Origin of the sequence: Prevotella fusca JCM 17724, assembly GCF_001262015.1 — a bacterium.
GTDB classification, from domain to species: Bacteria; Bacteroidota; Bacteroidia; order Bacteroidales; family Bacteroidaceae; genus Prevotella; species Prevotella fusca.
Genome location: NZ_CP012074.1, coordinates 1,618,701 through 1,676,371 on the forward strand (window position 1 = coordinate 1,618,701; position 57,671 = coordinate 1,676,371).

Here is a 57,671-nt window from a genome sequence, read left to right on the forward strand (position 1 = left end):
ACACATCACCCTTCTTCATGTCGAGCAGACGTGACAGATAGTCAGTTGAATAAACCGTATTACCCACCCAGTTGATGTTGCGGATGTAATACTTCTTACCCTCATCCACCTTTACATAGATGTCAACATGCTTCGGGTCAACGTTCCAAACGCTGTCCTTGAGAATGATTGCATCACGGAAACCATACTCATTGTACTTCGTGATAAGATGCTTCTTATCCTCAGCCCAACGCTCCGGCGTGAATTTCTTTGACTTCAGGAAGCTGGACAGCTTGCCAGCCTCATGTGTCTTTGAGAAGGCACCCTTGGTGAACAGCGTTCCTTTGATTTTCTTGTCGCCCAGCTGGTTGTCGCCGTCAATGGTGATGGAACGCACCTTCAGCTTCTCCTTCTTGTCAACGTCGATATCAAGGATAACCTGATTCTTGGCTGTGACATCGTCACGCTGACGGATGAATACCTCCGCATTCTTGTAACCCTTGTCCTCAAAGTACTTCTTTGCAAGTATCTTCGCACGGTCAATCATGTTAGGCGTAATCTGTCCGCCCATCAAGAGTCCGAGTTTCTTCTCCATATCTTCACGCTCGGTCTTCTTCAAACCATTATAATTGATGGTTGAAATACGAGGACGTGGTGTGAGATGTATCTTCAGATAGATATTATCCCCAACAATAGAGTCAGCCGAAATGGAAACATCTGAGAATAGTCCGTGTTTCCAGTAACGCTTCACAGCATCTGTGATGGCTGTTCCCGGAACCTCAACTTCCTGTCCGATGCTGAGTCCGGAGATACCTGTGAGGACATAATCCTCATAGCCATCAATGCCGGTAACAGCCAGCCCTGCCAGATTGTAAGTCTTAGGAGTACCTGAATAAGTGATGTCTGGGTTTACGATTTTCTCCTGTGCACTCATTGAAAGGGTCACTCCAGAGAGTGCAAGGAGCATCAACACCTTATTTATATTAGTCATCTATCGCGTAACTTATTTGTTTTCGTTTTCTTCTACTTGTTTCTCAGTCTTTCCAAAGCGACGCTGTCTGCTCTGGAAGCTCGCAATGGCATTCCTCAGGTCCTGCTCATTGAAGTCAGGCCAATAGGTATCACAGAAGTACAGCTCAGAGTAAGCTATCTGCCACAAGAGGTAATTGGAGATGCGAAGCTCACCGCCGGTCCTGATAAGGAGGTCAGGCTCAGGCATGAAGTTCGTCTCCAGATGCTCGCTGATCATCTCTTCGGTAATCAGTTCGGGACGCATAGGCTCAGACGACTTCAGCTGATGTTCTGCGACAATCGTCTTCATTGCCTTCGCTATCTCCCAGCGTGCACTGTAACTCAAGGCTACAACCATTGTCATGGCTGAGTTCTTCGCTGTGTGCTCTTCCGTCTCACGCAGCTTCTTCTGCACTTCTTCCGGCAGACGTGCCATATCGCCAATGACACGGAAGCGCACATTATTCTTCATGAAGATTTCATCTTCCAAGGACGTAAGCACAAGTCCCATCAACGCAGCAATCTCATCAGACGGACGGCTCCAGTTCTCCGTAGAGAAGGTATAGAGCGTGAGATACTTCACACCCAGCCGTACGCACTCTGATGTAATACGACGAACGGTATCCACTCCTGCCTGATGTCCGTAGGAGCGTGGCTTGTTGCGTTCCGTTGCCCAGCGTCCGTTGCCATCCATGATGATGGCAATATGCTGTGGTATTCGTGTCATGTCTAATTCTTCTACCATATATATTGAAGAGATAAACCTTAGATTTGTTCTGTCCAGACCTTATGTCTGCCCTGTTCGGACATTGCCTTTTAACATGGTCCTGGAGCTTAATTCTTTTATTCGTCCTCGTTATGGCAAGTTCTGCACTTTGCCATAAAACTATAGGAGAACGTGAACTGCAGAGTGGAGTAGCAGTCTGTATTCTTGAAAAGACCACTGCTCTTGATTCCATAAGGGTCCTTCTGACCGTCAAGCTCGTCGCTGAGTGAGAAATGCAACGCCCATTCCAGACCTACATTCATACGCTCTCCCACCTTATACTTCACACCCAGTCCGATTGGGAGATTGGCTGAGAGAGCCGACTTGCGGTCGCCATCCTTTATATTCACATAGGTGGCACCCAGTCCGACCGTCACGTATGGCGACAGCCGCTGTGCACCACGGTAGTCACGACCTGTGCCATAAGGCAGGAAGTTATACTCATACGCAAAGCCAACATCAACCAGTGAATTGTCGAACTTATAGGGAGCTGATGCAAAACGTGGATAGTAGGTCTTGACATCAGCCGATGAACCTTTCATCTTTCCAAACGATACATTCATCTTCAAATCCATGTAAGGACTCATGTTGTATCGGGCAAGGACAGTCGCCATCGGCTGCAGGTCCTTTGTCAACGACTCATTGAAGTCGCCTAAGTAACCCATCATGCCGACACCGGCACCTATCTCCATCTTATACTCCGGGTCCGACTGCGCCCATAAAGGCGTAGCAGCAAGAAGGAGGAGAAGGTTGATGAAGATACGTTTCATTACAGTTTGGTCTTACTATCTTATTCTGTCAGACGTTCCAGGTTCAGTTCCCAGCCAATCCGGTTGAGTCTGCCGCGCCATACCTTTGTACCACTGATTATCCAGAGGTACTCATCACTGTCAACAGCGGCGGTAAAGGCTGCTGATGCCTGTGCACCCGTCGGGTAAGCAAAGCTCTTGTCGCTTTTCCATGTGATGCCTCCATCACGTGAAACCAGCATCGACTCCAGCTTGCCGCTGTTGTTTACGCCCAGGGCAAGTGCAGCCTTGTCGTAGTTTACAACCGAAAGGGTTTTGTAGAGTGGCAGCAGGAACTTGCTGGCATTACTCTCCACATAGCTCCAACTCTCACCCTTACGGTAAGACAGCTTTGTCCAAGAGACATTCTTCGTTCCGCCTGCAACCGTTCCGACAAGCAGCACACGGTTCACATCTGAAGAAAAAGCTGTGAGCGAGTAGTTGATATTGTTTACAGGAAGGAGGGATGAGTTACTGTCCAGTGTCTCGGCTGTCCATGTTGCACCATTGTCCTTTGATGCCATCAGACCACCCGAAGCAGACAGGGCAAACAGTTCAGCAGGTGATGCTGCCACCAACTGCTTGAGACTGTTGTTCGTAACAACCGTCTTCCATGTATTCCCATCAGCCGAACTGTACACAGTCCCCTTATCAATAACGAAGAGTTTACTGTTCTGCACTGCAACGCTCTTGTAGGCGTCAGCCGTGAAGGTCTTGCCCAGTTTCGTCCAGCTGTTTCCATTCGCCTTTGAAGCAACATAAGCTGAAGTCTGACTGCCATTGGTACCGAACACGAATATCTTATCGCCCGTGCTGACAGCTTTCATTGACTTGAATGAAGCAAAATTGCTGTTAGCCTGCAGGCTCTGCCAGCTGAAGACATTGCCCCGCTGCTTATGGACATTCACAGAAATCTGGTACTCCCTGTATTCCTTCCCGCTGTGCGCATAGACACGGAAGATACGCGGAGTAGTAAAGTCAATGGAATCATTGCTCTTGTAATAGGAAAAGGATTGATCCTTTGTAGACTTGATGAAGACGGAGCCGCTGTTCTTTGCCGTAATAGTCGTCAGCACATGAGCACCGTCCGTACCGTATGGCAAGGAATCAGGGTTATAAATCAAGCCTTTTGCCTGGTCAATATAGAACTTGACCTTGGCGGCATTGAACTTCGCAGTATAAGTACTGTCACGGCCTTTCTTGGTAACCGTATCACGCACCTGCTTCAGCTGCCCCAAAGTAAAGTTTATGATTGCAGTGTCTCTATAACTTACCCCTTTGTTCTCGTCGTCGTCATTAAGACAAGAAGTCACTGTCAAAGTAGCCATCATTAAAGCTACGAGAGTATATATCTTATTACGCATCAGATACTAATAATTGAATTTAGCTGCAAATTTAATCAGAAATCTTCAGAATCAACGTCTTTAACGAGGTTAATTATGTAAAATAACGAAAATAACTATGTTTTTTTAAGTTTGTTTAGTAAGTATGACCATAAGAACGATAAACTTGGATAGAAATGACCGATAATTCAACCTTGATGGTCTGATGATGCTTCACAGGGGCACTCATGACACTTCCGACAGGTTTCATCTCGCATTAATTCACTTTCAATTAACCTGTTTCTCTGTGGTTTTACGGGTTTACTATGCTGCAATTTAACCCATATCAGTCATTAGAGCCTAAACAGATTTTGTTTTATAGTCGAGCAGATTGGACTGTCTTTGCAACGCAGGCGTAGCGGGCTACGTCAAGTTACAAAAACAGACAATCTACCGACAAGAAAATAAAAGATGTTAGGAAACAACACAAAAGTAGGAATTATGAACATTGTGGTCTAATGACCGACCGATTTGGGTTTAACTCGCTTTTACAAAGTCAAAAGCCAATATAAATCAATCCAAATTAGGATATTAAAAAGGCTACTTAATCCCTGCAAGGCATCGTGCCTCAGGAGACAGAAACTTCCCTATCTTGCTGTAAGGAACCGTAAATGTAGGCATTCCGATAGCATAAGAGCCTATCTCATACTGTCCATAGATAAAGACAACACCCTCTGGAGAAAGATAAATACCATTCGCAGGCAGTGGGATAATAGCAGTATCTAAGAATAGTGTACTCATATAGCTTTTTATCAAACTTTCCACATCCTTATCCTCATCAGTCACTCTTGTTCTTCTGAAATAACTTTCAACACCAGCTCTAATCATAGGCTGAAGTTCTTTTATATCCTTCGGATTCAACACATTCAGTAACTTAGCACCCGTCTTCTTATCAAAAGTAACAGCATACTTTGCAGCCATTCCGTGTACTCCACCCGAATACATGTAAAAAGAAGAGCCATAAGTAACATAACGATCAGTTTCGTTTTCCTTCATTACAAACTTAGAAAGCTCTGGTTTCCAAGCTACATCTGTATCATCAATTTCATCTAAAGTCCTGCTTACACTCTTATAAGCATTCTTAGCATAGTAGCTAATCATTCCCCTACCATCTGCAAAGTTGGTATAAGGTTTAACCACTACACTCTCTTCACCATCACCACCAGTTACTTCTGCCATCTCTGACGAGAGGTAAGCACGGAGCGAATCGACCAGCGGTTGAGGACCAGATACAGGGAAGGAATAAGCAAGATCAACAACACCCTTGTCCATACTGTAAGACTTTCCAATAGAGTCAACCACCAACCGAATTTCCTTCTCCACCACAACAGAATCAGTAGTAGGAAGAGGAGCTACCACAGAATCCGTCACCTTCTTTGCTGCTGAAGCCTTCTCACCCTTGCATCCAACTATCAAAGCAATAGATAAAAGAGATGTAAAAAGAAACAAAGATTTTTTATTATTCATATCAACTAATGCTTGTTAAGAGACAACAAAAATAGTCATTTCCCCCTTTATTTGCAAAACTTTCCCTACTTTTGTTACATCAGGAAAGTAACAAAGCGTATTCTATAGGCTTCACCATTGAAAAACAGCTTATAGAACATGCTCTTAAAAAGCAATAGAAAAGATGAGGATTAGTATTATAGGAACAGGAATGATAGCCACAGAGGTTATTACAATGCTCAAAACAGAAGCGAAAGGAGTGGAAATCACCAGTATATTCTCACATAGCAACAGGGAAAAAGCACAGACACTGGCAAAGCTGAACCATATAGAACGCATCTATACCGACTATGCGCAACTGCTCAAGGAAGACGATGCCGACTTTGTCTACATTGCATTGGTAAACAGTGCCCATTATGAATTCGTGCGAAAAGCATTGGAGGCTGGCAGGAATGTGATTGTAGAAAAGCCCTTTACCATGACCGTTGCGGAGGCTGAAGAACTGGCAGCTATGGCAGTAGAGCGGAAACTTTATCTCTTTGAAGCCATCTCGCCACTCCACATGCCGAACTTCCGACTGGTGAAGGAAAGTCTGACACGTATCGCACCTGTACACTTCGTACAGTGTAACTTCTCGCAATATTCAAGCAGGTATGAACAGTACCTACAGAATGACATTGCCCCTGCATTCAGCCCGGAGTTAGGAGGCGGCGCATTGAACGACCTCAACGTGTACAATATCAACATCGTCATAGGGCTCTTTGGACGCCCCACAGCAACACAATATTTTCCCAACCGTGGACACAACGGCATCGACACCTCGGGCGTTATGGTACTGTCCTATCCCACAATGACTGCTACTTGTACGGCTGCAAAGGATTCCAGCAGTCCTTCCTTCATCATCATACAAGGAGAAAAGGGCTGGATACGCATTCCGACAACAGCCAATGAATTCAGCAGCGTTGAGATAATGGAACAAGGCAGACTCACCAGTTATCAGCGCAATGCCTACGAAAGCCGCCTCACCCATGAGTTCATGGACTTCAAGGACGTATGGGAGCGAAAGGATTACGGACAGATGGAAGCATGGCTTGGAAATTCCGTAGAGATAGCAAGGATTATGAGGTCACCTCTTCAGGCATTCCGCTCCAATCAGGTCGGACCTGTTCAGGATATATGCTAAAACCTGTCTTTTTCCGCATTCCCTGCCCCATGTCCCTTATATCTAGACCGTGCAGCATTGAAGTTGTAGCGAAGTGTAACAGAGAAGTCGCGCGTGTCGCGGATTTTATTCACATCCATGCGTGTCAGAGCATCGAACATGATGAATTGCTGCCGCCATGTACCGAACACATCATTGACCTGCAGCTTGATGTTCCACGTGTCCTTGGCAAATGATTTGTACAGTCCCAGGTCGTTTGTCCAGTAACTTCGGATATGGGCATTTTCCCCATTACCGGAAGTCCGGGCTGAAAAATCTATGTTCAGCCACATATCCCATGGCAGCTGGACAGCGTTGTTGAAACGGAAGATACCCAATGGATGGTCGAGCCTCAGTTGTTCTCCATGATGGTTCTGCTTGAAATCCTGCAGCATGACACCTGCCATCCACACAGGATGCCAGCATCCGAAGAATGTGGGAGAATAGTTTGCAAAAGCACTCCCGGAATGAAAACGTGGCATGTTCTGCATCTGTAGCAGTGTGGCTTCTGCATTGCCTGGGTAGGGTTGGGTCTGCCACATAAAATAATTCTTGGTTGAGATGTATGAAACTTCTACTGACAAGTCTTTCCATGTCGTCGATAACGACAGATAATCACGGTAGATAGGACGGAGATTGGGATTGCCTGATTCGTAGGTATAGCGGTCAATATATTTCAAGGCAGAACCGAGCTGGTCGAAAGCTGGGCGGGACGTCTTGCGCGTATATGCAAGACGCGTCTTGACTTTGCCAACAGGGAAAGACAGTGACGCCGTGGGTGCAAGGTTGTGATAGGTACGGCTCTGTCCGGGCGAGTAAGTACCCGCATGATAGTATTTGGAATCCGTGTATTCCCATCTCAGTCCGATGTTTGCTGACAGCGAGCCGAACGTCTGGCTGCTTTCGGCAAAAAGAGCCGTAGTGGTTTCTTCTATGCGGTTGTCACTGCTGGCAATATAGACTGCATCACCTGTATAACGGTCGGTGCGATGGATATTGCTGCTCTCTGTCCCTATTCTCATCTCACCTTTCCACACAGGATAAGAAACTGAAACATTCCCTGCAAGAAGACGGTTATAGACATCTCTTACGGTAGCAAAATTCCGTTCCAGGTTCACAGAAGACTGCTCATGCTCGTCGGTATGGCGGTCGTTCAGCTGCCACAGCGCATCTAAGTTTACCGACAGCTGCCATTTACCCAAAGCTCCCGTGTAGTAGGCACTCAACAGATGCTGGCGTCCATGGCGACTGGACGTAAAGCTGTTTTCAAGCTGTTCGGAAAAGACTCCGTCAACATAGCGTGAAACTTCCGAAGGACCGGACACTTCCGAAGGCTTGATCCGGAAATCATAGAACAATCCTAAATAGTAAGCCTTATGGTTGTAGTTCAGACCGATTTTCCCCGAATAGGTAGGATATTTTGCGAAATCCCAGCCCGTGCCACGTTGCTCAATGGTTGCTGTAGGAAGATATTGCGTAGTAGAATGCTCTGTATGCGGTCGCTCCCGGTAATTCTCATAGTTCAGCATAACCGCCAGGTCAAAGCCTTTCCGGCGGTAATTGAAGTTGGTCTGCTCAAAAAGATAGGCATAATGCTTGAACCCGATTGTCGTGCGGTCATTGAAAGAGAAGCCGTCACCTGTGGGAGCGACTGTTGTAATGCGAATGACGGCATTGACCGTGGAGGCATATCTTGCGCCGGGCGATGTCACCACCTCTATATGCTTGATTTCTGATGACGAGAGCCGGGTAAGCTCCGACTGGTCGCGCACTTGCCGGTTGTTGATATAGATGAGCGGTGCACCTTTGCCGAGCACCTCAATATCAGCCCCAGACTTGGAGACAAACGGCATCTTGCCGAGCAGTTCAAGTGCTGAGCCGATATGCGACAGATAGGTGCCGGCAATATCCACCTGTACACCATCGTTCCGTAGCTTCACCATCCTGCGGTTCGCTTTCACGACAACCTCGTTTAACTGCAGGTCTACAGGTTCCAGGACAATCCCCCCGATGTCACCGGCAGGATTGCTGACCATGCAGTCTTTATATCCGATAAAGGAAATGCGGAGCACTGTCGGCTGGTTTGCGTTCGTTACATCAAGAGAGAAACTTCCATCTCCTTTGGTGACCGTCCCGGTAATGACTGTAGAGTCTTTCCCAGACAACAAGGTGACGGTTGCAAACTCAACCGGCACGCCCGTTGCATCTTTCACGGTTCCGCCAACGTAAGGTGTCTGGGCGGAAAGCGACAGTGAAAAAAGGAATTTCAGCACTGCAACCAGTAGCCCTCTTGCTAAACTACGACTATTTGACAACATTCTTACAATTCATTATGCGGTAATTCAAACTTGTTTCTTTCCTTTACCCGCAGCGTGTCTTGAAATCATAACCTCTCTTAATTCCGCAGCGTAAAATCTTTTAAGAAATACAAGTGACTGAGAAACAAAGTTCTCAAAACACTTGGACATGTCAGATGTTTCACCTATCTTGGTGCTGCAAACATAAAAAGCAAACAAAATATCCGACATGACAAAGATAGCAATTAAAAACGAGAATATCACTTCTTTCGGAGGAATTTATCACATCATGGACGTTTTTTCAAAGTTGGGCTTTGAAAAAATTACCGAATCCGTGTTGGGCAGACGCGGATGCAGCGGCAAGGCATTCAGCCATGGAAGTATCCTGGGCTCTCTCTTCTTCAACTACCTTTGTGGTGGGGATTGCCTTGAGGACATCAATGCGCTTACAGGGCAGTTCAGGCAGAGACCTGGTACGCTGTTACCCGGTACCGACACCGTGGGGCGCGGGCTGAAGGAGCTTGCCGAAGAGAATATTGTCTACAGGAGCGAAACCTCCGGCAAGTCGTACAGTTTCAACACTGCAGAGAAGCTGAACACCTTACTTTTACGTATGATACGTAGAATGGGGCTTATAAAGGCGGGCAGCCATGTTGACCTGGACTTTGACCACCAGTTTGTTCCAGCCCGCAAGTTCGATGCAAAGTATTCCTACAGGCAGGACCATGGTTATTTCCCGGGCTGGGCTTCCATCGGGGGCATCATGGTCGGAGGTGAGAACCGTGACGGAAACACCAATATGAGATTCCATCAGGAGGACACGCTCCGTCGCATTATGGACCGTGTGACCTCCGAGCTTGGTGTGGTGATAGAGCGTTTCCGTGCTGACTGCGGGTCGTTCTCGAAGGAAATCATCCGAACCGTAGAGCCGCGCTGCAACACGTTCTATATACGTGCTGCCAACTGCGGCAGCCGGTGCGAGGAGTTCCGCCAGCTGGAAGAATGGAAGGGCGTTGAGGTTGGTTATGAGAGGTGCGATGTCACCTCCGTCAGCATGGACGACCTCATCGAAGGAAAGTCATACAGGCTTGTCGTACAGCGTACTCCCTTGAAAGACAGGCACGGCAGGGAACAGACGGATATGTTCGGAGTGATATACACATACCGCTGTATCCTTACCAACAACCGGACATCCACAGAGAAGGACATCATTACATTCTACAATGAACGTGGAGCGAGCGAAAAGAACTTCGACATACAGAACAATGACTTCGGCTGGGCACATCTGCCCTTTTCCTTTATGGCTGAGAACATGGTTTTCATGATGGTTACCGCCATGCTGAAGAACTTCTATCTCTATCTCGTCCGTCATATCAGCGAAAAGGTCAAGCCGTTGAAAAAGACAAGCAGGCTGAAAGCCTTTATCCTGCATTTCGTCAGCGTGCCGGCAAAATGGGTGAGAACAGGAAGGCGGAACATTCTGAACCTGTATACAAACAAAGCATACTACTCTGAGGTCTTCCTTGAATAAACAGCATTTCTTTGTGGTTCTCATATTCCCCATTGGTTTGGGTGGGGGATTTCATGCATAGGCAAGCCCCAGGAAGTCACGAAAATCCTCATATCAACATATAGAGCCTCCAAAAAGACATCTCAACACATAAAATCGCCTCACAAGGAAAAACGCTGCGGAATTAAGGACGTAAATAAATATTTTTCTTCATGAAAATAATTCTTTTTTTTCATGAAAATAATTTGCAGAGAACGACTTTTTCGCTCGCTTTTTCCTGCTTGAATAGGCTTTTTCCGTGTGATTTGAAATAAAAAAGGGGCATATACGCCCCCAATATCTTATGTCGTCTGATACTTATTTCATAAGCAGCTGACGTGCAAATTCCCAAATAACAATACCTGTTGTTACACTTACATTCAGCGAGTGCTTGGTTCCGAACTGTGGAATCTCAAGACAGCCGTCGCTCATGTCCACAACACTCTGTTTCACACCTTTCACCTCGTTGCCCATGACGATGGCGTAGTGGGTGATGGGTGATGGGTGATGGGTGATGGGTGATGGGTGTTGGGTGTTGGGTGTTGATGATGTGTTGGGTGTTGGGTGATGGGTGATGGGTGTTGGGTGTTGATGATGTGTTGGGTGTTGGGTGATGGGTGTTGATGATGTGTTGTGGGGTGGGTGATGGGTGTTGAGGGAATGTTGGTTGTAATTTACATTCAATCCATCATGAACAGAGGTGTTTAGTTCCTGCAGTTTCGTTGAGCCTTCCACCTGTTCTACGCTATACACGAAAACACCCTGACGGTGGAGTTCTTCGATGGCATCCTCTGTACGTTCAAAGTAACGCCAGTCTACTGAGTCCTCACCGCCAAGTGCTGTCTTGTGAATCTCAGCATTCGGTGGTGTGGCAGTGATACCGCATAGATAGACAGCCTCCACACGGAAAGCATCAGCCGAACGGAATACACTTCCTACATTATATAGCGACCGCACATCGTCTAATACGACGATGAGTGGCAACTTGTCAGCCTCCTTGAACTCTTCAAGGGAAAGCCTGTTCATTTCGATGGTGCGTAGTTTTCTCATAAAAATGAAGCCCCACCCGACCTCCCCGAAAGGGGAGGAGTGTTAGCTTGCATGTGGGGGTATACTTGTAGAATATTATTATAGAATAGGGGAAATATGCAAAATATTATATAGAAGCCTCAACAGTGTGAAACTATTTTATTCCCCTTGTTATCTGCACTCCCCTCCCTTTGGAGGGGTTGGGGGAGGCTTCTGAGGGAGGCTTTTACTGCAAACTAAACCCTACTGCATACGCCTTAATCTTCGTCACCATAGAGAGCAGACCGTTGCTGCGTGTTGGTGAGAGATGCTGGCGAAGACCTATCTTGTCGATGAAATACAGGTCTGCATCAATAATCTCCTGTGGGGTATGGTTGTTCAGTACACGTATCAGAAGGGCGATGATACCCTTTGTGATGAGTGCATCTGAATCAGCAGTGAAGACGAGTTTACCATCTACATTGTCACACTGCAGCCACACACGGCTCTGACAACCATCAATGAGGTTCTGTTCGTTCTTATACTGCTCGTCTAATGGCTCCAATTCATTACCCAAGTCAATGAGCATCTGGTATTTGTCCATCCAATCGGTGAAGTCCTCGAACTCGCCGATTACGGCATCTTGTGCTTCGTTTATTGTCATAATACAAATGTTTTGTTTAATTCATAATTATGAATTCTGAATTTAGAATTAAGATGAATTACTTTGTTACCAGCTTAAACAGTTTATCATTCGGGCGAACCTTATCCGGTACTGGGATTGAAACGCGCCAGCCTTGTTCTGCCAGTTCAACTGGATTGAGTTCATAACGGATTTCTTCCGCATTGAGGAACATCGCTCCAGTGCTGTTACCAGTGATAAGCAGCTTGTCGCCCTTTGCGAAGGTATTGGCTTCCACGGCAATCTCAGCAACGCCAAGACGTGAGAAATACTTTATTACCTTACCGATGAGCACTTTCTTCTCAGTAGCCTTGTTACCGTATTCCTTCGTCCATTCACCCATCTTCTGACCTTGATAGTAGCCATCCCAGAAGCCACGGTTGAAGACTGTAGAGAGCCGCTCGTCCCACTGGTCTTTCTTCTCTTCAGTGAATGTACCGTCGAGGACACTCTCTATAGCCTCCTTATAGCAGCTGACAACGGTGTGAACATACTCTGGTCCGCGGGCACGACCCTCGATCTTGAACACCCGTACACCAGCATCCATCATCTTATCAATGAAGCGAACACTCTTCAAGTCCTTCGGACTCATGATGTACTTGTTGTCAATTTCCAGCTGGTTGCCCGTCTCGTTGTCCGTAACGGTGTAGCTGCGGCGGCATATCTGCACGCAGGCACCACGGTTGGCAGAGCGGTTGGCATCGTGAAGACTCATATAGCACTTGCCGGAAATAGCCATGCAGAAGGCACCGTGGCAGAACATCTCGATGCGGACAGGCTGCCCCTTCGGTCCACAGATGTTCTGTTTGATAATCTGCTCGTGTATCTCCTTCACCTGATCCATGTTCAGTTCGCGTGCCAGTACGGCAACATCAGCAAACTGAGCGTAGAACTTCAGGGCGTCAATATTGGAGATGTTCAACTGTGTGGAGAGGTGAACCTCAACACCAACCTGTCGGCAATACATCATCACGGCTACGTCACTGGCAATGACAGCAGTGATGTTGGCAGCCTTGGCAGCATCGATTATCTCGTGCATTGTCTCTATGTCCTCGCCATAGATGACTGTGTTCACCGTCAGATAAGTCTTGATATTCTTTGCGTTGCAGGTCTCGGCAATCTCCTTCAGGTCGTCGATGGTGAAGTGGTTGGCAGAGTGTGAACGCATATTCAGCTGCCCGATACCGAAGTAAACTGAGTTGGCTCCGGCATTGATGGCAGCTGCCAGTGACTCACGTGAGCCGACAGGTGCCATTATTTCAAAATCGTTTGTATTCTTGTTCATTGTTTTATTTTCATTATCAGGCGATTATCAAGCAATGGGAACATCTGTAACCTTTATCAGAGTTATCCCTAAGTTTTGCTTAACCTATTGCTATCCTTTATTTGTTTTGAACGTGTCTGTTCAGTCTGCAAAGGTACAGAAAATATCCGATAAAGGACGTAAACGAGTTTGTAAGTTTTGCAAATTACTTGCATCAAGGCAATATATTGCCACGTGTTTTAGCATCAACACCAATGGTGTTTACCATCAACACCATACGTGCGGACCCTCAGCACCACCCGTGCTGAGGGTCAACACATCAGCAGAAAACAGGAAGAAAGATTCCTTGAAACCATTGTTATATATCGTAAAAAACTAAGAATGAACTTATACTGGAAGTGTTTAAAGTCAGCATTGTTTAGCAGGAAAAACATATCAGTCCTTTTCTAAGAGTCAAATAGTCAGGCGGTTTTTCGGTTGTATGCAATAATTTTAGTAACTTTGCATGCTATTTTTTTCGAGATAACAGAAGAATGAAGAAACTATATATTGAAACATACGGCTGCCAGATGAATGTGGCAGACTCCGAGGTTGTGGCTTCTGTCATGAAGATGGCAGGCTATGACGTATGCGAGAATGAGGATGAAGCAGATGCTATCTTCCTCAATACCTGCTCTATACGTGAGAATGCAGAGAACAAAATCTATAACCGTCTGGAGGCATTGCACGCCGAGCAGAAGAAAGGTCGCGACCTGATTCTGGGCGTATTGGGATGTATGGCAGAGCGTGTGAAGGATGATCTTATTCAAAACCACCATGCCAACCTTGTGTGTGGACCTGACTCTTACCTCAACTTGCCTGATATGATTGCGCAGTGTGAGAACGGTACGAATGCAATGGATATTGAACTCTCTACTACTGAGACTTATCGTGACGTCATTCCACAACGTATTGGTGGTAACAGAGTGTCGGGCTTCGTCAGTATTATGCGTGGCTGCAACAACTTCTGTCACTATTGTATCGTGCCTTTCACCCGTGGTCGTGAGCGTTCACGTGATGTCGAAAGCATCATGAGGGAGGTTAAGGACCTGCATGACAAGGGCTTCAAGGAGGTTACACTCTTAGGTCAGAACGTCAATTCATACGGTTTGTTGCCGAATGGCAAGCGTCCGGAGAATGGCGTTTCATTTGCTGAGCTGCTGCACATGGTAGCACAGAGCGTGCCGGATATGCGTGTACGCTTCACGACTTCCAACCCTGAAGATATGACGGAGGATATTATCGAGGCGGTAGCAACCGAGCCTAACCTCTGCAACCATATCCACTTCCCTGCGCAGAGTGGCAGTAACAGTGTGCTGAAGCTGATGAACCGCAAGTACACCCGTGAGGATTACCTTGAGAAGGTGGCTGCCATCCGCCGTCTTATTCCTGACTGTGGACTTACAACTGACATCTTCACAGGCTATCATAATGAGTCAGAAGAAGACTTCCAGCAGACGCTCTCGCTGATGCGTGAGGTAGGTTTCGATTCAGCCTTTATGTTCAAATACTCTGAACGACCGGGAACATATGCGGCAAAGCATCTTCCTGACAACGTTTCCGAGGAAGAGAAAATCCGCCGTCTGAATGAGTTGATCCGACTTCAGACAGAGATTTCAGCCGAGCAGAACAAGAAAGACGAGGGCAAGGAGTTTGATATTCTCATTGAACGCTTTGGCAAACGAAGCCGTGAACAGCTCATGGGACGCACTCCACAGAACAAGGCTGTGGTCATGCCACGTGGCAATCACCATATCGGTGAGACCGTCCGTGTACGTATCACAGGCTCTACCAGTGCCACACTCTTTGGAGAAGAAGTGTAAATATACTTTATATATAAAGGTAAAACCGCAAAACAATTTTGCGGTTTTGCTTTTTATAGCTATATTTGCAGAATTGAATATAAGATAAGAAGATAAGTTGATGAAGGAATTCATACACGTTTTACGCAGGTTCGTACCGCCATATAAGAAGTATCTTGTGCTGTCAATCATTTTCAATATATTGTCAGCCATTCTGAACATCTTTTCCTTTGCAACGCTTATTCCGCTCCTTCAGATTCTCTTCAAGGTGGATGCAGGAACGGGAGCGATGCGTGCAATGTCATGGAATGAAGGCTCTTTCAAGGAGGTATTGTCGAACAATGCGGATTATTACACACAGATATACATTACCAGCTGGGGACCTACAACAGTCCTGTTGGTTATCGGTCTGGCACTTGCCTTCATGACATTTCTGAAGACAGGTGCCTACTTCCTGTCATCAGCTTCCATCATTCCTATCCGGACGGGCGTTGTACGTGACATCCGTAACCAGCTCTATGAGAAGATAACATCCCTTTCTTTAGGCTTCTTCAGCGAGGAAAGGAAGGGAGACATCATCGCCCGCATGAGTGGTGACGTACAGGAGATTGACAGTTCCATCATGTCATCCATCGACATGCTCTTCAAGAATCCTGTCCTTATCATCATTTACTTTACCACCCTGATTGTTATTTCCTGGCAGCTGACGCTCTTCACCCTCTTCTTTGTTCCCATCTTCGGATGGTTTATGGGCTTTGTCGGCAGGAAACTGAAGCAGAACAGTATGACAGCACAGAAACTATGGAGTGACACGATGAGCCAGGTTGAAGAGACTTTAGGCGGATTAAGAGTCATCAAGGCTTTCTGTGCAGAGGGATTGATGAACGAACGCTTTGACAAAATCAACTCCCAGTACCGCAATGATGTCATGCGTGTGAATATCCGGCAGCAGTTAGCTCACCCGATGAGCGAGTTCCTCGGTACGGTGATGATTGTTGTTGTGCTTTGGTTTGGTGGTACACTCGTATTGGGAGAGTACCCGATTATCAGTGGACCAACCTTCATCTACTATCTTGTCATCCTCTACAGCATTATCAATCCGCTGAAAGAATTCTCCCGTGCAGGCTATAACATTCCCAAGGGACTTGCCTCTATGGAGCGTGTGGATAAGATTCTAAAGGCAGAGGTGAAGATACAGGATCCAGAGAAGCCGGTACATATTGATTCCTTTAAACATGAGATTGAGTTCCGCCATGTCAGCTTTGCCTATACTGATGGTAAAGACAGTGACGGTAATCCAGTCCTTTGCTGGGTACTGAAGGATATAAACCTCACCATACCAAAGGGTAAGACGGTAGCCTTGGTAGGACAGAGTGGTAGCGGAAAGTCAACCTTGCTCGACCTCATTCCCCGTTACTACGATGTGCAGGAGGGCGAAATACTCATCGACGGAATTAACATTAAGGACTTGGGAGTACACGACCTGCGCCAGCTCATCGGTAATGTTAATCAGGAGGCAATCCTCTTCAACGACAGTTTCAAGAACAATATCTCCTTCGGAGTCAATGCAACAGACGAGGCAATTGCCGAAGCGGCAAAGATTGCCAATGCACATGAGTTTATCCTCAACAGTGAGAAAGGATACGATACGAACATCGGCGACCGTGGCGGACGTCTGTCCGGAGGACAACGTCAGCGTGTCAGCATTGCCCGTGCCATCCTCAAGAATCCACCGATTCTTATCCTTGACGAAGCTACTTCAGCCCTTGATACAGAGAGCGAGCGTCTTGTCCAGGATGCCCTCTACAAACTTATGAAGACCCGTACCACCATAGCTGTTGCCCACCGCCTTTCCACTATCAAGAATTCTGATGAAATCTGCGTGATGCACGAAGGTGAAATCGTGGAGCGTGGAACGCACGAAGAGCTTATGGGAATGGATGGATATTACAAGAAACTGCATGATATGCAGGAGATTTAAAAGTCCAGAAGCATTGAAAGAAATGAAAAGTTTACTGAAATCAACATTTGCTTCGCCAATAGCGTTAGTGTTTAACTTGCTGTTGGCATATGCTATTTTCTTCATCGCACGATTGACTTATTTCTTAGTCAATTACAGTTATTTCATTGACGGTCTCAGTATTTCATCGCTTTGGTTGTGGGTGCGAGGGAGTCTTCTCTTTGATACGACCGCCATTCTTTACACGCATATTCTCTACATCGTGATGATGCTTCTGCCTCTATGGCGGAAGGAAACCCCCATCTATCACAAGGTTTGCAAGTGGGTATTCATGGTTGTCAATGCCTTGTCACTTGCCATCAACCTTGCCGACTCAGTATATTTCCCCTTCACACTGCGCCGCACGACGACCAGTGTGTTCCGTGAGTTCGACAATGAGAACAACCTTGCCGGCATCTTGTTCCACAATGCTGTTACTCATTGGTACCTTATCCTTATTTTCATTATCGTCCTATGGCTTGCCAATAAGCTGTATGTAATGCCGCGTACCGACCACCGCAGCTATGCAAGTCTGCGACAACGGCTGGTTTATGCGGCACAGCTATTCCTATGCCTTGCCGTAGCTGCCGTCCTTACCGTTGCCGGTTGCCGAGGCGGACTGCAGTCGGGTGTGCGCCCGATAACCATCAGTAATGCTAACCAGTACGTGGAGCGTCCGACTGATTGTGCCTTGGTGCTCAACACCCCCTTTGCCCTTATCCGCACGATAGGTAAGTCCGACTTTGCAGTTCCCGATTACTTCCTTTCTCTGGCGGCTGCAAGTGAGGTCTATAATCCTGTTCAATGGATGGTATATAAGGAGCCAAGCCCAGCTTCGGGCGTACGTCTTCCAAACAAGAAGAACATTGTTATCCTCATTGTTGAGAGCTTCGGACGAGAGTATATTGGAGGTTTTAACCGTGACTTCTTCGATGGAAAATACAAAGGTTATACACCGAATGTAGACAAACTCATAGACAAGAGTCTCGTTTATCGCTTCTCCTATTGCAACGGACGGAAGAGTATTGACGGTATGCCGTCCATCCTCTGCGGTATTCCCCGCTTTGGAGAACCCTTCATCCTCACGCCTGCTTCGATGAACGACTATACAGGTATGCCGGGATTACTCAGTAAGTGGGGCTATCAGACAGCCTTCTTCCATGGTGCCAATCGTGGTTCGATGGGCTTCCTTGCCTTTGCCAATAAGATAGGATTCCAGAAGTATTACGGTCGGCAGGACTACAGTGAAGACCCTCGTTTCGGTGGTGATAAGGACTTCGATGGCAACTGGGGCATCTGGGATGAGCCTTTCCTGCAGTACTACTGTACGAAGATGGGCGAGATGAAACAGCCCTTTATGACCGCTCTCTTCACCGTCTCAAGCCACGACCCATTTGTGGTTCCGGAGAAGTATAAGAACGTTTACAAAGAAGAGCACCTCCCTATTCAAAAGTGCATCCGCTATACTGATATGGCGATAGGCAAGTTCTTCGAGTCAGCAAGCAAGCAGCCTTGGTTCAAGAACACCATCTTTGTTCTCACGAGCGACCACACCAACCAGAGCGATCACGAGCAGTATATGACCGACATCGGTGGCTTCTGTTCACCTATTATTATATATGACCCATCCGAGGAAATCAAGCCGGGACGTATAGACGGTGTCGCACAGCAGATTGACATTATGCCGACACTGTTCTATCACATCGGTTATAATGCCGGTCCTTACCTCTCCTTCGGAAAAGACCTCCTGCATACACCAGCAGAAGAGACTTGGGCTGTGAACTATCTGAACGGTATTTACCAGTATGTAAAATATGGTTATGTACTCCAATGGGACGGCAAACAGACAAAAGCCATCTATCGGGTGACTGACGCACTGATGAAGCAGAACCTGCTCGGACACGTGCCTGAACAGGCAAAGATGGAACAGGAACTGAAGGCTATCATCTATCAGTATATGTATCGTATGGTACACGATAAAATGCACCCAACGATTAAAAATCCAGAATTTAAATGAAAAAAGCCCTTTATAAAACCCTTTATTTCCTCGCTTACGGCTTCTGGTATCTGCTGGCACTCCTGCCTTTCCCAGTGCTGTATCTGCTTTCTGACGGTCTCTATCTGTTGATGTCACGGGTAGTAAAGTACCGCCACAAGGTGATAAGGAAGAATCTCAAGAGCAGTTTCCCGGAGAAGACCGATGAGGAACTCTGCCATATTGAGCGGAAATTTCACCGCTGGTTCTGCGATTACATCGTTGAGACACTGAAACTCATGACGATGAGTAAGAAGCAACTGATGGAGCGTATGACCTTTACTGGTACGGAAGAGCTGAACAGGGTGCTGTCGGAAGGGAAGTCGGCTGCCGTCTATCTGGGGCATCTGGGTAACTGGGAGTGGATTACCTCCCTGCCTTACTGGGTCGACAATGCCCTCTGCTGCCAGCTTTATCACCCACTGGAGAACGAATACTTCGACCGTCTTTTCAAATTCGTACGTGAGCGTCACGGTGCGCTCTGCATTCCTATGCAGGAGTCGTTGCGCAAGATTATACAGTTCGGACGCAGCGGGAAGCCCCTTGTTGTGGGCTATATCTCCGACCAGACACCTTTCTGGTGGAACATACATCACTGGATTCAGTTCATGAATCAGGAGACGCCTGTGCTTACAGGAGCAGAACGTATCGTGAAGCATACACGTCAGGTCTTCGTTTATGGCGACGTTACACGTACCAGCCGTGGTCATTACAACTGCGAGTTCCGCATCATCCGTGAAGAAACAAAGGGACTGCCGGAGTACGAGATAACCGACCTTTATTTCCAGGAACTTGAGAAGTCCATTCGTAATCAGCCCGAAATCTATCTTTGGAGCCACAACAGATGGAAACGTACACGTGCCCGCTTTGATGAATATTTCGAAGAGATTGATGGCAAAGTACACCTGCGTGAGGGGAAGGAGATGATTTATTAAACTGCATCCAATGCTGAAGCCTGTTCTCTTCACAGTCAGCTGAGGTGGGGAGAGGCTTGAAACCTTTGCCAACAGCTAATTGTCAGGATGCGTTTCGGCTATCCCCTGTAATGGACATAAAAGCTGGAATCATCCGTATGAAACATGGGCAGCCTTGACAACCACCGTATTAAGAAATGTGAAAGCAGCCTGTTTACAGCTATATAAAGCATTTTCCCATGTAGTTTCCTGTGCTCAAGTGTTCTTTATGAAGGTCAAGAGCGAATTTGAAAAAGGCTGTGGAAAAATGCTCATCACATAGTTTGTGAGTAGAAAGAATGCTGAAATAGATAGCTGTTGATGCTTTGTTATATCTGCATTCATACTATTAAAAATGAAATAAGTTAAATCAAATAATGTATAAGAATTTAAAGTACTTAATCAAACATTCTGCCGTCATCCTTGTTATCCTGTTTTTCGTGCGCATCTGCTTTGCCGTTGCGTTCGTTCCTATGAATGTTATCAGCAGTAATCTGGCAGTCTTTCCCCGTCTTCTTTTCAATCTTCTGCGCTTCGATGTGCAGGTTATATGTTACGTGCTGTTGCTGCCTACGGTTCTGACCTTGGTCTTTGCCGCCCTTCATAAGCCTTGGACTGAGCGTGTGTTGAGCCGTTTCCGTAAGGTTTATTTCTCCATTGTCTGTGTTCTCCTGCTGGCAATCAGTGGTATTGACATGGGCTTTTTTGCCAATTTCAACAGCCATATCAACATTACTTTCTTCGATTTCTTCAATGAAGGACCAGTGAGTTTGATTCAGACAGTATGGGAAGAGTATCATTGTGTCTATGAAGCTATAGCCTTTCTTCTCGTCACAATACCAGTTCTTTTGCTTATCCGTAGAATTGAATCTGGTAACTCGTCATCCCGTCAGTCTGTACGTTCGTCAACCGTTCCCACCCCGTCCCGCCGTAGGATTGCCAGTCTTTCGGTCATACTCCTGTTGTATGTAGCTTTTCTGGTCATTGGTATGCGTGGTTCAGTATGGCGTTTCCCCCTGCAGATAGAGGATACCTTTGTGTCAAATCAGAAGATTCTGAACGACCTTGTTCCGAATGCTGTCTATATGTTCAAGAAGGCTTATAAGGAGAAGAAAAACGCCTTCAGGATGGAAAGTACAGCTGACTTGCTGCGGCAGTATAAGTTCAAGAGCTTGCAGGAGGCACTGGATGTCTATACAGAAGGGAAGGTAAAGATGCAGAACAACGATACGCTTGCTGCCTTGCAGCGTGCACTTTTTGCAGAGGTGGGTGACACCTTGAAGCAGCCACAGCCCAATGTTGTTATCGTTTATTGCGAAAGTTGGAGCAATTATCTGTTCAATCTTCAGCAGAAGGATGCAGATATGTATTTCGGATTGGAGCGTCACTTCAAGGACGACCTGCTCTTCCGTAACTTCCAGTCTGTACAGAATGGTACGGTAGCTTCGCTTGAAAATCTCTATGTTTCTACGCCTTATCCGCGTTTCTTTGCTTCGGCTTATCGTTTCAAGACGCTTCCTACGTCAATTGCCTTGCCTTTCAAAGACAGCAATTACAGAACTACATTTATGTCGGGAATGGATGCTGCGTGGGAGAACTGTGCTGAGGCATTGGTTCATCAGCAGTTCGATGCCACCTACGACAAGTTCCATCTCTTGAAAGACTATCCCCGTGCCACCTACAACTGTATAGGTGTCTACGATGAATACCTCTTCCAGGCATTGCTGGATAAGCTGAAGAAACCTTCAGAAAAGCGTCAGATGATAGCGGTAATGACGACGACAAACCATCCGCCTTTTGAGTTTCCGAAGGACTTGAAGCTCCCTTCTTTGCCAGAATCTGTCTATGGCAGGAAGTGTTTTGCCGAGCATAACCGCAAGGTCTTGGACAAGTATCTCACGGGATTCCGCTATAATAATAAGGTACTGAACGATTTTCTCGACCGTTTCAAGGCTTCTGATGCTGCAAAGAACACTGTTCTTTTCATTACGGGCGACCACAACGTGCGTTCCATTCTCAGTTATGATGTGGTAGACAAGCGGTATGAACATTCCGTACCGCTCTATATCTATCTGCCACCTTACCTGCGCAAGGAGGCTTATAAGAGTCTTACCAATCGCTGGGGAAGTCATGATGACATCTTGGCAACGCTGGCTCCCTTTGCTTTCCGCCACACAAAGTATTTCAAGATGGGCAAGAATCTTCTGGATGTATCTGTGCCTGACAGTACTTACTTCAGTGCAAACGTTGAACAGATAGAGTCGGTACCAGCCTACCGTAAGAATGCTGAGCGGCTCACAGATGCCCGTAATCTCCTGCGCCACGTTTACTTTGGCTGGTATTGGAGGAATAAATCGTAGCTTACTGGCAGAGGGATGTATCTTTATCTCTAATCGGTCATCAGGAGAATTACCTTTCATGTGTGCAGAAGTTCCATTGCTTTCCTGAGTTGTGACTTTGTTTTTCCCATCAATCAAACAGTAACAAAGAGTTTTGTGACACCCTGTTTTCAATACTCTATGACCGAATTGCGATTAAAGAATTCGACCTGCTTTAAAGTAATGAGACCTCTGCAAAACCTCATATAGATAGCGAAATCATAAATATAACTCATTGATTATCAATAGTAGCTTTTAGGTGTAAAAAGACTTTTGCAGAGGTCTCGTAATACTTCCCCGGACGCATAGGCTCTTACGGTATTTACTCCCTCTCTCTACTTGGAGAGGGGCTGTGAGTAAGGCTTTTCTTTATCCTGTTTTTCCCTCCCTTCATTTTCGATCCACACTTTCTTTCCATGCAGTAAGGTTCTTGTAGTGAATTATATTCATGGTGAGAAATATTTTTTTTCATGAAAATAAAAATTTCTTTTCGTGAAGAAAAATATTTTTTTTCATGAAAAGAATTCGGAAGCAGGGGTAATCTGTAAATCAATCATACGTTGTCTGTACTGTAAGTAATGCTTGTCTGCGTTTCAATTAACGCTTACTTGCAAGTCATACTCTTCGCTATAATACCAATATTCATGAGAAGGTTTCTTGTATTGAACGCATGTCAGGGTACGAAAAACCCATCGTCTATAGTATGTCAGTGCTGTGTGCAGTGCTGTTGTTCCACTTTCTGTTATGCACGGAAATTGGATAGTAAAGAGTTGTTTTTCAGTTCTCTGCAAACGTTTGCACAGTGAAAAGCACTGATTATCACCAGCATTTCTACTTTATATGGCTTTAAATAGTAAATTTGCAAGTAAACCCTAAAATATATATATAATGAGACGATTACTTTTACTGTTTTCATTCCTGCTGGCGTTGCAGCAGGGATTCAGCCAGGGATGGCCTGCTAATTATCAAGGAGTTATGCTACAAGCCTTCTATTGGGACTCCTACGAAGATACCCAATGGACAAAGCTACAATCACAAGCCGATGTTATCAGCCGGAGTTTCAACTCCATTTGGGTGCCACAGAGTGGTTATTGTAATACCGGTTCCAACGGCAAGAGTATGGGATATAACCCTGTGTGGTGGTTCAATCAGAACAGTTCTTTTGGCACACAGGAAGCACTTAAACAGATGATTGCCACATTCAATGCCAAGAATGTAGCCGTGATAGAAGATGTCGTTATCAACCATAAGAGTGGTGATAAGGACTGGTGCGACTTCCCTGAAGAGGAATGGAATGGCAAGAAACTTGAATGGTCATTGGCTGACATCTGTCGGGATGACGAGGCAAAAGACAAGTTCCCAGTTTCTGGTAATTACGATACTGGCGACCACTTCGGCTATCGTGACTTAGATCATACGGGCGAAAATGTGCAGAAGAACGTAAAAACCTATCTGCAGTTCCTCAAGGAGGAAATGGGCTACAAGGGTTTCAGATACGATATGGTGAAGGGCTATGGTGCGGAGTTCATCAAGATATACAACGAAGATGCTAAGCCGGAGTTTTCTGTCGGAGAGTATTGGGATACCAATTATGACAATGTGGTGGGCTGGATTAAAGGCACTGGTTACACCTCGGCAGCCTTCGATTTCCCATTGAAATATATCATTAACGACGCCTTCGGAAACGGTAACTGGGGCGCACTGACCTATAAGGGTGTGGCTGGTGACCCAAATATGAGCCGATATGCGGTGACTTTCATCGACAATCATGACACTTATCGCAACGAAAACGGTGAGAAACTACAGAACAATGTGCTGGCTGCAAACGCCTTCATATTGGCTATGCCGGGTACACCTTGTATCTTCCTTCCGCACTGGAAAGCCTATCAGACCGAGCTCGCGAAGATGATTGCAGCACGTAAAGAGGCAGGTATCAGCAATCAGAGCAGGATTGTATCAGGTAAATACTACAATGGCGGCTATGTAACCATCGTGCAGGGAGAGCGCAGTAAGATTATGGTTATCAGCGGTTATCCGCAAGGTGTTGACACTGAAGGCTACACACTCGTGTCGGCTGGAACTACAGAAAACCCGAATTATGCCTTCTATAAGGAGACAAACCCTGCAAAGGACATCACGGTATATGTGGAAGCAAACGAGCAGCCGCTCTATCTCTATGCGTGGACGGACAATGACAGTCCGCTCACAGATGGCTATCCGGGAACCCTGTTGACAAAGAAAAGGCAGGTGGGTGACAAGGTATTCTATTATATGACATTGAAGGCTGACCGCCTGAACTTCCTGCTCAACAAGGGTGGAGATGCTACAAAGACGGACGATGTGCGGGGTATAACCAGTGATGTGTTCTATACCTACAACAACAGAAAGGCAACGGATAACACTGCGCAGTATGAAAATGAACCTGTTATGGGTGAAGTGAATCTGCTTACTTTCAGCAACAGTGAGACTGTAGCTTTCTTTGAATCGCCTGCATCATGGGGCAAAGCAGCTTGCTGGGCATGGGATAGTCATTCAAATTATACGGGTGGCAACTGGCCGGGACAGCAGTGCGAATACATCGGTAAGGCAGCCAATGGCAACAAAATATGGAAGTGGACCTGCAATACTACGGGTGTACCTGCAATGATTATGTTCAATGATGGAGTAGCCACAGGCATACAGACAAGCGAAGAGTACACCTTCATCAATGGCGGCTATTACACTATGACGGAGATGATTGGTACAGGTAGCAACCTTGACAATCTCTTTGAACGTGAATTTAAGGAGAATGTGAAGAGTACTCTCTGTCTGCCTTTCAACATCGGTCCGACAGAAGCTGCACAGCTCAACGGTAAGATTTATCAGCTGACAGGTGCGTCAAACGGAGTCTTCATCTTCAAGTCCTGTAACTCGGTAGAGGCTTTCAAGCCTTACGTCTTTATAGCCAACAGAACCGCAAAATGCCTCATTCCGTTCCGTGGCAAGGCTGTACTTTCTGGCAATGCCATTCCTGCAACAATCGGAGATTACACCTTTGCGGGCACAATGGATAAGGTGAAGAAGGTGTCAACGGCAGAAACATCCTATTTTATCTATACAGCAGCTAACGGTAGCTTTGTAAAGGCAAACACCAATGGCGGTGTCGTCATCCCTGCTTATCGCTGTTACTTCCAGACGAAATCAGATGCTGTAGCACCTTCCAAGATGGAGATTATCAACGAATCCACCGGTCTGAGCACACTCAGCTTATACAACGATGACAATATATATACCTTGAATGGGGTATGTTTAGGTAAGCGTTCAGCACTGCCTAATCTGCCAATGGGGATATACATTTACAAAGGGAAAAAGATTCTAATATAATAACGACAATGAAAAGACGATACTTAAATCCTACAATTGAAGTTCATAAGGTTTCTTGTGAAAACTTATTAGACTGTTTTTCACAGGATAGCAATACTGCCCCCGAAGCCCCTGACGACACAGAGGCTGGCGCAAAGGAATATGATTTTGACTTCTGGGAAGATGATCATTACAACGAACAATAGTTCCTTAGATATTCCAAATAATCTTTCACTGACGTTTTATAATCCTTTATAGATACCCTCTATAACCTCTTATAGAAGTCTTATAATCCCTTATAAATGAGGAGTCAAGGAGGAAACCACCACCTTATCAGGCAATGGTCTCGAAAGTAAGAACCTGCATGATAAAAGTATATAGGTTTAACTCCTTGACTCCATTTTTTGTGTAAACAGCTATTTCCTAACCTGTTGGTAGTATCTGTTGTGCATTAATCCAATTCTTCCAGCGGATTATATGCAGATATTTTCTATCGAATATGCTTCAGTCATAGGAATGGATGACTATAAATAACTGTTTGATATTCAGTTGAAAGGTTACAAAAGAAATCTCCTTCTATCACTTTAATGTACTTTCTTATCCCGAACGCATGCTAACTAATATGGTAAACTGACGGATATTAAACGATTTTCAGTAGTGTTTTCCATACAGCAACTACACCCCTTCAGAATTCTTTTCATGAAAAGAAATAATTATTTTCACGTAAATAAATACTTTTCTTCATGAAAAGAAATATTTTTCTTCATGAAAATAATTTGAAAGTGATGTATAATTAGACCTTTCCTGTTTGTTGGCAACAGTTCAAATAAGCTGTTGAAAGGACTTTATTAATGTAAGTTAGGTATAATATGGTATATTAACAATTTATTCAGTATTCTTATACTGGACTCACGTTAATCTCAACTTCATACAAACTCTTGCTAAAATCGCATGGCATCAAAGAAACTGTAGATAATGAAGAGTTCATTGTAAATCAAGTATGTACTTAATGACCTACTGGCAAAGAAATCGTATATCAAAGTACACGAAGAAAACGGTACGCAGCTTACTTTCTTTAAATAATATTATCGTAATTCTTATATTGAACTTACACTATACTAATTTTAGAGGCTCAAATATTAAGAAAGAGTGATCGAAATCTAAATTTATTATTCGATCTTTGTAATCTTCTGAAATCACAATATTAAAGGCTCCACCCCATTCCTGTAGTTGGAATACTTGTGTTTCAGCTGGTATTTTATTTCCTCTTAATACAGGTTTGATAAAGAAACGGCCTCGTTTATTTTGCCACTCTGCTACTTTTGCATCTTCAGACCAACAATCTACTTCGGATAAATCCCAATCAACACAATCTATTGATTTATCATTATTCAACAATAGGTATTTATTATCTGACTTTTTACTTTCGATAGCTACCATATTATCTTCAACGTTAAGAGAAAGAACGTCTACTATTGAAGCATCAAACACTATGAAGTCTGCTCCAATGGAATTTATTGGAGGGATTCTCCCTTCTCGTAGAGTCATGTATTCAATATGCTTTCCTTTTTTAAACAAGTCTGGCTCATTGAAAAGTTTTGTACTCGTTATCTCTATATTATCTATCCAAAGTGAAGACGAGAGGTTTTCATACTTCGCCCATTTTTTACTGCTTGGATTTATTCCTAACTTATAATACATTATAATTATGTTTAGTTAATATCTTATTCAATCACTAGCTACACATTCATAAGTATATTAAACCCCAATCTCATTAATCTTTACTGGGCTCATTATCCTTATTAATCGTATTATTTCCTAACAATTTTTATTTTCTTGCCAGCATCTTGTCTGTCTTTGTAACTTGACGTAGCCCGTAACAGCTTCGTTACAAAGACAACCAATCTGTACAGGACCAAACTTAGAGATTTGGATTAAATAACTTTTAGAATCTGAAGAATCCAGAGATATACGTCCTATGTTATTATGCTTCCCAACAAGTTATGCCTCCTATCTTTATCATGCTTAAATGCCCCTTTGTATAATAAAGAGAAGTCTGTCATTGGCGGACAAAGATATTATCCAATGAAGTGGCGGAGCCCGGGAACGAAGGTGCGGGAGACAGGGATGGTGTCTTCGCAACCTGAAAGTCGTAGCTGATAACCGTTGGAGTTTCCTTTTGCTGAGGCAATATTGTTGATATTGACAAGGAAGGAACGGTGACACTGGAAGATATTATCGTATGGAAGATCATCTTTCAAGGCTGTCAGTGTCGAACGGAGTTCGGTCTTTACCGTCCCACCGTCTTTTATATAGCACACACAGACGTTGTTTTTCCGTGCTTCGATATAGAGCAGGTTGTTGATTGGCAAGCTGAGGTCGGTTCCCCGCAGGTTCTGGTCGTGCAGTGTTATGATGATACCCTCCTGTTCATCTGTGGTCTTCTTTATCAGTTCCTCCAGCCTGCTGTTCAGCATACGGTTATAGTTTATCAATGTAAAGACAGCCGTGACGAGCACCCATACAAGGAAAGTCCAGTAGAAGAATACCCAGAACAGCTGCCAGGTCAATGGTGTCTGGAAGAAGAAAGCAGCATAGAGGGTCATGGATATTGCCATTGCAAGCTCAATGGCAACACTGTAAAGAATAATATAACCATTGGTTACCGGGACGTTCTTCCGTGATGGTCTCTTGAAGAAAAGGAAAGCGCAAAGGCACTGGACGCTGATAGCCATCACGCAGAACCCAAGGCACATCAGGAAGATACTGCCCTGATACTGACTGATTCCGAACGGCTGCAGGAGATAAAGAAAAAGGAAAATGCCAATCCCCAGCGCAACACTTGTGCGCCAGGAACTGGCATTTGTCTGTACAGTATACCTGCTACGAAGGAAGGAGGTCAGTCTGCTCATGATGTCTTAATATGGTGGTCTGCCCACAAAATTACATCTTTTCCCCTTTCCGTGCAAGTATCTTTTGTCTTATTTTCTTACTCCTTGACCTCCCAGATGTCGTTGGTTTCGAGCATCTCCATGAAGGTATGGTAATGCTTCTGCGCCTTCACCTCTTCTATCTGTTTGTTGACAGCAGCATCGTAGGTAGGTGCTTCGACATCACGGATGACTCCAAGGGCAACAGGGAAGCCGTCCTCGTTGCTCATCATCGCCAGCTTCAACTGCAAAGTATTGTCCTGGCAGTGGGCATCGTGTACGAGAATATCATCACGGGTGATACCGTTCTCGCCAATCTTAACAACCTTCAATCCGAAGCCTTCCTGCATAAGACCATACTCCTGGTTGGCACCGAAGATCAATGGTTCGCCATGTCTGACGTAGATGGCATTCTCTTTTCTGCCTGCAGAGGTGTAAACAGAATTGTGACAGCCGTCATTGAAGATGACACAGTTCTGCAGAATCTCGCATACGGAAGCTCCCTTGTGCTGATAGGCAGCCTTGAGAATGGCGATAGTCTCGGTATTGTCGCTGGCAACACTGCGTGCGAAGAAGTTGCCACGTGCGCCGAAACAGAGTTCAGCAGGGCGGAACGGATCCTCGGTTGTGCCGTAAGGACTCGACTTGGAAACGAAGCCGCGCGGGCTGGTCGGTGAATACTGTCCCTTTGTAAGACCGTAGATACGGTTGTTCAGAAGTATCATGTTCAGGTCTACATTACGGCGCATGGCATGGATGAAGTGGTTACCGCCGATGGCAAGTGCGTCACCGTCGCCCGACACCTGCCAGATGGTGAGGTTAGGATTGGTCACCTTTGCACCTGTAGAGATGGCTGCTGCACGACCGTGGATGGTCTGCATGGCGTATGTATTGGCGTAATAGGGCAGTCGGCTTGAGCATCCGATGCCGCTTATAACGGCTGTTTCGTAAGGTGGAACACCTAACTCTGCCATTGCTTTCTGCAAGCTGGCAAGGAAGAAATGGTCACCACAGCCGGGACACCAACGTGGTTGTCCCTTCTTGAAGTCTTGTGCTGTATATTGATTCATGTCTTTTTAGAATTTAAAGGAGTTAAAGAAGTGATTGGAGTTATACCAAATGCCAGAACTGAAGGTTTTATCCATGATTCAAACTCATGAACACTTGTAATTCAAAGTTCATCATTGAAAACCCAAACTTATGGTTACTTCAATTCATTGTGCATTATCAGTAGCAACTTGTCAACTCGTAAGCTGGTTAGCCAGTCAACCCGTCAACTTGTCAACTCATCAATCTGTAAGCTCGTTTACTGTAATATCTTTGTATAGAATGTACCGCTCTCTTCCTTTGGAAGTGGAGCCTTGATAAGTTTCTCAAAGGTACTAACAAGCTCATTGACAACGAATGGCTGTCCCTTGACCTGATTGTACTGATAAGGAGCAAAATGGTTGATACGGATACGCAGGAGGGCCGCAAGCTGACCAAGGTTCTGTTCAGCAACAACCACTTTCTTGTAACGTCCAAGCACTTCAGCGGTATTCTTCGGCAATGGGTTCACATACTTGAACTGTGCCAAAGCAACCTTATGTCCTTTACCACGCAACTCTTCCATTGCAGAATAGAGATGACCGTAAGTACTTCCGAAGCCTACAATGAGCAGGTCAGCATCCTTCTCGTCGCCCATGACTTCCAGGTCGGGCACCGGGATACGTGCTACCTTGTCCCAACGAAGCCTATCCATCTTGTCATGGTTCTCCGGGTCAGTGGAAATAGCACCCGTTTCGCCGTCCTTCTCCAATCCTCCAAGGATATGTGTGTAGCCCTCCATACCTGGAATAGCCCAGTAACGTGCCAATGTTTCGGGGTCACGTTTGTAAGGAGTGTACTTATACTTCTGCTCTTCAGTGACGAAGTGAGGATGGATTTCCGGCAACTCTTCGATGTTTGGAAGTTTCCATGCAGAGGAGCCGTTGGCAATGAAAGCGTCGGTAAGGAGCACCACCGGTGTCATGTGTTCCAATGCAATCTTGCCGGCATTGTAAGCAGCATCGAAGCAATCAGTAGGACTTGTGGCTGCAATAACAGGCATCGGGCTCTCACCGTTACGTCCGTAGAGCACCTGGAGGAGGTCGGTCTGCTCACTCTTTGTAGGCATACCCGTTGACGGACCACCACGCTGTACATCGATAATTACCAATGGAAGCTCGTCGATAAGTGCAAGGTTCATAGCCTCACTCTTCAGACAGATACCCGGTCCAGAGGTTGATGTAGCTGCCAAGGCACCTGCGAATGCAGCACCGACAGCCGATGCACAACCTGCTATCTCGTCCTCACACTGTACGGTTGTCACCCCCATTGACTTGTGCTTTGCCAACTCGTGCAGGATATCCGTTGCCGGAGTAATAGGGTAAGAACCCAAGAAAAGACGCAAACCGGCACGTTCTGCAGCTGCCATCAGTCCGTAGGCAGTGGCTTTGTTACCTGTAATATCCATGTAACGTCCCGGCTCTTTCACCGTTGACTCAATACGATAGGTATTGGGAACAGAAGCATGTACGTTGTGACCATAGTCGTATCCCGCACGTATCACCTTGATATTCGCCTCTGCAATGGCTGGTTTCTTCTTGAACTTCGTTTCAAGATAGTTATTCACCAGGTCCAAGTCACGATTGAAGAGCCAGCAGACAAGCCCCAGGGCAAACATGTTACGGCATTTCAGCATAGCCTTGTTGTCCATGCCCGTATCTGCCAGACACTCCTTCACCATCGTAGTTATCGGACAAGCCACTACACGGTCAGGATCAATCCCCAGCTCACCAAGGTAGTCATCACCATGGAATTCAGCCTTCTGAAGGTCACGCTGTCCGAATGAATCCGTGTCAATAATGATTGTTCCGTTAGGCTTGCAATGCCTGTACTGCATCTTCAGCGCAGCTGCATTCATAGCCACAAGAACATCACAACAGTCGCCAGGCGTATAGACCTTGCCTGCACCGATATGTACCTGGAACCCGCTCACACCTGTCAATGAACCTTGCGGGGCACGGATGTCAGCCGGATAATCCGGGAATGTGGAAATACCATTGCCCACTGTAGCCGAGACAGTGGTGAAAATGTTACCCGCAAGCTGCATACCATCGCCTGAGTCACCAGAAAAGTGTACAACAACACTGTCGAGTTCTTTCACTTCGATTTGTTCTTCCATAGATTATTTCTTGTTTATGTTAGTATAATAGTTCCTGTATTATCTGTTTATTTACCTTGCCAGTTTTGCTTACTTGACGAACTTCCTGCCATTCGCGACATATATACCCCTCGGCAGTCCGCTTTCATCATTTCCCATTCTGGCACCTTGCAGCGAATAGATTTCATGGTTTTCCGTGTTTTCCTCAATCTTTGTCATAGGGACGCTGATGCCGGAAGGGATATGTTTCTCCTTCTGATAGACACGTATCCAGTCAATGCGCATCTCGTAAGTGTGGTTGATATCCGGGTTTGCTGCCCAAGAACCATTACCCACTGACTGATTGAGTATCAGATAGAAATTGGATTTATCGAACGGCCATTGCTCCTGGCTGTCATCCTGTTTCTCATACTGGAAAATCTCCTTGCCATCCGCAAAGAAGGTCAGCACGTCCTCTTCCCACTCAACGGCATAAACGTGATAACGGTCCATCGGCATCCAGACATTGCCGGAATGCGGCGGATAACTATGGGTTTGCGTCCACGAAGAGTGTACCGTAGCATAGGCTTTATTCTCGGTATTGATTTGCTCGAAGATATCAATCTCACCGCCTTTCGGCCATCCCAAAGTCGTCTTTGGCATCATCCATATAGCCGGGAAGTTGCCGATAAAAGGATTGACAAGTGCCCGACACTCTACACGGCCAAAGCGGAAAGTAAAGCTCTGGCTGGTCTCTATGCCACCAGTGAGCATATCTACCTTATCAGTTGACTTGTCGGGATTGGGAATGGCACGCAGAACAAGGTTGCCGTCCTTCATGAAAGCGACATCAGGAGAGCTGCTCAGAAATCTTGCCCACTGAACTGTAGGATAGCGCGTGCAATGCCTCCACACCTTCGGGTCAGGCAGTGTGCCGTCCGGCTCATTGAACTCATCGCTGAAGACGAGCTTGTATTCAGGTCCGGGACTTTCCTGACGGGCAGCCAGTGCCTTACCGTCATCGGTCAAACTGACGGTCTGTGCAAACGAGGCTGTTGTAATCAATGCCATTGAAAGCATTGCGAGCATTCGCTTATTGGTCTTCTTCTTTAACATGGTTTATGAAGATTTTACCGTAACAGCATAATCTGTGAGTATTGGGATAACCTTAATATTAAATAGGTTGTCCTATCAGGATTCTGACATGTCTTAGGCTTGTTCATTCCAATGTAATATGCCAGATTTGTCCTTCCATAGATTATCTTTTTGTTTATGTTAGTATATCTGAGGACAAAAGTGCAAAATATTATTGAGAAAACAAAATGTTTTGAGGAGAAAAAAAATATTTTTATCTTTTGCAGTCAAAAAGGGACTGGAATTCATAAAAGTTATGATTTTCCACAACCATACTGTGGGATAAATTACAATAACGTGGCAACTATGATTTCTTTAACCTGAATCACTTATCAGACCACAATGATATTATATCTTCAGTTACTAATGGTCAATCGGAGTTTAAGGCTGGTTCTGACGGTTCCATGCAGAAAGGTTCATCCTGTGAATGCTGCCAGTCTCGATTTTTTTTCATGAAAAGAAATATTTATTTTCATGAAGAAAAATATTTCTTTTCATGAAAAAAAATTATTATGTTCGTGAAAATAATTCGGTAATGATGCCCTTTTATAACGGAACGACGGGTGTGCAACAGCTCTGCCAGTCGGCTTAACCTACATCATTTACAGCAGATAAGAGCCAAAATGAATTACTCTTTAAGAAGTAATATCAGAGTTTTATTGTAACTTTGCAATACTTTTGTAGAAAGAAAGCTGTACACAGCAGATGAGGCTGTATCAAGATGACTGTCAAGACCATTCTGATATGCCCTCGTAAGCGAGCAAAGAAGGATGAACGGATACAATGACCATACATCGCTGTAAGTGTCAGGGAGCTTTTTGCTACAAGGAAATTGGATAAACAAAGAAACTGAAGAGACATGATATTACTGAGTTTCGATACTGAAGAGTTTGATGTTCCTCGTGAACATGGGGTAGACTTCTCACTCGAAGAGGGGATGAAGGTATCCGTAGAGGGCACAAACCGCATCCTCGACATACTGAAGGCGAACGACGTACGTGCTACTTTCTTCTGCACAGGGAACTTTGCCGAACTGGCTCCGGAGGTGATGGAACGCATCAAGAACGAAGGACATGAGGTGGCTTGTCACGGTGTTGACCACTGGAGACCGCAGCCGGAGGATGTCTTCCGTTCCAAGGAAATCATCGAACGCATCACCGGTGTGAAGGTTGCCGGATATCGTCAGCCACGTATGTTCCCCGTATCGGATGAGGATATTGAGAAGGCAGGCTACCTTTATAACTCTTCTCTGAACCCTGCTTTTATACCGGGTCGATATATGCACCTCACTACTCCCCGCACGTGGTTCATGCGTGGTCCGGTGATGGAGATACCTGCCAGCGTCAGTCCGCACCTGCGTATTCCGCTCTTCTGGCTGTCTCTTCACAACTTTCCCGAGTGGCTCTATCTCCGCTTGGTACGGCAGGTACTTCGGCATGACGGCTACTTCGTGACCTACTTCCATCCGTGGGAGTTCTACGACCTCAAGGAACACCCGGAGTTCAAGATGCCTTTCATCATCAGGAACCACAGCGGACATGAACTGGAACAGCGGCTCGACCGCTTCATCAAAGCAATGAAAGCCGACAGGCAGGAGTTCATCACCTATATTGACTTTGTCAAACGGCAGAAGAAATAAGCCCTCGCTGCGCTATCAGCAACAGGCAGCGGGAACAGGACCACCCCCCAGCAACATCCCAAAAGGCAGAATAGAAGATATGATAAAACTTGCAACGGTCTCTCCTTGCTACAATGAGGAAGAGGTGTTAGAAAAGTCGGCAGCTCATCTCACGGCACTTTTCGACGAGCTCATCAGTCAGGGAAAGATTTCCGATGACTCAATGATTGTCTTTGTGAACGACGGAAGCCGCGACCGCACATGGGAAGTCATCGCCCGTCTTCACAAGCAGAATCCACGCATACGGGGTATCAACCTCGCACATAACGTTGGACATCAGAATGCCATCATGGCAGGAATGATGACCGCAAAGGACTGGGCTGATGCCGTCATCACACTTGATGCCGACCTTCAGGACGACTACAGGAAATGTATTCCGCAGATGGTCGACGAGTTTGAGGCAGGCAATGATATTGTCTATGGAGTGAAGGTTTCACGCCAGGCCGACCCATTGTTGAAGCGTATGTCAGCACAGGCTTTCTACCGTCTGCAGGAAAAGATGGGTGTCAACAGCATCTCCAATCATGCTGACTTCCGCCTTATGAGCCGTCAGGCATTGGGTATGCTCGCTGGTTATAAGGAGCGAAACCTCTATCTGCGTGGGCTTATCCCGCTGATAGGACTCAAGTCCACCACTGTTGACGACCGTATCAGCGAGCGTGAGGCTGGTCAGTCAAAGTACACGCTGCGCAAGATGCTCAACCTGGCATTGGACGGTATCACGTCATTCTCCGTGAGACCCATCTACTACGTCATCTATCTTGGCATCGCCTTCCTGCTCATCAGCCTTTGTATAGGCATCTATGTCATCCACGCTTTCATCAGTCATACGGAAGTAGCAGGCTGGGCTTCGCTCATTCTCAGTATCTGGCTTGTTGGTGCCATGCTGATGATTTCAATCGGGGCTGTGGGAATTTACATTGCCAAGATATACGAAGAGGTGAAGCAGCGACCGCTCTATAACATCAGTCAAATACTCGATTAACGTCCCATCCACATGGCAATATGCATCAAAGAGCTCTGGCAACGCTGGCAGAAAGACTTCTGGCGTGTGTTCCGTTTTGGTATAACGGGAACGATCTGCTCGCTCATCCACTATGGCATCTATTGTCTCTGTCTGCTTTTCACCAATACAACCATAGCCTATACTGCCGGCTACTGCGTAGGTCTCTTCTGCAACTACGGGCTTACCACCTACTTCACTTTCAAGGGAAAGCCATCGAAGAGCAATGTTGCAGGCTTTGCAGGCAGTCATGTTCTCAATTATCTGTTAGAGATTGGTTTGCTCCAGCTCTTCCTCTGGTTAGGTGCCAGCAAATGGTTGTCGCCGATTCTTGTGATGGTGATAGTAGTCCCTATCAACTTCGTTTTACTCCGACTTGTGTTTGTCAAAGGGAAAAAGGAAAGTGATAATTTGGTAAAATAATTGGGCTTATTAGTCTTATCGGGCAAATCAGGCTAATCATTAGCCATCATGCACCGCTTACCTTTCACCTTAAAGCCACGAAATAAAAACAAGATATTATTTAAGCTGTATGAGTAAGTTTAATTTCATTTTAGTATTTGTACTTTTGTTGTATGGATGTGAGATAGCAGCTCAAAAAGAGACAACTGGTAAAATAAGCCATACGGAACAACAAGATAAACCCTACTACCAACGCATAAATGATCAAATAGATTCATTTACCGAACGACCACTCTATTGTATTAAGGTAAAAAGAGCATGCGTAGGGTGTGATATAAGAGTAAATGATTTCCCCATAATACAACAGTTTGAAAAGAGATGTTCAGGGACAGAAATGGAGTTTCCGCTTAATCCGGGGATTTTATCATCAGGAATACAAGAGCTGACTATTCGGATTGTTCCTCCTTCTGATCAAAAATGTATTCCGGAGAATGCAGTGTTTGAATTTGAAATAAACAAGATGCCCGATAGTTGGGTGTATGATGGAAACAGGGAGATTATCCTTCCAACTGTCAAAATGGATGCCCAGGGATTACCTTCTTGGGAGTTCAAAACAAAGTTCAAAGCCGAAGTTCCTTTTTTATTTGTTGCATGGAAAGAGTCCCAGGATCTGAGTAAAGTTAAAAACCTGGACAAGCTGTTAGATGATGCATATAAGAAAATTGCAAAAATAATAGAGGATAAAAACATTGAGGAGTTCGTAAAGATTATCTCCAAAACGTTTGAATACAATGTTATGTTATATGAAAGAACAGAGGGTAAGCCGAACGGGTTTCAAGAAGAGCCGGAGAAGTTATTACCGATGAAAAACTGTAAGATTGCTCTATACGGGAATAACAGACTGGCAAGATATGAGGATGAAGAATTTGAATCGTGCTTTAAGTTTGAGGTCTTCTTGAAGAATAATGAAAAGACTGTTTATGAATATCCCCTATACTTTCATTTGCCACAAGGAGCAAGTGAGTTGGAGGTTGTAAGGTAAATCATTCCAGAAAAATCAGTGAATAATGCGAATGCCATCTGCAAAGGGAAGAAGTATGTATATCCTTCCCTTACAGAGCAAATGCCAATCTACACGCTTCTTCCTCTTAGACACCGGAGCCAGTAGCCTTTTTATAGACTTCAAGAACCTGTGAAGCGACATCCTGGTTCTCAAAACGTTTCACATAATGCTGGCTCTTGCTGACCATTTCCGTGCAGTTCTCAATCGCTGACAATATGGCTGCAGCAGCACCATCAGCGTCATCAGGACCCACGTAAAGGCAATCAGGACCGCCTGCTTCCTCCAGACAACTGCCCGTTGCAGCTACTACGGGCAAGCCGCTTTGTATGGCTTCGATGATTGGAATACCAAAACCTTCATAGCGAGAAGGATAAATGAAAGCCTCAGCTTGATTATAAATAGCTGCGAGAAGGTCGTTAGGAACGCCTTGCAGGAAGTGTATGCGGTCACCAATACCTAAGCGTTTGATTTCAGCATCAAGTTTCTTCTGATACTTGGTCTGACGCCCTACGATGACAAGATGCAGGTCGGAAGGCAGCTTTGCCATTGCCCGAATACCCAAAAGAATGTTCTTTCGCACCTCCACCGTACCCACATTCAGCACATAACGCTGTGGAAGCTGGTACTTTCGGCGTGCCTCTTCAATCAGTGAAGGGCTGACCGAATGGCTGAAACGGGTGCTGCAGCTCTGATAAACAAGGTCAATCCTGTCCTCCGGAAAGTCACCATAATATAAGATGTCACGCTTCGTACACTCGCTGATGGCAATGATGCGTGTTGCTTCTTGCAATGTCTTATAGAACTTGCGCTTGTAGAAAAAGACGTCAATAGCAGGATAGAACTCGGGATGACGCAGGAAGATAAGGTCGTGAATGGTGACAACACCGGGGATGCCAGCTGCTGTCAAGCCCGAAGGAAGCTCGCCCGAAAGACCATGATAAAGCTCTACTCCATCTGCTTTCAGGTCCTTTACCACTCCTTTCACGCGCCACAAGTCCCGCTGCAGGCGGAAACGAAGGTGCTCAGGATAGCGGAACTGCACGTTCTCCCGCAGCTCAATCTGATTGCGGAAGTCGTCCCGTCCGGCATCAGGAGCATAGAGCCGCAACATTGTATCCGGCATCAGCGGTGCAAGGTCGTTGATGAGCGTACGCCCGTAGCTGCCCAGTCCTGTTCCGTTTCTCACGATTCGTTTGGCATCATAGCCTATTATCTTCCTATTCATGTGCATCAATCTTTTCAGTTGGAGCATAATCCTTGAATCCTAATTCATAGCAGAGCCAGAACCAGAGGATGCTGATTGGCAGTGCACGAAGGGCATAAGCCTGGATGTAATCGTGGCGTATATGCTTCGGGAAGAGGTCGCAGTTGCCCATTCCTGACAGTACGAAGACGAATACCATCAGTGCCACAGCCCATTTTCCACGCCCCCATGGCGCAGCTGTGTACCATATACAGGCACCTGTCAGTGCAATGATATATCCGCTTGACTCGCTGCCCGTACTGAAGAGTATCACAAAGAGCATCACCGAGGCAAGGATGGTTTCACGGAAGGCAAGGTGCCTGTACTGTGAACGACGCAGGTAAGGAAGTGCAAAGAGCAGCATACCCGGAACGATGAGCCATAGGTCGGAATAGTCCATATTACCCGTTGTGCGGCGTACCAGACCCAATAAAGAGATGTTCTGTGCAAAGGAATGAATGTTCTCCGTATTCTTCCCTACAAGGCAGGTGAACCACTCATGGTATTGTCCGATGATATAGTCAGGCGAACTGATTACCATCGGAGCAAGGAAGAGAATGACCGACCAGATTGCCAGCCATACCACCAGTCGCACCTTATGCCGTGAGAAAAGGAAGAACGCAAGTCCAACGATACCATAGAGTTTTACCAATGCACCCAATACGATAAAGAATGCAGCCCAGCCTTCATGCTCCTTTTCAATGAGGAAGAATGACGACAGGATGATAGCTGCAATGGCAATATTGAACTGCTGCATGAACAGTGCCGTCAGCAGTGTAAAACCGCAGAACCAATAGATAAATACCTGCTGATTCTTCCTAAGACCTGACCAATAGACAGCTGCAAACAGCCAGCCCGACAGGAACAGGAGCCACAGAAGCATACCAGCCCACTCGGGAAGGATGGCGAAAGGTGCTATGATCAGTGAGAAAAGAGGACCGTAATGGTTCACGTCGCTGTACTCTGCCGGATAAGCCGCATAAAGCGATGTTCCGTTCATGGTGTGCCAGAAAACACCTTTAAATATAAGGAAGTTATTATGACTACGATGCAATTTCAACATGCCCACCAACGACAGTATAGTCCATATACCTAAGAGTAAACGGCGGTCAGAGAGGAAAGGGTGATTAAGGAAACGCTTAATTTTATCGTTCATACCAAATTCGTTTGCTTGCTTTATATTTTTTACTTCATGCGAATAACAGCACAAAAGTAACAATAAAGAATGATAAATATACTATTAATAGCCCATTATTTCCGAAAAGCCTAAACATAAGTATATCACCTAACTACAAAGTCTTGTAACTCATCATGAACCTCTCTGAAGCTGCAAGCAAACTCAAATAAGATTCAAACGCCTGACCCAATGGAAACAAATAGCACTGAAACTCATTTGTTTACTGATGTTGTTGACACTAATTATCAACGCCCTAAACTGGAACAGGGGCATCCGACTAAGAGGAACGAATCATGCAATTAACCACGAATAACGGCTCTTCCGTTAAATGCGTAGATGCCTACGCATATAATGAATATAGCCTCAAAGTGAAGTGTTCTTCATTTTAAATCCATATCATTGAGACAATAGGGCTTTTATCTAAATCTGCAACTGTTCACTTGTACCCTGTGAGATACAAAAGAAGCATATTTGAAATATATTGACAATTATGCAGCCGTCAGGCTCAAAAAGAAGTGCGAAAACGACGGATTTCATCAACGTTGTAACCTACAGTGAATCAGACCTTTGCACAACCGTGTTTCAAAAGGGCGTTAGTTAGGGTTCAAAAGGGCGTTAATTAGACCTCAAAAGGGCGTCTTTTCGAAGCCAATTGGGCGTCTTTTCAAAGCCAGAAGAGCATCAATTAGATTTCATGTTTTGAAATATTTGTACAAAAACGTTGTCCGGGTCATTACAAAAGGTATATAATGACAGATTTTACACAAGCATAATGATGAACATCCACGCATTTAACGGAAGAGGTCAAATAACTATAAGCAATAACTTTAACGGATAAAAAAAACACCTGCTGGAAACAACGAAAGGCAATGAGTCTGTCACTGAAAAACACCATACACTTTTACTATCCAGCTTGAAAGAATAAATCATAAAGGCATAAGTTTGAGACATAAACTTACCATTCTCTCATCAGACTTTCGTTGTTACTACGGTCGGTAAAGGCTTTTTCCACAATAAAAGACAAAGCAATAGTACCATTTATAAAATAATTATATATCTTTGCAGACATTATTATTTATGCAGTTTTAAGCTGTGATACAACTGAGAAAAAGAAGTTATGACATTAGAGAGAAAAAGTAACATCAAACAAGGATTCATTTATTATGTTCTGTCGACCCTTGCACTGACAATCATATTCTTCTCCTACATCTTCAATGGGCAGAGTACAGAGGTGATGGACAGTATTGGTTGGGGTTACTTCGTATCGTCATGTATCACGCATGCTGCGTTGTTTATGCTTGTACCTTTTCTTATCCTGCAAGTGCCTTTGGCTGCTCTTGGTTGCCGTCAATGGCTTGCAAGAACCATTCTCGCAATTGTTTATGCCTTACTGTTTATCGTTGCCGTAGTGAACAGTTACGTTTACGGTATCTATCATTTTCATATCAATGGACTTATCCTGGAAATGCTGACAGGTCCTGGTGCATCAGAGATTTTTGTCTTTAGTGTGTGGGAATACTTGAAAGCCATCAGTCTGGCTTTAAGTTTCGTCTTGCTCAGTGTAGGACTGGGTATTATTGCAAAGTTCATTTCCAAACACCTTATAATAAAGCATCTCAATCAGAGCATACTGTTAATGTTGCTTGGCTTCGTGCTCCTCTCGCAAGGAATACACATTTATGGCGGGGCTACGATGCGGAGTTCAATCATTGAGTCGACTGACGTTTTACCTTATTACTTCCCACTTCGTGCCAATAAACTTCTGGAGAAGTTAGGAGTCGTAAACATTGAGAAGATTAACCAAATACAGCTGAAAGGGGGCGTGAACAAATTGCGTTACCCATTGGAACCGCTGAGAACGAGCATTATTGACCATCTTGGCAAACCTAACGAGAGGTATAACATCGTTATCTTCTGTATTGACTCTTGGAATCCACGTACACTCACACGCGAGTGTACACCAAATATCTGTGCGTTTGCCGACCATGCAGAGACATTCACTCATCATCTCAGTTCGAGCAATGCCACCAGTGGCGGTGTCTTCGGTATGTTCACGGGTATCTCGGCCTATTACTGGAAGAGCTTTGATTACAGCAATACGCAGCCTGTACTTATCAAGCAACTACTGAAAGAGGGCTATCGTGTGCAGACTTATCCCAGTGCGACATTGGAGTATCCACCCTTTACAAAGATGCTGTTCCGTGATGTGAAAGGACTAAACGTAAGCACTCCAGGTAAAACAACCATCGAACGGGATAACCGAATTACGCATAACTTCGTTGCTGATATTGATAAATACAAGGGAGAAAAACCTTTCTTTGCCTTTGTATTCTACGATATAGCCCACAACATGGACTTGCCAAAGAGCAAGCAATATCGATTCAAACCTTGCTGGGAGTATGTTGATTACATGAAACTCAACAACAATACTGACCCAACACCGTTCTTCAACCTCTATAAAAACTCTGTTGCTGAAGCCGACTCGCTCGTCGGGGTGGCAATAAACAAGCTGCGAGAGAAAGACTTACTACGCAATACTGTGGTCATCATAACTGGCGACCATGGGCAGGAATTCAATGAGAATCATAACAACTACTGGGGGCATGCTTCTAATTATTCGATACATCAAGTTGGAACACCGCTCATTTATTATTACCCTGGCTGCAAACCTGGTAAGCGAAACTATCGCACGACTCATTATGACATCTCACCAACACTCATGCAGAGTGTGTTAGGTGTGACCAATCCACCTTCAGATTATTCAATGGGGAAACACCTCGAAGACCCTTCTCCACGTGATTGGCACCTCGTTGGGCACGAACTCTATTATGCTTTTATCCGCACTGACGGTGCGATCATTGAGAAGCAAGGATCTGGAAACCTCAAGATTATGGATCCGAAGATGCACGTCATACCGAACTATCCGCTTAGCGCGAAGGACTTACAAGCTGTTATTCAGAGGATGAATAGGTTTTATAAATAGCACACAGGGAACTGTTTGTATTTTAACCAATTGGGATTAGGATTTACTTACTTATATTTGCACATTATGCCTCAATTCCGCAGCGTTTTTCCTTGTGAGGCGATTTTATATGTTGAGATGTCTTTTTGTGGCTCTATATGTTGTTATGAGGATTATCGGGGCTTCCTGGGTCTTGCCGAAGCATGAAATCCCCCACCCAAACCAATGGGGAATATGAGAACCACAAAGAAATGCTGCTTATTCAAGGAATATGTCAGAGTAGTATGCTTTGTTTGTATACAGGTTCAGAACGTTCCGCCTTCCTGTTCTCACCCATTTTGCCGGCACGCTGACAAAATGCAGGATAAATGCTTTCAGTCTGCTTGTCTTTTTCAACGGCTTGACCTTTTCGCTGATATGGCGGACGAGATAGAGATAGAAGTTCTTCAGCATGGCAGTAACCATCATGAAAACCATGTTCTCATCCATGAAGGAAAATGGCAGATGCGACCAGCCGAAGTCATTGTTCTGTATGTCGAAGTTCTTTTCGCTCGCTCCACGTTCATTGTAGAATGTAATGATGTCCTTCTCTGTGGGTGTCCGGTTGTTGGTAAGGATACAGCGGTATGTGTATATCACTCCGAACATATCCGTCTGTTCCCTGCCGTGTTTGTCTTTCAAGGGAGTACGCTGTACGACAAGCCTGTATGACTTTCCTTCGATGAGGTTGTCCATGCTGACGGAGATGACATCGTATCTCTCATAACCAACCTCAACGCTCTTCCATTCTTCCAGCTGGCGGAACTCCTCGCACCGGCTGCCGCAGCTGGCAGCACGTATATAGAACGTGTTGCAGCGCTGCTCTACGGTTCGGATGACTTCCTTCGAGAACGACCCGCAGTCGGCACGGAAACGCTCTATCACAACACCAAGCTCGGAGGTCACACGGTCCATAATTCGGCGAAGCGTGTCCTCCTGATGGAATTTCACGTTGGTGTTTCCGTCACGGTTCTCACCTCCGACTATGATGCCCCCGATGGAAGCCCAGCCCGGGAAATAGCCAAAATCCTGCTTGTAGGAATACTTTGCATCGAACTTGTGGGCAGGAACAAACTGGTGGTCAAAGTCCAGGTCAACATGACTGCCCGCCTTTATAAGCCCCATCCTACGTATCATACGTAAAAGTAAGGTGTTCAGCTTCTCTGCAGTGTTGAAACTGTAGGACCTGCCGGAGGTTTCGCTCTTATAGACAATGTTCTCTTCAGCAAGCTCCTTCAGTCCGCGCCCCACAGTGTCGGCGCCGGGTAACAGCGTACCAGGTCTCTGCCTGAACTGCCCTGTAAGCGCATTGATGTCCTCAAGGCAATCCCCACCGCAAAGGTAGCTGAAGAAGAGAGAGCCCAGGATGCTTCCATGGCTGAATGCCTTGCCGCTGCATCCGCGTCTGCCCAACACGGATTCGGTAAGTTTTTCAAAGCCCAACCTTGAAAAAACGTCCATGATGTGATAAATTCCTCCGAAGGAAGTGATATTCTCGTTTTTAATTGCTACCTTTGTCATGTCAGATTTTTGCTTGTTTATTTTTTGATAGCACTAAGATAGGTGAAAATTCTGACATATCCAAGTGTTTTGAGGACTTTGTTTCTCAGGCACTTGGAGTTCTCAAAAGAAATTGTGCTGCGGAATTAAGGTTATGAACGATTTACAACGCATCTTCCTTTTACGGTTGAAAAGACGAAAAGTGAGGGTGTGATTGCAATCTGGGAAGCCACCCGTTTCATGCTACTTATCCAGCAGCTTCATGAACTGCTCGCCCGTTACCTCAAAGGTGAACTGCCTGCTGTGTTCGCTTCTTCCCTTGGCTATACGTGCCTGCAGCTCCTTGTCGGTAAGGGCTTCGTGCATTGCCTTTGCCAGTGCTTCAGCATCACGCATGGGTACCAGTACTCCTGCCTTGCCATGATTGAGAATCTCTTTCGGTCCTGTCGGGCAGTCACTTGCTACGACCATCTTGTCCAGAAGCAGTGCCTCAAGCATTGTCGTAGGCAATCCCTCGAAGTGGGAACTCTGCACAAACAGACTGCAACGATTCGTCCAAGGCAGCGGATTAGCCATAAAGCCAAGGAAGACAACATGCTTCTCAACCCCACAGTCACGGGCTGTCTGCTGTAACTGTCCTAACGATTCGCCCTTGCCGATGACATAGAGTTCTTCCGTATGCCCATATTTCTTCCGCAACAGTGCATAAGCCTTGATAAGGGTCGTGACATCTTTTTGACCTTCTTCAAGTCGTCCGACACTTAATATGAACGGCTTTTCAATGCGTCCGTCGGTCACCGGAGCATTGGCTGCAGCATCTAATGCCTCCGTATTTATGCTATTATAAATCAGGCACAGACGGTCTTTCTCATTTGGGAAATAAACCTTGGCTTCCTCAAACATATCTTGGGAAATCGTTATCAGATGGTCATAATTGCATGACCTTTTCTGCAGATGCCGCACTACACGAGGCATTACCTTCTCATTTGCACGAAGTGAACAATGATAGAATATAAGTTTCCGGCATTCAAGAGGCTTCATGTAAGAGCCAAAATAATTGACGAAGTCTATCACAACATCATTCTCTCGACCTATCTTCAGCAGTTTCCGCTGTATCATCAGACGACGGAAGGGGTTCAGGAACAGTTCATCCAGCAATTTATAAGGATGCTTTATCTTTTGCAGAAAACGCTGCAATAACAAACGGTTCTTTACCAGATGCACAACCTTCACATCTTCTGGTATGCGCGAACGGAATACTTCCAGATCACCCATATCGTAACAGATTACCAGTGTCAGGTTATACTTCCCTGTCTTGGAAAGGTTACGAAGATACTCTATAAGTACTGTCTCAGTTCCTCCATCAAGGAAAAAACCAAACAGGAATGCGATATTTCTTTTCTTCAAAATATATATTTTTACTTGGATAAAACTACTTAACGCATTGTTTAAAACCGCAGGCTCACCTGTCAGATACCATAAACGGCTTATAGGCAACTTGACAAAGATAATAATAAAATCTGATAACAATATACCATTCGATAGATTTTTAAAGGTTCATCCGTTAAATGCGTGGATGCTTTTCGTGTAGCTTCAACGGAAGAACCGGAGCTGTTTATTAAATCAAAACATAGCCAAGACAGTCAATTACCCACTTTTATTATCATTCTCCGACACAGAAAACCTTTCCATTTTAATACTTTGAAAATGCAGACAACAGATTGAAAAATCATGACATAATTTCGGGTAAAATACCTACAGATAAAGGCAAAAACACGCATAAAAAGCAAGTCTGCAGCCAACAGTAAATCAATCAGTTATAAAGCAGTGCAAGAAAAGGTGCTTAATTGGACTTCAAAAGGGCGTCAGTTAGACCTCAAAAGGGCGTCTATTGCAAGCCAATTGGGCGTCTTTTAGAAGCCAAAAGACCATGTATTGGCTTTGAGTTGTATGAAAATAGTTTACAAACATTGAGTGATATGGGAATAAGTCGTTTGTAGAAGACGGAAAGACATAGCATCTGTTTGCCTTTTCTGTATTTTTATCTTGTGCTTTACCTCTTTTTATGAGACCGTCTGTTTTTGGACAGTCATACCATACAGGTGTATAAGCCTTTGTTCTGTTTCCAATCTACGCATTTAACGGAAGAACCTTTTTAAACCCGCAGGGAAATATGGAATCAGGGCTTTGCAAATCAGGGCGGAGATTATTTTTTATCATTTTATTTCATGAGCCTGTACAGATAAAAAAATAATTTGTATATTTGCGGATATGAATGGTACACAACATATTTCCGTAGTCATCAATACTTACAATGCAGAAGAGCATCTGAAAGCCGTACTCGAAGCCGTAAAGGACTTCGATGAGATTGTCATTTGCGACATGGAAAGTACTGACCAGACACTTGACATAGCACGTTCCTACAACTGTAAGATTGTTACCTTTCCCAAAGGTAACCTGCGCATTGTTGAGCCGGCACGCCAGTTTGCCATCGACAAGGCAAGCTCGCCGTGGGTACTGGTGGTCGATGCCGACGAGGTTGTTACCCCCGAACTACGCAAGTACCTCTATGATGCCATTCAGAAGGATGACTGTCCCGATGCCATTGCTATCCCACGGAAAAACTACTTCATGGGAAGAATGATGCACAGCAGCTATCCCGACTATATACTTCGCTTCCTACGACGCAGCAAATGCAGCTGGCCTCCGGTCATTCATGCTGCCCCAAAGGTAGACGGAAACATCCTGAAGATTCCTGCATCACGCATGGAATTGGCTTTCGAGCACCTTGCCAACGACAGTGTTGCCGACATTATCAGAAAGAACAACACTTATTCTGACTACGAAGTCCCACGCCGTCGTAAGAAAAACTATGGCTGTATGGCGCTCATCTATCGTCCTGCTTTCCGCTTCTTCAAGTCTTATTTTCTCAAACGGGGCTGTCGGGACGGTATCCCGGGGCTGATCCATGCCGTGCTGGATGCAGGATACCAGTTTGCCATCGTTGCCAAACTCTTAGAAGAAAAGCAAGCTAAACAAGGCTGATTGTAATAACACTAAAGAACAAGACACCCTTTCCCATCTCATAACTGAACCGCATACGCCTGCATATCCGACGGATAAAGAACCGCAGTCGGCCGAAAGAAGAGGAGGAAGCCACTCCTCAAGGCACGCACAAGCTGGCTATGGAGTGGGTATCTTCTTCTCATCAAAATTGAATGGATAGACAAGACTTCATTATGTCAAGTGAACAAAATAAAGACGTTAAACGCCGGTTTCACATCGTCTTCCTCATGTCACGCTTCCTTGACGGAGGAATAGATACGGTATTGATTGAATACCTTAAACACCTCGCAAAGAATGAGGAAGTAAAGGTTACCTTGGCAATCTCAACTGCTATGGGCACGCTCGAAGTGTACAGGCATGAAGTTCCAAAGAACGTGAAGACGGTCTATTTCTCGCAATCCCGTTATCTGACGAAGATCCCACAACGTCGTGTTGTCAAGAAAGCATCGAAAATCTCCAAGTTTTATGACGAGCTGGTCAATAATCCCATCAGACGTCATCGGGCGCAGAAAGCTATCAGACGGCTTGCAGAGACAGCTGACTTACTCATTGATTTCGACTGCTGTGCCTATTCCTTCCTGCACAATGTATGTGCAAAGAAGATAGCCTACTTCCATTTCAGCTTTGCACAGGTGATGAAACAGAACAGTCGTCGCATGAAACGCATCGGCAGGGAGCTGGAGAACTATGACACGGTTATAACCATCTCGAAGGCTATGCAGGAGGAGGGATGCCGTCTTTTCCCTGCTCTGAAGGACAAGATAGAGGTAATCTATAATGCCAAGAACCCTGAAATCATCCGGCAGAAAGCAGCCGTCACACCTGATGACGAACGCATAAAACGCCCCTTCCTTCTGGCGGTAGAGCGGCTGGAAGAATCGCAGAAGGACCTCACAACCCTCCTTGAAGCCTATGCCCTGTTACGCAAGGAATACCATCGGGAGGAATGGCTGTACATTATAGGCAAAGGAAGATCAGAAGATGAACTGAAAGAAAAAGCCAAGGAATTGGGCATAGACGACCGCACCGTCTTCCTTGGTTTCTGTGCCAACCCTTACCCGTGGATGCTCCATAGCAAGATGTTGGTTCACAGTGCGAAGTTTGAAGGGCTGCCCACCGTTCTCATTGAGGGGCTTCTGCTCAACAAGCTCATGGTAGCTACCGACTGTCCTACAGGTCCTCAGGAGATTCTTGACAATGGTAAAGCCGGACTGCTTGTCCCTGTCGGCAATGCGGCAGCGTTTGCCAAGGAGACAAACCGTCTGCTCAATGACAGCCAATTGCAAGCGTACATCCTCGAAGGTGTGCGTAACCGTGCCACCGACTTCACCTTCCAGGCTGTTGACGGTCAGCTCAAAAAGATAGGTATAGGAGTTAATAAGTAGGCTTCTGTATTGCCAACAGCCCGTGAGATACGGACTTTCAAATTGTTCTTATCGGGTGATGATAAAGCATTAATCATCAGAATTGTTATCATCGTCACCGTAGGGACGCACGCTTCGTATGCCCGGCAACAGCTTTTTTACGGACACATGAAGCGTATGTCCCTACAGGCAACATCCTTGTTACCCCCCTCAATGAAAAACTCTTCCCTCTCATAACCATTTATTTGTTTCCATTTGTTTTCATCTATGTACTGCATTCAATTACATTTAACCGTAGTTGAAAGCAATGACAATGGCACTTTTCCTGCACCTTTATACCCTTCAGCACATCAGGATATTATAGACCAGTGCAAATAAAAGTACTTAATTGCAATGCAATCAGGCGTTGGACGATACACGGGTAAGCATTACTTACAGTACAGGTGACGCACAGATTGAATTGCAGATTATCCACTGTTTCCGATTTCTTTTCATGAAAAGAATTATTTTTCTTCACGAAAAGAAATATTTATTTTCATGAAAATAAATATTTTTCATCATGAACATAACTCAATACAAAGTGTAGTTTTACCTTCTCGCCCTTTTTCTTTATACCTTTATTCTGTCTTAGTCATTCGTCCCAAATCATAGTATTTCAGCGGCTTGGATAGCTATGCAGCCCGCTTTCTCGTTGTCTGTCCCCAGTATTTGGAAGCAGTCAAAAGGGTTCATATATTTGCAGCAGAGAACAATGTTTCACTTATTAAATTCAAAGCGTATGAAAACTTTAATTTCAAAAATCATCGTTATCGTTGCCCTCTTGTGTGCAACCAATGTCAATGCACAGAACAACAAGCAGTTTGAAACACAGCTGGGTACTGTGCTGAGTAATGTAAATGCTAATGAAGCATCGTCAGTCGTGAAGGGAATGGAGGAGCTGAGGCGTATTGAAAAACAGTACCCTGATGCGTGGCTACCCACTTATTACCGCACGCTCTATGCTCTTCAGTATGCCGTATGTTTTCCAAAGGATGCTTATTCTTCCCTGTTTTTGGATGCGGTGAAGGCTGATGTCGAGGCGTTACAGTCGAAGAGCGGGGTCGACCACTCTGAAGCATTGACGCTGAAAGGATTTTATTATACGGCACTCATCGTGCAGAATCCGGCAGTGAATGGCAAGCTGTATTATGTCGATGCCATAAGCAGTTACAAGGCTGCGATGGGTATCAATCCGGAGAATCCCCGTCCCCGTATGCTCCTTTACATCTTCTTCGAGAATATGAGTAAGGAGACTGGAAAGCCGAGTATGAACGGACCCAAGGACTTGGAAACCATCAAAGAACTCTTTGCCAAGGAACGGAAGAACGGTTTGCAGCCATCGTGGGGACGTGAGCTGATAGGTTTCTCCAAGCAGAAGTAAGGACTGGGAGAGGATGCCCCTGTGCTTTTTGAGCGTGTGGGGACTGTGTATGACAGTTTATGTACTTAATAGATAAAAGTTTTACGGATACCCATATCGGGTGTCCGTAAATGGTTATAGGGTAGGAGTCGGGCGTGTTTCCGTGTGACAGGGCTTATTAATAGCATTCACAGTCGTCCACTGTCTTTTTGCAGCAGGTTTATCTCGAATTCTCCTTTTTATACATCGTCATTTACAAAAAAAGAGTCACATAAAGACCATGGATTTGCCACCTTTCAGAAAAAGGTGTATCTTTGAAGGCTAAAACCAATGATTGTTAAAATAAAAATAATAGTAAGCTATGGCGAATTTATTGGATGAAGTGACAGGACCTGTGAACGATGCAGGTCGTGATGTACACGTGATTGACAGGCAGCTGCCTGTACAGGTGGGCTTTGGTTCAACGCTCTTTCAGATTGCATTGTGGGTTGTAATTCCCGTTCTGGTACTGTTGTATGTGCTGGTTATGGGCGGTGCGCTGCCGAACGCATTGATGGTTGGCGTGGTAGGCTGCCTGCTGGGTATCCTTCCGGGTGTCATCTTCATCTTTATGAAGATATCTGCCCGTAATTACTTCCAGCAGCTTGAGCAGCGTATTCAGGCTGAGGCATCAAACATTGACAACTATCTGGAACAGCGTGTTCAGATACTTCAGAACGTGGCGGGGCTTGTGGAGCGTGCCATCGACCTCGATAAGGACGTGATGAAAGCCGTTGCTGCCCTGCGTGGTGGCGGTGTGAACGAGGGAAACAGAAGCGATGTGAACGCACAGGTGAATGCCGCTTTCGGTCGGCTCTTCCCACAGGTAGAGGCTTATCCGGAGCTGAAGGCACACAATGCCATTGCCGATGCGATGCAGCAGAACAACTACCTGCAGCGTGAGATAACGGCTGCCCGCACCGTCTATAACAGTCGGGTGACACAATGGAATACGGATATATTCTCCTGGCCTACGAAGATGATCGTGGCTGCCCGGCAAGGCTATACGACACGCATACCGTTTACTGCATCGGCTGAGACACGTGAGGCGGCAAGAGAAAAGTTCTTCTAAGACTGTGGAAATAGATGGTTGAGGATATCTATGATCCGCTAAACGAATACATCAGCACCTTTAAGGCGAAGTTCAAGAAGGTAGCTGAGGAAACCTTCGATAGGCTTGCCGATGAGGCGCAGGTTGATGTTGAGGCGAACCGTGAGACCTGCCGGCAGATCTATGAGGATGAGGCAAGACTTGAGGATGTGTCCAGTCGTATCGTATGGTGGACAGTGTTGTGTGTCATTCTGTGGATATGTGTGGTGGCAGGTGTTGCTCTCGTTTATGTAAAATGGAATGAGTTTCCGATGGAACACCTGCTGCTTATAGCCGGTGCCGAAGCCCTGTTGCTTGTCTTCCTGCTGATGAAGGTGCATCCAGTCTTGAAACGTCTGCGCAGTCAGAAGGGGGAGTTAGTGGAAAAGGTGGGGGCATTGAAGCAGGATGCCTGGAACCAGATGGCAGCACTGAACAGGCTCTACGACTGGGACATCTTCACCCGAATGATGTCGAAGACTGTGCCGAGGCTGGAGTTCGACCCCTATGTCACGACACAGCGTCTTGCTGACCTGCGCACTACCTATGGGTGGGATGACTCCTTCAATACCGAGCGTTCGGTGCTTTATGCCCATTCCGGACTTATCAACGGCAATCCGTTTGTCATCTGCAGGACACGCAAGATGGAGATGGGGCAGAAGACCTATCACGGACAGAGGACCATTTATTGGACGACAACAGAGACTGGTCCGGACGGTAAGACACGTACCGTGCACCGTTCAGAGACCCTGCATGCCAGTGTGACGGCACCTTATCCCGAGTATATCGAGCGTACACGGCTAATCTATGGCAATACGGCTGCACCCGACCTGACTTTCTATCGCAAGCCGAACGGACTGGCAGGAAAGGAAAGCTCATTGCGTTTCAAGTGGGACAGGTTCTGGTTGAGGCGCAAAGCACGTAACCTTGAGAACGGCGACTTTGCTATGCTGACAAACGAGGAGTTTGAGGTTGCATTCAATACAAGTAACCGAAACGACAACCAGCAGTATGCCTTACTCTTCACGCCGTTGGCGCAGCAGACTATGATGGCACTCCTGCAGGACAGGACGGAGGGCTATGGTGATGACTTCGATTTCGACAAGAACCGTATGATTAATACCATTATGCCCCTGCATATACAGGAGATGGAACTCGACATGAATCCAGACCAGTATCGCAGCTTTGACTTCGAGAAAGCCAGGAAAGACTTTTATGAGATCAACGCAAGGTACTTCCGTGCCATTTACTTCAGCTTTGCTCCTTTGCTTTGTGTGCCGATGTATCAGCAGATACGGTCGCAGCAGGACATCTATGGGCACGATATGGAAGCAAAGAGTTCGTTCTGGGAACAGGAGTCACTGGCTAACTTCTGGGGACAGGAGCACTTTGAGCATACCTATTGTGTGACACCGTGTATTTTGAAAACCACCGCAAAGGCGCAGGGTGACGGCAATACGCTGATTAATGTCACGGCACACGGTTTCCGTTCAGAGTCCCGTATGTCGTATATCAGCAAGCTGGGCGGTGATGGTTCGTGGCATGATGTGCCGGTGAAATGGTATGAGTTCCTGCCTGTTGAGGGCAACGGACAAATCCTTATGCAGGAAGATAACCAGCAAGGGGATGTTACGATGAGTCAGACACAGCGTATGACCCATATCAGTGATGTGTTACAGAAAACGCATCTGGACGTTTATAGGCGTCATATTGCGTCTAAGGTGTAGCCTATAGGAGGCTGATAAAAACACAGCGGACGGCAAAAACGATATGCTTTCGCCGTCCGCTGGATTATATAAGAATGATTTATATCTTCTCACCATAGCACAGGTCGCCGGCATCACCGAAGCCTGGAACGATGTACTTGTGTTCGTTCAGTCCTTCGTCAATGGCTGCACACCAAATGGTTGTAGAGTCTTCCGGGAAAGTCTTGCGGATGTGTGCGATGCCTTCCGGTGTAGCCAGCAGACAGGCAACGTGGACGTGGCGTGGCATTCCCTTGGAGAGGATAGCCTTGTAGCCAAGCTCCATAGAACCGCCGGTAGCCAGCATCGGGTCAGCGATGATGAGTGTCTTGCCGTTGATGTCAGGTGTAGCAAGATATTCCACATGGATACCTACCTCGTGATGGTCAGCATCCTTATACTCACGATAGGCACTGACAAAGGCATTGCCGGCATGGTCAAAGATATTAAGGAAGCCATTGTGGAAAGGAAGTCCGGCACGGAAGATGGTTGCCAGGACAACCTTGTCGGTCGGTACATTTACCTGTGCCGTACCCAATGGAGTAACAACATTCTTTGGTTCGTAGTTCAGCGTCTTGGAAATTTCAAAAGCCTCAAACTCTCCTATTCGCATAACGTTGTTGCGGAAGAGCAGGCGATTCTTCTGATAGTCTTTGTCACGGATTTCAGCCAGGTACTGGTTGATGATCGAGTTCTGTTCCGAAAAATTAATGATGTCCATTTTCTATCTTAGGTGTTATAGACAAGTAAGTTAGCAACTTGCCTTGCAAAATTTCGGCAAAAGTAAGAAATTAATTTGAAGTTTTGCAAAGTCTAATTTGCAAATATACCTGTGGTCATTGTTTTTTTAATTTCTTTAACCTTGTTGAGAAATACTTTGATACTTTTTCTTAGCTATTTTTTGTGTGAGTTTAATATTTATATTACCTTTGCGGTGTCTTTTTAATAAGACACTAAAGGTCAAAGACTAAATCAATTTTCAACTAAATACATTTATAAGAAATGGCAAAGTTTGATAAGAGCGTACTTGAGAAGTACGGTATTACAGGTACAACAGAAGTACTTTACAATCCTTCTTACGAGGTATTGTTCAACGAGGAGACAAAGGAAGGCCTTGACGGCTTCGAGGTTGGTCAGGAAACAGAGCTCGGCGCTGTGAACGTAATGACAGGTATCTACACTGGTCGTTCTCCTAAGGATAAATTCATCGTTGATGATGAGAACTCTCACGATACAGTATGGTGGGACTCTGAGGAGTATCACAATGACAACCACCGTGCAAGCAAGGAGACTTGGGCTGCAGTAAAGGACATCGCACAGAAGGAGCTTTCAAACAAGCGTCTTTTCGTAGTTGACGGTTTCTGCGGTACACACAAGGACACACGTATGAAGATCCGCTTCATCGTTGAGGTTGCTTGGCAGGCTCACTTCGTAACAAACATGTTCATCCGTCCAAAGGATGAGGCTGACTTCGACCAGGAGCCTGACTTCGTTGTTTACAACGCTTCAAAGGCTAAGGTTGAGAACTGGAAGGAACTCGGTCTGCATTCAGAGACAGCTGTTGTGTTCAACGTTACTTCCAAGGAGCAGGTTATCATCAACACATGGTACGGTGGTGAGATGAAGAAGGGTATGTTCTCTATGATGAACTACTTCCTCCCATTGAAGGGTATTGCTGCTATGCACTGCTCTGCAAACACTGACATGAAGGGTGAGAACACTGCAATCTTCTTCGGTCTTTCTGGTACAGGTAAGACTACTCTCTCTACCGATCCAAAGCGTAAGCTCATCGGTGATGACGAGCACGGATGGGATGACAATGGTGTGTTCAACTTCGAGGGTGGCTGCTACGCAAAGGTTATCAACCTTGACAAGGAGTCTGAGCCAGACATCTACGGTGCAATCAGACGTGATGCTCTTCTCGAGAACGTAACTGTTGACGAGAACGGTAAGATTGACTTTGAAGACAAGAGCGTAACTGAGAACACTCGTGTTTCTTACCCAATCTATCACATCAAGAACATCCAGCGTCCAGAGTCTCACGGACCAGCTGCTAAGCAGGTTATCTTCCTGTCAGCTGACGCATTCGGTGTATTGCCTCCAGTTTCTATCCTGGATGCAGAGCAGACAAAGTACTACTTCCTCTCTGGTTTCACCGCTAAGCTGGCTGGTACAGAGCGTGGTATCACTGAGCCTACTCCAACATTCTCTGCTTGCTTCGGTCAGGCATTCCTGGAGCTTCACCCAACAAAGTATGCTGAGGAGCTCGTTAAGAAGATGGAGAAGAGCGGTGCTAAGGCTTACTTAGTTAACACTGGCTGGAACGGTACAGGCAAGCGTATCTCAATCAAGGATACCCGTGGTATCATCGATGCTATCCTGAACCACTCAATCGATGCTGCTCCAACAAAGCAGATTCCTTACTTCAACTTCACTGTTCCTACACAGCTCGAAGGTGTTGCAACAGATATTCTCGATCCACGCGACACTTACGCTGATGCAGCTGAGTGGGAAGAGAAGGCTAAGGACCTCGCAGCTCGTTTCATCAAGAACTTCAAGAAGTACGAGGACAACGAGGCTGGTAAGGCTCTCGTAGCAGCTGGTCCACAGCTCTAAGTCTTTCGGAATACTTCTGAACAGATAATCAGGCTCCCATCCGCAGCAATGCGGGTGGGAGTTTTTTGTTTCTGTTATATGAAGGTTTGCGGATGTTGGTTGGGTTTGGTGGGCGATAATACTCTTTTAGACTGTTCGGAAGCATGCCCATCAGCAGGAAAAGAATACTGGTGTGTTATTGATTTGTTGTGAAATATATTTACACTAAAGACTGGCTGACATGACTTCATTCCGTCTCAAAAGGCTTTTTTGGACACGCTTGTAAAGTGATTGTTGTCAAATGGTTATAGAGCTGTGCAAGAAAAGGTGCTTAGTTGGACTTCAAAAGGGCATCTATTGGAGCTCAAAAGGGCATCTATTAGACGTCAATCTGGCGTTAATTCAAATGCAATTAAGCATCAATAGTTTTCCATGTGCTGATTTTTTATTGCAAAATGGAAGGTAGTAACGGCTTCAAGGTTTGTGGAGGTAAGATGTTCTTCATCGGTTCTTTGTTTTGGAGATACGGTTGTCGTCTTTCCCTCCAATGCCTGCCTGCTGGCTATGCTGTTTTCTGAATCAACCTTAAACCCAAATCGGTCATTAGAGCCTGAACAGATTTTGTTTTATTGTCGAGCAGATTGGACTGTCTTTGCAACGCAGGCGTAGCGGGCTACGTCAAGTTAAAAAGACAGACAAGATGCCGACAAGAAAATAAAAGATGTTAGGATACAATATGAAAGTAAGAATTATAAATATTGTGGCCTAATGACCGATTTGGGTTAAATAGTCTTTTCGCCGACTACTCCTTTCTTTGAAGGGTAGTTGGTGAATTTTATTGTTGCATTAACCAAAGAAATCCTTTAGCAATTCTTACTCCGTTGTCTTGGAAATGATTACCTTCGTTCCATTCCATCTTACAGTTTACACCTTTCTCTTTGAGGAGCTGTTCCTGTCGGAGAATATCTTTGCTGATGGTTTTCATCAGCTTTGTTTTCGTTTTTTCTTCTTTGTCGCCGAGGCTGAGGTAGGCGTGTTCCACTTGTGGCTGGTGGGTTTCGGCATAGTCGAGCCAGCCTGTGTACCATGCTGAGGGAGAAGCTGAAGCTATGCCTTTGAAAGGAATGTCAGGCTGATAGGCTGCCCAAAGGGCAAAGAGTCCGGCAAGTGAATAACCTCCTAAGAGGGTGTTGCTCTTATGGGTATTTAGTGGGTAACGGGAATTAATCTCGGGGAGTAGCTGTTCTTTTATATATAATAAGGTGTTACTTGCACCATCACCAAAGGGTATCTTGCCGAAAACAGGTGGGGCAGTCCAAGGCGTGAGTTCGGCATTCCATTTGCTTATTCGTATGGCAAGATGGACGAAGGGTAGCTGCGTGTTCTTTTCAATATAGGTGATTTGTTGCTCTAACTCTTCCGTGTCATGGCTGTCAACAGGCTGGATGAGGAAAAATTTTGCGTTTTCCTCGCTATGTAGGATGCAGGTATGGGTTCCTATCTCAATCGTCTCGCATTTATGTCTCATATTAATATCTTCTAAGTTTACCTGCAAAATTAAGCAAATTTTAAGCAAAATGATTGATGTAGGTCAATTTTAAACAGAATAAGGCATGTTTTTAAAACTTTTTCCTCAAAACATTTGGAGGTTACACGGAAAGTCTATACCTTTGCACTCGCTTTACGAAACAAGCCGTCTGGCTGACAAGAGTGAGGCGACAAGGAAAAGAGTTCTTTGAAAAGATTTACATAGACAGAGAAGTAGTACAAGAAGCGTCTGTTTGGTATTATATCAAATGGACGGGTAAAAGAAACGAACCGTTCAATTCGGTACTGGGGTCTGGGGTTTCCCCTTTCCTCATTACTTTTGAACACAAGGTGGTTCTTTGAGCTTGATATTTCAGGATAGGCGTTCTGGAACAGGGATTACTCGGTGAAGTGCCGGGAGCAGCGTGGTATTCGTTACCACCCGCCACCCGTCATCCATCACCAAGACATATTTTACAATGGAGAGTTTGATCCTGGCTCAGGATGAACGCTAGCTACAGGCTTAACACATGCAAGTCGAGGGGAAACGGCGAAGGGTGCTTGCACTCTTCGGACGTCGACCGGCGCACGGGTGAGTAACGCGTATCCAACCTTCCCATGACCGGGGGAT

Annotated in this window: 41 protein-coding genes and 1 rRNA gene (2 of these 42 cut by a window edge); 22 read left to right on the forward strand and 20 right to left on the reverse strand. The window is 45.5% G+C overall.

The annotated features are described in order from the left end of the window. From ADJ77_RS06610 to ADJ77_RS06630, 5 genes are all read right to left on the reverse strand, one after another. On the reverse strand, positions 1 to 970 hold the start of the coding sequence (locus ADJ77_RS06610; protein WP_025077611.1) for a BamA/OMP85 family outer membrane protein. Its footprint begins 1,646 nt before the window's first position; the window shows 970 of its 2,616 coding nt (coding positions 1–970); its start codon is at positions 968 to 970; the stop codon falls past the left edge of the window. Positions 971 to 982: 12 nt separating this feature from the next. Continuing rightward, entirely contained in the window at positions 983 to 1,735 is a 753-nt protein-coding gene (locus ADJ77_RS06615; RefSeq protein ID WP_025077610.1) for an isoprenyl transferase, read from the reverse strand. A 98-nt stretch (positions 1,736 to 1,833) separates the two neighbouring features. After that, positions 1,834 to 2,526 carry a type IX secretion system protein PorG gene (gene porG / locus ADJ77_RS06620; protein ID WP_025077609.1) on the reverse strand — a complete coding sequence of 231 codons (693 nt, stop codon included), beginning with the start codon at positions 2,524 to 2,526 and terminating at the stop codon, positions 1,834 to 1,836. A 20-nt stretch (positions 2,527 to 2,546) separates the two neighbouring features. After that, positions 2,547 to 3,908, reverse strand: a complete 1,362-nt coding sequence (locus tag ADJ77_RS06625; protein WP_025077608.1) for a DUF6242 domain-containing protein — start codon at positions 3,906 to 3,908, stop codon at positions 2,547 to 2,549. Between the two features lie 558 nt (positions 3,909 to 4,466). Then, positions 4,467 to 5,393, reverse strand: a complete 927-nt coding sequence (locus ADJ77_RS06630) for an RsiV family protein (protein ID WP_025077607.1) — start codon at positions 5,391 to 5,393, stop codon at positions 4,467 to 4,469. Positions 5,394 to 5,556: 163 nt separating this feature from the next. Here ADJ77_RS06630 and ADJ77_RS06635 point away from each other — a divergent pair, with 163 nt between their 5' ends. Beyond that, the gene (locus ADJ77_RS06635; protein WP_050696164.1) at positions 5,557 to 6,555 is read left to right on the forward strand and encodes a Gfo/Idh/MocA family protein; all 999 of its coding nucleotides are present in this window, start codon (positions 5,557 to 5,559) and stop codon (positions 6,553 to 6,555) included. Here ADJ77_RS06635 and ADJ77_RS06640 read toward each other — a convergent pair. Next, positions 6,552 to 8,891 (reverse strand): outer membrane beta-barrel protein, encoded by a 2,340-nt coding sequence (locus ADJ77_RS06640; protein WP_025077606.1) that lies wholly within the window; start codon positions 8,889 to 8,891, stop codon positions 6,552 to 6,554. The two genes, ADJ77_RS06635 and ADJ77_RS06640, sit on opposite strands and share 4 nt — an antisense overlap. A gap of 208 nt (positions 8,892 to 9,099) precedes the next feature. Here ADJ77_RS06640 and ADJ77_RS06650 point away from each other — a divergent pair, with 208 nt between their 5' ends. Then, positions 9,100 to 10,401: an IS1380 family transposase gene (locus ADJ77_RS06650; RefSeq protein WP_050696165.1), complete on the forward strand. Its 1,302-nt coding sequence runs from the start codon at positions 9,100 to 9,102 to the stop codon at positions 10,399 to 10,401. Between the two features lie 336 nt (positions 10,402 to 10,737). Here ADJ77_RS06650 and ADJ77_RS06655 read toward each other — a convergent pair whose 3' ends face one another. The 3 genes from ADJ77_RS06655 to ADJ77_RS06665 form a co-directional block, all read right to left on the reverse strand. Then, positions 10,738 to 11,469, reverse strand: a complete 732-nt coding sequence (locus tag ADJ77_RS06655) for a TrmH family RNA methyltransferase (protein ID WP_050696166.1) — start codon at positions 11,467 to 11,469, stop codon at positions 10,738 to 10,740. A gap of 205 nt (positions 11,470 to 11,674) precedes the next feature. Then, positions 11,675 to 12,091, reverse strand: a complete 417-nt coding sequence (locus ADJ77_RS06660) for a SufE family protein (RefSeq protein WP_025078890.1) — start codon at positions 12,089 to 12,091, stop codon at positions 11,675 to 11,677. A 58-nt stretch (positions 12,092 to 12,149) separates the two neighbouring features. Further along, positions 12,150 to 13,394: a peptidase U32 family protein gene (locus ADJ77_RS06665; protein WP_050696167.1), complete on the reverse strand. Its 1,245-nt coding sequence runs from the start codon at positions 13,392 to 13,394 to the stop codon at positions 12,150 to 12,152. Positions 13,395 to 13,906: 512 nt separating this feature from the next. Between ADJ77_RS06665 and miaB the strand changes: the two genes are divergently transcribed. The 7 genes from miaB to ADJ77_RS14010 all read left to right on the forward strand — a co-directional run bounded on the left by miaB (position 13,907) and on the right by ADJ77_RS14010 (position 26,127). Next, the gene (miaB, locus tag ADJ77_RS06670) at positions 13,907 to 15,235 is read left to right on the forward strand and encodes a tRNA (N6-isopentenyl adenosine(37)-C2)-methylthiotransferase MiaB (protein WP_025078889.1); all 1,329 of its coding nucleotides are present in this window, start codon (positions 13,907 to 13,909) and stop codon (positions 15,233 to 15,235) included. Positions 15,236 to 15,335: 100 nt separating this feature from the next. Further along, entirely contained in the window at positions 15,336 to 17,195 is a 1,860-nt protein-coding gene (locus ADJ77_RS06675; RefSeq protein ID WP_025078888.1) for an ABC transporter ATP-binding protein, read from the forward strand. A gap of 22 nt (positions 17,196 to 17,217) precedes the next feature. Next, positions 17,218 to 19,230: an LTA synthase family protein gene (locus ADJ77_RS06680; RefSeq protein ID WP_025078887.1), complete on the forward strand. Its 2,013-nt coding sequence runs from the start codon at positions 17,218 to 17,220 to the stop codon at positions 19,228 to 19,230. After that, complete coding sequence (locus ADJ77_RS06685) at positions 19,227 to 20,183, forward strand: lysophospholipid acyltransferase family protein (protein WP_050696168.1); 957 nt, start codon at positions 19,227 to 19,229, stop codon at positions 20,181 to 20,183. Before ADJ77_RS06680 ends, ADJ77_RS06685 begins: the two co-directional genes overlap by 4 nt. A gap of 395 nt (positions 20,184 to 20,578) precedes the next feature. Continuing rightward, the gene (locus ADJ77_RS06690; RefSeq protein WP_025078886.1) at positions 20,579 to 22,561 is read left to right on the forward strand and encodes an LTA synthase family protein; all 1,983 of its coding nucleotides are present in this window, start codon (positions 20,579 to 20,581) and stop codon (positions 22,559 to 22,561) included. A 906-nt stretch (positions 22,562 to 23,467) separates the two neighbouring features. Next, on the forward strand, positions 23,468 to 25,942 hold the full coding sequence (locus ADJ77_RS06695; protein ID WP_050696169.1) for an alpha-amylase family glycosyl hydrolase: 2,475 nt from the start codon (positions 23,468 to 23,470) through the stop codon (positions 25,940 to 25,942). An 8-nt stretch (positions 25,943 to 25,950) separates the two neighbouring features. Then, on the forward strand, positions 25,951 to 26,127 hold the full coding sequence (locus ADJ77_RS14010) for a hypothetical protein (protein WP_167336710.1): 177 nt from the start codon (positions 25,951 to 25,953) through the stop codon (positions 26,125 to 26,127). A gap of 907 nt (positions 26,128 to 27,034) precedes the next feature. On the opposite strand, the gene ADJ77_RS13255 is transcribed toward ADJ77_RS14010, so the two are convergent. The 5 genes from ADJ77_RS13255 to ADJ77_RS06720 all read right to left on the reverse strand — a co-directional run bounded on the left by ADJ77_RS13255 (position 27,035) and on the right by ADJ77_RS06720 (position 33,130). Continuing rightward, positions 27,035 to 27,622 (reverse strand): hypothetical protein, encoded by a 588-nt coding sequence (locus ADJ77_RS13255; protein WP_025078885.1) that lies wholly within the window; start codon positions 27,620 to 27,622, stop codon positions 27,035 to 27,037. A gap of 377 nt (positions 27,623 to 27,999) precedes the next feature. Beyond that, complete coding sequence (locus ADJ77_RS06705; protein WP_025078884.1) at positions 28,000 to 28,833, reverse strand: LytTR family DNA-binding domain-containing protein; 834 nt, start codon at positions 28,831 to 28,833, stop codon at positions 28,000 to 28,002. Between the two features lie 77 nt (positions 28,834 to 28,910). After that, positions 28,911 to 29,921: a 2-oxoacid:ferredoxin oxidoreductase subunit beta gene (locus ADJ77_RS06710; RefSeq protein ID WP_025078883.1), complete on the reverse strand. Its 1,011-nt coding sequence runs from the start codon at positions 29,919 to 29,921 to the stop codon at positions 28,911 to 28,913. Between the two features lie 236 nt (positions 29,922 to 30,157). After that, positions 30,158 to 32,056, reverse strand: coding sequence for a 2-oxoacid:acceptor oxidoreductase subunit alpha (locus ADJ77_RS06715; protein WP_025078882.1), 1,899 nt, complete (start codon positions 32,054 to 32,056; stop codon positions 30,158 to 30,160). A gap of 69 nt (positions 32,057 to 32,125) precedes the next feature. After that, positions 32,126 to 33,130: a glycoside hydrolase family 16 protein gene (locus tag ADJ77_RS06720; protein WP_025078881.1), complete on the reverse strand. Its 1,005-nt coding sequence runs from the start codon at positions 33,128 to 33,130 to the stop codon at positions 32,126 to 32,128. 877 nt (positions 33,131 to 34,007) lie between these two features. Here ADJ77_RS06720 and ADJ77_RS06730 point away from each other — a divergent pair. The 4 genes from ADJ77_RS06730 to ADJ77_RS06745 all read left to right on the forward strand — a co-directional run bounded on the left by ADJ77_RS06730 (position 34,008) and on the right by ADJ77_RS06745 (position 37,273). Then, positions 34,008 to 34,787, forward strand: coding sequence for a polysaccharide deacetylase family protein (locus ADJ77_RS06730; RefSeq protein WP_050696171.1), 780 nt, complete (start codon positions 34,008 to 34,010; stop codon positions 34,785 to 34,787). Between the two features lie 79 nt (positions 34,788 to 34,866). Then, on the forward strand, positions 34,867 to 35,811 hold the full coding sequence (locus tag ADJ77_RS06735) for a glycosyltransferase family 2 protein (RefSeq protein ID WP_050696172.1): 945 nt from the start codon (positions 34,867 to 34,869) through the stop codon (positions 35,809 to 35,811). A 12-nt stretch (positions 35,812 to 35,823) separates the two neighbouring features. Beyond that, a complete protein-coding gene (locus ADJ77_RS06740) occupies positions 35,824 to 36,252 on the forward strand; it encodes a GtrA family protein (RefSeq protein WP_025078880.1) in 429 nt (142 codons plus the stop codon). 109 nt (positions 36,253 to 36,361) lie between these two features. Continuing rightward, positions 36,362 to 37,273 (forward strand): hypothetical protein, encoded by a 912-nt coding sequence (locus tag ADJ77_RS06745; protein ID WP_025078879.1) that lies wholly within the window; start codon positions 36,362 to 36,364, stop codon positions 37,271 to 37,273. Positions 37,274 to 37,379: 106 nt separating this feature from the next. Here the strand turns inward: ADJ77_RS06745 and ADJ77_RS06750 are convergent, their stop codons facing one another. Next, complete coding sequence (locus ADJ77_RS06750) at positions 37,380 to 38,519, reverse strand: glycosyltransferase family 4 protein (RefSeq protein ID WP_025078878.1); 1,140 nt, start codon at positions 38,517 to 38,519, stop codon at positions 37,380 to 37,382. Beyond that, positions 38,512 to 39,693, reverse strand: a complete 1,182-nt coding sequence (locus ADJ77_RS06755) for a glycosyltransferase family 87 protein (protein WP_050696173.1) — start codon at positions 39,691 to 39,693, stop codon at positions 38,512 to 38,514. Before ADJ77_RS06755 ends, ADJ77_RS06750 begins: the two co-directional genes overlap by 8 nt. A gap of 1,138 nt (positions 39,694 to 40,831) precedes the next feature. Here ADJ77_RS06755 and ADJ77_RS06760 point away from each other — a divergent pair. Continuing rightward, positions 40,832 to 42,697 carry a DUF3413 domain-containing protein gene (locus ADJ77_RS06760; RefSeq protein ID WP_025078877.1) on the forward strand — a complete coding sequence of 622 codons (1,866 nt, stop codon included), beginning with the start codon at positions 40,832 to 40,834 and terminating at the stop codon, positions 42,695 to 42,697. A 237-nt stretch (positions 42,698 to 42,934) separates the two neighbouring features. Here ADJ77_RS06760 and ADJ77_RS06765 read toward each other — a convergent pair whose 3' ends face one another. Together ADJ77_RS06765 and ADJ77_RS06770 are read right to left on the reverse strand one after the other, a co-directional pair. After that, entirely contained in the window at positions 42,935 to 44,236 is a 1,302-nt protein-coding gene (locus tag ADJ77_RS06765; protein WP_050696174.1) for an IS1380 family transposase, read from the reverse strand. A gap of 222 nt (positions 44,237 to 44,458) precedes the next feature. Then, positions 44,459 to 45,622 carry a glycosyltransferase gene (locus ADJ77_RS06770; protein WP_025079143.1) on the reverse strand — a complete coding sequence of 388 codons (1,164 nt, stop codon included), beginning with the start codon at positions 45,620 to 45,622 and terminating at the stop codon, positions 44,459 to 44,461. An 864-nt stretch (positions 45,623 to 46,486) separates the two neighbouring features. On the opposite strand from ADJ77_RS06770, the gene ADJ77_RS06775 reads away from it, so the two are divergent. The 5 genes from ADJ77_RS06775 to ADJ77_RS06795 all read left to right on the forward strand — a co-directional run bounded on the left by ADJ77_RS06775 (position 46,487) and on the right by ADJ77_RS06795 (position 52,900). Further along, on the forward strand, positions 46,487 to 47,260 hold the full coding sequence (locus ADJ77_RS06775; protein ID WP_025079142.1) for a glycosyltransferase family 2 protein: 774 nt from the start codon (positions 46,487 to 46,489) through the stop codon (positions 47,258 to 47,260). 194 nt (positions 47,261 to 47,454) lie between these two features. Then, complete coding sequence (locus ADJ77_RS06780) at positions 47,455 to 48,666, forward strand: glycosyltransferase (RefSeq protein ID WP_025079141.1); 1,212 nt, start codon at positions 47,455 to 47,457, stop codon at positions 48,664 to 48,666. A 757-nt stretch (positions 48,667 to 49,423) separates the two neighbouring features. Next, complete coding sequence (locus ADJ77_RS06785) at positions 49,424 to 50,065, forward strand: hypothetical protein (RefSeq protein WP_050696230.1); 642 nt, start codon at positions 49,424 to 49,426, stop codon at positions 50,063 to 50,065. A 340-nt stretch (positions 50,066 to 50,405) separates the two neighbouring features. After that, positions 50,406 to 51,155 carry a LemA family protein gene (locus ADJ77_RS06790; RefSeq protein ID WP_025079140.1) on the forward strand — a complete coding sequence of 250 codons (750 nt, stop codon included), beginning with the start codon at positions 50,406 to 50,408 and terminating at the stop codon, positions 51,153 to 51,155. Between the two features lie 14 nt (positions 51,156 to 51,169). Beyond that, on the forward strand, positions 51,170 to 52,900 hold the full coding sequence (locus ADJ77_RS06795; protein ID WP_025079139.1) for an MAG1210 family protein: 1,731 nt from the start codon (positions 51,170 to 51,172) through the stop codon (positions 52,898 to 52,900). A gap of 79 nt (positions 52,901 to 52,979) precedes the next feature. Here ADJ77_RS06795 and upp read toward each other — a convergent pair whose 3' ends face one another. Continuing rightward, positions 52,980 to 53,639 (reverse strand): uracil phosphoribosyltransferase, encoded by a 660-nt coding sequence (upp, locus tag ADJ77_RS06800; protein WP_025079138.1) that lies wholly within the window; start codon positions 53,637 to 53,639, stop codon positions 52,980 to 52,982. 281 nt (positions 53,640 to 53,920) lie between these two features. On the opposite strand from upp, the gene pckA reads away from it, so the two are divergent. Further along, complete coding sequence (gene pckA / locus ADJ77_RS06805; RefSeq protein ID WP_025079137.1) at positions 53,921 to 55,534, forward strand: phosphoenolpyruvate carboxykinase (ATP); 1,614 nt, start codon at positions 53,921 to 53,923, stop codon at positions 55,532 to 55,534. 434 nt (positions 55,535 to 55,968) lie between these two features. Further along, positions 55,969 to 56,091 carry a hypothetical protein gene (locus ADJ77_RS14360; RefSeq protein ID WP_262499353.1) on the forward strand — a complete coding sequence of 41 codons (123 nt, stop codon included), beginning with the start codon at positions 55,969 to 55,971 and terminating at the stop codon, positions 56,089 to 56,091. Between the two features lie 257 nt (positions 56,092 to 56,348). On the opposite strand, the gene ADJ77_RS06810 is transcribed toward ADJ77_RS14360, so the two are convergent. Beyond that, positions 56,349 to 57,041, reverse strand: a complete 693-nt coding sequence (locus tag ADJ77_RS06810; RefSeq protein WP_025079136.1) for an alpha/beta hydrolase — start codon at positions 57,039 to 57,041, stop codon at positions 56,349 to 56,351. Positions 57,042 to 57,516: 475 nt separating this feature from the next. Here ADJ77_RS06810 and ADJ77_RS06815 point away from each other — a divergent pair. Then, positions 57,517 to 57,671: ribosomal RNA gene (locus tag ADJ77_RS06815) — 16S ribosomal RNA — on the forward strand; it runs 1,376 nt beyond the window's last position.

Excerpts from the sequence above, each read along its gene's own strand:
- ADJ77_RS06615 (WP_025077610.1), bottom strand. The coding sequence starts at position 1,735 with ATGGTAGAAGAATTAGACATGACACGAATACCACAGCATATTGCCATC.
- porG (WP_025077609.1), bottom strand. The coding sequence starts at position 2,526 with ATGAAACGTATCTTCATCAACCTTCTCCTCCTTCTTGCTGCTACGCCT.
- ADJ77_RS06625 (WP_025077608.1), bottom strand. The coding sequence starts at position 3,908 with ATGCGTAATAAGATATATACTCTCGTAGCTTTAATGATGGCTACTTTG.
- ADJ77_RS06630 (WP_025077607.1), bottom strand. The coding sequence starts at position 5,393 with ATGAATAATAAAAAATCTTTGTTTCTTTTTACATCTCTTTTATCTATT.
- ADJ77_RS06635 (WP_050696164.1), top strand. The coding sequence starts at position 5,557 with ATGAGGATTAGTATTATAGGAACAGGAATGATAGCCACAGAGGTTATT.
- ADJ77_RS06640 (WP_025077606.1), bottom strand. The coding sequence starts at position 8,891 with ATGTTGTCAAATAGTCGTAGTTTAGCAAGAGGGCTACTGGTTGCAGTG.
- ADJ77_RS06650 (WP_050696165.1), top strand. The coding sequence starts at position 9,100 with ATGACAAAGATAGCAATTAAAAACGAGAATATCACTTCTTTCGGAGGA.
- ADJ77_RS06655 (WP_050696166.1), bottom strand. The coding sequence starts at position 11,469 with ATGAGAAAACTACGCACCATCGAAATGAACAGGCTTTCCCTTGAAGAG.
- ADJ77_RS06660 (WP_025078890.1), bottom strand. The coding sequence starts at position 12,091 with ATGACAATAAACGAAGCACAAGATGCCGTAATCGGCGAGTTCGAGGAC.
- ADJ77_RS06665 (WP_050696167.1), bottom strand. The coding sequence starts at position 13,394 with ATGAACAAGAATACAAACGATTTTGAAATAATGGCACCTGTCGGCTCA.
- miaB (WP_025078889.1), top strand. The coding sequence starts at position 13,907 with ATGAAGAAACTATATATTGAAACATACGGCTGCCAGATGAATGTGGCA.
- ADJ77_RS06675 (WP_025078888.1), top strand. The coding sequence starts at position 15,336 with ATGAAGGAATTCATACACGTTTTACGCAGGTTCGTACCGCCATATAAG.
- ADJ77_RS06680 (WP_025078887.1), top strand. The coding sequence starts at position 17,218 with ATGAAAAGTTTACTGAAATCAACATTTGCTTCGCCAATAGCGTTAGTG.
- ADJ77_RS06685 (WP_050696168.1), top strand. The coding sequence starts at position 19,227 with ATGAAAAAAGCCCTTTATAAAACCCTTTATTTCCTCGCTTACGGCTTC.
- ADJ77_RS06690 (WP_025078886.1), top strand. The coding sequence starts at position 20,579 with ATGTATAAGAATTTAAAGTACTTAATCAAACATTCTGCCGTCATCCTT.
- ADJ77_RS06695 (WP_050696169.1), top strand. The coding sequence starts at position 23,468 with ATGAGACGATTACTTTTACTGTTTTCATTCCTGCTGGCGTTGCAGCAG.
- ADJ77_RS14010 (WP_167336710.1), top strand. The coding sequence starts at position 25,951 with ATGAAAAGACGATACTTAAATCCTACAATTGAAGTTCATAAGGTTTCT.
- ADJ77_RS13255 (WP_025078885.1), bottom strand. The coding sequence starts at position 27,622 with ATGTATTATAAGTTAGGAATAAATCCAAGCAGTAAAAAATGGGCGAAG.
- ADJ77_RS06705 (WP_025078884.1), bottom strand. The coding sequence starts at position 28,833 with ATGAGCAGACTGACCTCCTTCCTTCGTAGCAGGTATACTGTACAGACA.
- ADJ77_RS06710 (WP_025078883.1), bottom strand. The coding sequence starts at position 29,921 with ATGAATCAATATACAGCACAAGACTTCAAGAAGGGACAACCACGTTGG.
- ADJ77_RS06715 (WP_025078882.1), bottom strand. The coding sequence starts at position 32,056 with ATGGAAGAACAAATCGAAGTGAAAGAACTCGACAGTGTTGTTGTACAC.
- ADJ77_RS06720 (WP_025078881.1), bottom strand. The coding sequence starts at position 33,130 with ATGTTAAAGAAGAAGACCAATAAGCGAATGCTCGCAATGCTTTCAATG.
- ADJ77_RS06730 (WP_050696171.1), top strand. The coding sequence starts at position 34,008 with ATGATATTACTGAGTTTCGATACTGAAGAGTTTGATGTTCCTCGTGAA.
- ADJ77_RS06735 (WP_050696172.1), top strand. The coding sequence starts at position 34,867 with ATGATAAAACTTGCAACGGTCTCTCCTTGCTACAATGAGGAAGAGGTG.
- ADJ77_RS06740 (WP_025078880.1), top strand. The coding sequence starts at position 35,824 with ATGGCAATATGCATCAAAGAGCTCTGGCAACGCTGGCAGAAAGACTTC.
- ADJ77_RS06745 (WP_025078879.1), top strand. The coding sequence starts at position 36,362 with ATGAGTAAGTTTAATTTCATTTTAGTATTTGTACTTTTGTTGTATGGA.
- ADJ77_RS06750 (WP_025078878.1), bottom strand. The coding sequence starts at position 38,519 with ATGAATAGGAAGATAATAGGCTATGATGCCAAACGAATCGTGAGAAAC.
- ADJ77_RS06755 (WP_050696173.1), bottom strand. The coding sequence starts at position 39,693 with ATGAACGATAAAATTAAGCGTTTCCTTAATCACCCTTTCCTCTCTGAC.
- ADJ77_RS06760 (WP_025078877.1), top strand. The coding sequence starts at position 40,832 with ATGACATTAGAGAGAAAAAGTAACATCAAACAAGGATTCATTTATTAT.
- ADJ77_RS06765 (WP_050696174.1), bottom strand. The coding sequence starts at position 44,236 with ATGACAAAGGTAGCAATTAAAAACGAGAATATCACTTCCTTCGGAGGA.
- ADJ77_RS06775 (WP_025079142.1), top strand. The coding sequence starts at position 46,487 with ATGAATGGTACACAACATATTTCCGTAGTCATCAATACTTACAATGCA.
- ADJ77_RS06780 (WP_025079141.1), top strand. The coding sequence starts at position 47,455 with ATGTCAAGTGAACAAAATAAAGACGTTAAACGCCGGTTTCACATCGTC.
- ADJ77_RS06785 (WP_050696230.1), top strand. The coding sequence starts at position 49,424 with ATGAAAACTTTAATTTCAAAAATCATCGTTATCGTTGCCCTCTTGTGT.
- ADJ77_RS06790 (WP_025079140.1), top strand. The coding sequence starts at position 50,406 with ATGGCGAATTTATTGGATGAAGTGACAGGACCTGTGAACGATGCAGGT.
- ADJ77_RS06795 (WP_025079139.1), top strand. The coding sequence starts at position 51,170 with ATGGTTGAGGATATCTATGATCCGCTAAACGAATACATCAGCACCTTT.
- upp (WP_025079138.1), bottom strand. The coding sequence starts at position 53,639 with ATGGACATCATTAATTTTTCGGAACAGAACTCGATCATCAACCAGTAC.
- pckA (WP_025079137.1), top strand. The coding sequence starts at position 53,921 with ATGGCAAAGTTTGATAAGAGCGTACTTGAGAAGTACGGTATTACAGGT.
- ADJ77_RS14360 (WP_262499353.1), top strand. The coding sequence starts at position 55,969 with ATGGAAGGTAGTAACGGCTTCAAGGTTTGTGGAGGTAAGATGTTCTTC.
- ADJ77_RS06810 (WP_025079136.1), bottom strand. The coding sequence starts at position 57,041 with ATGAGACATAAATGCGAGACGATTGAGATAGGAACCCATACCTGCATC.